The sequence below is a fragment of the Clostridium sp. DFI.5.61 genome (assembly GCF_024462915.1).
In the GTDB taxonomy this organism is placed as follows: Bacteria; Bacillota; Clostridia; order Oscillospirales; family Oscillospiraceae; genus Lawsonibacter; species Lawsonibacter asaccharolyticus.
Genome location: NZ_JANGBZ010000012.1, coordinates 1 through 57,671, shown reverse-complemented (window position 1 = coordinate 57,671; position 57,671 = coordinate 1). Strand labels below are relative to the sequence as shown.

Here is a 57,671-nt window from a genome sequence, read left to right as displayed (position 1 = left end):
GCGGAAGGCGGTCTCTCATTCAATTCCAGGACCCGGCGGGCGATCTCATCGGCCAGCCGCTGGACCTCCGGCTCTATCATAGAAAAAATTTCCTCGTCCGAACAGCTCTGCTCCACACCTACCACGTCTTCAAAGGAAATGGGTGCCCCCTTCCCCAGCTGCATCTTGATCCGCTCCGCAGTGTGGTAGTCCACAAGGCACGCCCGCATCAGCGCCTCTGTGATCTCATCCCCGGCCACCGTAGCCATTGTGTAGCCCACAACGCCTCCATCCCGGCACAGAGCGATATCCGTGGTCCCGGCTCCAATATCCACCAGCGCCAGATTCAGCAGGCGGATGTCCTCCGGGATGGCTGCGTTCAGGGCCGCAATCGGCTCCAGGGTCAGGCTCGCCACCTCGAGTCCCGCCTCCACCATCACTGCGTACAGGCTGTCCACCACTTCGCTGGGCAGAAAGGTAGCCACCACGGCCGCCTCCAGCACCTGCCCTGTGTGTCCTTCCAAGCTGGTCATGGGGTAATGGTCAAGCCGAAGCTGTGTAACAGTGTACCCCACCAGAAACATCCTCTGCTCCTGCTCCTTATCCTGAAGGGTGCGTTCCGCCGCTGCCACCGCCTCCAGCTCCAGTTGGCTGATCCGCTCTCCCTTCACGATCTCCGGAGCGGAGAGCTCCAGACAGTACTCTCCCCGCTCCGTTCTCAGGGCTCGGCCGGCCGCAGCCACACAAGCCCGCTCCAGCTTTCTCCCGCTTCGCTCCTCCAGGCTCTTCGTCACCTCGGAGACTACCTTTGCCACCTGCCGGATATCTTCGATCTGTCCATCCAGCATGGTACGTCTCTCATGCGGCCGCCTCTCCACTTCGAGGACCCGCATTTTATCCTGCTCCTGCCGGGCCAACAGCCCGATCACGCTTCTGGTCCCAATGTCCAGTGCATAGATCAGATCCTGTTCCTGGTCCGAGTGTCTGCTGGTCTCTTCCATGGAATTACCCCCTTACGAAAGCGGGAAGGCCATCTTAAAATTTCTTTTAAGACAACCTCCCCACCCCGCCTGTTTATCTATCTGCCGGATATTCTTTTTCAGGTCCTGGCTGTGCCCCTTTTTTCTTTTCGCACAGCTCCCGGCACTCAGTATTTGCTGAACCGGTTCTCTCCCTGGGACAGCTCCAGCCCACCGACCGGAATGGCGGGCTCACACTGGCCGACAGCGGGCTCCTCAGTTCTGGCACTCCCTTCCTTCAGCCGGAAGCGCTGAATCATCTGCTTCATGACGACCGCCTGGGAGGAGAGCTCCTCACTCGCGGCCGCAGACTCCTCGCTGGTGGCGGAGTTGGTCTGGACCACAGCAGAGATCTGATCCACGCCCGTGGTCAGCTGAGCGATCGACTCGGACTGGGCAATGGAATTCTCCGCCAGCTGATCCAGATAGTCAATGGCAGTACCGGAATATTCCACAGTCTCCTCCATGCTCTTTACCACATCTTCCACCAGAGCGTTGCTCCGCTCCACATGAGCAATGGCATTTTCGATCTGCTTCTTTGTCTGCTTGGCCGCCTGGTCCGACTTGGAAGCCAGATTCCGCACCTCATCCGCCACTACGGCAAAGCCCTTTCCGGCAGAGCCGGCCCGTGCGGCTTCCACCGCCGCATTCAGCGCCAGAATATTGGTCTGGAAGGCAATGTTTTCAATGGTCTCAATGATCTTTCCAATGTCTGTCTGGCTCTTCAGCACGTCGCTCATGGCCTGGCGCATCTCCTGCATCTTCTGATTGCAGGCCTGGGTCTTTTCGCCGGACTGGTCCGCCTTTTCCTTGGCAACTCTGGCAGTCTCCGCATTCTCCTGTGCTTTCTGGTCCAGATCAGAAATGGTAGCGGAGAGCTCCTGGACTGCGCTGGCCTGCTCGGTAGCGCCCTGCGCCAGCGCCTGGGCCCCATTGGACACCTGTTCGGAACCGGCAGACACCTGCTCCGCACTGACACCGATCTGAGACAGGGTATCGCTCAGGTTTCCATTGATGACCCTGACAGACTTGAGAACGGACTGGAGTACGCCAACATACATGTCCACGTTTTTGGAATGTACGTCAAAATTCCCGTTGGCCATCTCTTCCAACAGATAGCACTCATCCGCAATGACTTCTTTTAAAACATGCTGGCTGGTACGCAGGGCCTCACACATATCGCCCAATTCGTTCTTGCTTTTGAATGTGACCGGGATATCCATGTTGCCCTCGCTAAAGCCCACCAGGGCGTTGCGGACCTCCTCTGTGGGGCCGGTCACATTCCGGATCAGCGCAAACGCCAGGACCAGAACACCGATGGTAGCAGCCACCATAGCGGCAATAATCGCAAAGAAAGTTCCCTTCACGCTGTTCTCGATTCTGGTCCGCTCCTCGGCCATGCTCTTTTCCAAAAAAGTATCCAGTTCAGTGGCCGCATCCCCCATCTCTGTCTGAAGCGGGGTATCCTCATTGTAAATGATCTCTTTTGCCTGCTCCAGATAGAGCTCATTCCCGGTGCTGCGATACTGCTGGTAAAGGCCCATGACCTTTTCCGCAACCGCTCTCCACTCGCTGTTAATGCTGTCATACTTTTCCAGCAGCGACTGGTCCTCGATCTGACTGGGCCATGTCTCATACAGGCTTTTGGTATAGGTCTGCATCGCCTCCAGAGCCGCTTCCGCCTGCGCGATCAGGCTTTCGTTGGCACTGCTTTCGGGGACCAGAAGCGCATCACGGTAGTTCCGGCCCGCCGTAATGGCATTGACCCGCGCATTCAGGATGGCCATATTGGTCTCCACATCTTCATTCATAAGCATCTCATACTGGCCCCTTTGATTGTTCATCATCATGAGGGAGGCAATAATGAGCGCTACAGAAATCACAATAGTGATCCCATATCCCAGGATCAGACTTTTTTTGACCTTCATATTTTTCAGCATGGCAACTACTTCCTTTATCTATTTTATATTTATCTCGATCAGTTCTGCGATACTCTGCTCTTTCTACATCACATCTCCATACCTTCCATTTCTCACATCTCCAAAGATCCTCCCGTCCACCAGAGTGATCACACGCTTTCGCATGAGATTTACAAAGTTTTTGGCGTGCGTGGCCATGATTACCGTTGTACCCAGGCGGTTAAGCTCTCCGATCAAGTGAAACAGATCCCATATAGTGTCCTCGTCCAGACTTGCGGTAAGTTCGTCCAGCACCAGCACGGATGGGCTGTTGATGATGGCCCGGGCCAGCTCCACCCGGCGGCACTCTCCCAGTGATAGTTCCACCGGATACCGTTTCTCCACATCCTTCAGTCCGACCATACACAGCGCCTTCCGAATGCGCTCTTCCATCGGCACCTTTCTCCGCCCCCGCCCTATCATGGATGCCATGGCCAGATTCTCTTCAATGGTCCGCTTTCTCATCAGCTGGGAGATCTGCGGCACATAGCCGATGCAGCCCGCCTTTCTGGGATGCCCGAATCTGCGCTGCTGCCCTATGGGCACATTGTCCAGATAAACCGCTCCGGCAGTGGGAGTGATCTCCCCCGCGATCAGGTTCAGCAGAGTGCTTTTCCCTGCGCCGCTGCTGCCGGTAACAAAGACAAATTCCTGCTGTTCAATGGTAAGGTCGATCTCTCTCACCGCGGGAACCGCTTTCTTTTCCTGCTGATAATATTTACTCACCTGTTCCAAGCGGATCTGTGGCATACTACGCTCCTTTTCGCCCCTTTTTCTCTATACATCAGGGCCCGGATTTGCTATAATCAAATAAAGAGGAGTGGTTTTTTTGTCCCGTCGATCAAAGTCTCATTTCAGGCGCAGGCTGGTCCTCTGGGGCCTGCTGGCCCTGTTGTGCATCGGTCTGACCGAGCTGGCGGTCTGCGCCTATGCCGACCCAGCCCTCTTTCAGAGGATCACAGCCCCTGCCTCCCGGCTCTTTCAAACCGTCCGCACCGCCGGTGCCGGACTTTTGGACCAGCTCACACCGGAAGAGGCCCCTGTCAGCCAGCTTGCCGGTGATCCTGCCATTTCGGAGGCACCGCCGATGGAGGACGCCAACATTACAGAGTTCGCCGTCCGGGCCGATAGGGAGATCCTGACCGGCGGCACAGTGGCGCTGACTTATTACAATCAGGGTGAGGAGCCTTGGGCGAGCCGGCCTTTTGGACCAGATCCGATCTCCGGCTATGGGTGCGGTCCCACCGCCCTGTCTATGCTGGTCTCCTCTCTGACCGATCAGGACATCGACCCGGAGGAAATGGCAGCGTGGGCCTATGAGCACGGCTACTGTGCGCCCGGAAGCGGCTCTTATCTCTCCATCGTAGAGGGGGTCTCCCAGGCATATGGGCTCAGTGCTGAGTCCGTCCCGGACCTCTCCCCTGGCGAACTGCGTCAGGATCTCTCCTCCGGGCACATCTTTGTAGCTCTGATGGGGAGCGGCCACTTTACCAGCTCCGGGCACTTTATTCTCCTGCGCGGGGTCACGCTGGATGGGAAAATCCTGGTGGCTGATCCAAACAGCCGGGAGCGCAGCCTGGCCGCGTGGGACCCGGAAGTGATCCTTGCGGAGCTATCCCAAAGCCGCTCTTCCGGTGCGCCGCTCTGGCGCTTCTCCACCCTAAAATGACATCAAGCTCCCTCTGCCGGCAAGATGCCGGCAGAGGGCTTTTTTCCACCAAACAGCGGCCTGACTCAGCTTTGGTAAAAAGACTCTCTCCCCGCCAGCCGCCTGCTCAGAGCCTTGTCCGCCTGAAGCGTCCGCTCTAACAGCGCGCGGTTCCGTTCCACCTGGAGGGACAGGGCCTCTCCCTCCACTCCCGCCGGTTTTTTCCCGGACAGGATCTGGCGCAGCAGATCGCCCTCTTCCTTGGGCAGTCCGCCACATTGCTTTTTCAGCAGTTCCTTCTGATCTCTAAGCTGGTTGATCTGCTCCTGACGCATGCTCAAAAACAGCCGCACCGATACCTGATCCTGGCGGTCTACCGCATCCAGCAGCTCCCGGGTGATATCCTGCACCTCGGACAGGGCCCGATACATTGCCCGTTCTGCCGCCAAGGCTGCGTCAAGCTCCTGTTTGCTCAGCATCTTCTGTCTCTCCTTCAGCGGTCCGTCTGACTTTTATCCGCCTGTCGGAAGCTGTCCCTCAGTTCCGCCGCCATTCCTTTGACCCGGGAAAGCTCCTTCTGGTTCCTTCCATTTTTGACCCGGCTGAGCTCATAACAGAAATATTCATACAGGCGGTCCAGGTTCTGGCTGATCGGATACTGGCGGTCCAGCGTGTCATCCAAGTACCGGATGATCTTTACACTTCTGTCTACTGCCGCTTCAAAAGCAGGATAATGCTCCCGCTCCAGTTCGAGCTCTGCCTGGGTCAGCCGCTTCACCAGCTCGTCAAAGAGCAGGAGCAGGAGCTCTCCCTGGGTCATGGTGCTTAACGAGTCCTCCCGGTAGCGTTGGTATCCTCTCATATCCATAGGTGTTGGAATCCTTTCTCTCCTATCCGGCTCAATAGCCTCCCATTAAACCGGAAAGTGTGGAGCTCTGGGAGTTCATCTGCTGGATCAGGACCTCCAACTGAGTGAACTTGTTGGTATAATAGTCCACTTTGTTGGACATCTTATCCTGCCATTTTTCGATCTGTTCATCGATCTCTTTCATCTGATTCAAAAGTGTATTGTCCAGTGCCGCTGTGGGAGAGTACTGCGATCCCGCCTTTTCGATCAGGATGCCCTTTACATCTCCAGTCGTGGCAGCATAGCGGTCCGTCACCTTCTGAATCATCGTCATGAGACCATCTGTGGCCGCTCCGTTGTCCTTGCTCTTGGTGAAGGCATCCCGCACCTGGTCCGGGTTGGTCTCCAGAGCCTCCCGCAGCGCAGTCTCATCCAGGCTGATGGTGGTCAGTCCGTCCTCATAGCTGGTCTTGATCCCGATGGAGCGCAGGAAGGAGCCATCTGCACCGCCTGGCGCAACAGCGCTGCGCAGTGCGTTATACAGAGAGGACAGGTCCCGGTCCATAAAGAGGATCCCGGTCTTGGCCTTTTCCTCATAGGCCTTGATCTCACTCTCCGTCATCCCCTCTTTGTCCTTGTCGGTCAGGGGCTTGTACTTGGAGCCGTCGGACTGTTCCAGCGGCATGTCAGAGTACGCCTTCTTCACCTCGGAGACAATGGCGTTGTAATCTTCCACCATGGATTTGATCGCATCCACAATGGTGTCCGCATTCGTCTTGCTGGTAAAGGTAACGCCCTCACCGTCTGTTTTGAAGAGGTCCTCCGGCTTTTTATTCTTCAGCTCCTCGCTGGTAATGGGGTCCTTTCCCACACCATCTGCGGCATTAAACGTTCCGCTGAAGGTGATATTCATTCCATCCGCCTCAAAGGTGTTGGAACTGCGTGTGAATGTCATGGTCTCACCGTTGATGGTGGCCTGGAATATGGCGTCCTGTCCTTTCACATACTCGGGAGCATTCTCATTTACTGCACCGCCGAACAGGGCGGCCGCCAGATCCGTTGCGTTTCCCTGTCCATCCACAGTCCCATATTCGATCTTACCGCCCTCGCCCGTCTCTTTGGCTGTAAAGACGAACTGGTTGGTGAGTTTGGAATAGCTGACGTTGACCCCCGCCTCTGTATTGCTGTTGATGCCGTTGATCACAGTTTCCAGCGCGGTGTCCTTGGTATAGGTCCCAATCTCGACCCCGTTGATTTTCATGGAATAGAGCTTGTTTCCCTCGCTGTCGATCCGGTTGCCATCCTGATCCACCAGATTTCCCGCTGTGTCATAATATTTCCCATCCTTTTCGATGGGCTTGTTTCCGCCGTCCAGTCCCTCGCCTCTCAGGGCAGTCAGCCCCTTCATATCCTCTCCCAGCAGATCGCCCAGCGTCCGGCTGGTATCCAGATAAGAGGTCAGGCCATTCTCCCCCAGGCCCAGCAGCTCGTTGACCGAGGAATTGACGGACAGGGTGTTTCCATTGGCCACCTGGAACGTGAGGGCGTTGTTCGCATCTGTCGTTCCCACGGTGATCTTTCCGGCGCCAAAGGCGTCCGCAATGGACTTATTCAGAGCATCTACAAAGTTCTGTAAATAGTCGCCTGTCTCCTCTACCTCGCCCACTTTGATCTGCTTGGTCTGCCCGTTAAGGGTGATGGTAAGGGGCTTGTCCCGGAGATACTCTGTTGTGGATACGCGTTCGGTCACGGCTTTGTCAGTATCCAGCCGGATGCTGCTTGATTTGCCGCTGATGGTATCCTCCAGCTCCATCACCATGTCCTTGAAGTCCCCGGAAGCTCCGCTGATATAGATGCTGTTCCCGGCACCGGATTTGTCGCTGAACCCGATCCCATGAGGTCCCACTTCTACCCCGATCACCTCAGAGGCAGAGACCACATTTCCACTGGAAGTGGTGATTTTCTGGTCGGCCAGCTTTTTCTCTACCGCTTCCTTAAACTTATCCAAGTCCAGCTTTCCGTCTTTTCCGGAAAAATCCTCCAGCTCCCCGAAGTCCAGAGTGATGTTCTGATTTCCATAAGTCAGCGTGAGCGATCCGCTCATGGTGCTGACCTGTATCTCCTTCCCCAGATCGATCTCCTCACCCGCTACGGTGATCTGACCGTCCTTCGCACTCGCGCCCAGAGAGTTGTTGACCGTATAGCGGGCGGCGGTGGCAAGCTGGGCCACCGCATTGAGCACCACATTGCTGCTGGTCTTTCCAGAGGCAGTCACCAGATTGGAAAACGTCCCATTTGGGGTGGTCACCACCGCATTGTTGAAAAAGCTGGAACTGAGCAGGTTTGTGCTGGAGGTATAAGAGGCATATTTCCGTGCGAATTCCACCAGTTTGTTGGAAATGCTCTGGTACGCCTGCTGCTGCCACTGGAGCACCGTGCGGTTCTGCTCCAGTCCCGAAATTTTCTGCTGGTAGCCCTGGACCATTCCCTCGATCATGGATTCCGTGTCCAGTCCGCTGGCCAGTCCGGAGATGATGTTGGAATTTCTGTTTCCATAAATGCTTCCGCTGGAGGTGCTGCCAGTCAAGCTTCCGATCGATGCCATGTTTCCTTCACTCCTTTGACACGGCTGTCCCCCCAGGACAGCACTGTAATAGATTGACAATCCAGTTTATTTTGAGTAAAATCAATTTGCACATCGTTTTTACTCCTTACTACCTCGCTTTTTATATCGTCCGGAATCGTCAAAAATTAAGAGCTGATACCGCATTTTCTTGCGGCGCCCTTATGCCAGACTGCGCACAGGCTTTTCCGGAACTGACGAAAGGAGAAGTAAAGGGGTATGTCACCAACTATTATCTCGATCACCAATCAGAAAGGCGGCGTCGGAAAGACAACAACTGCCTGCGCCCTTCTGTCCTCCCTGCATAACCGCGGGGCCAAGGTCCTGGGCGTGGATCTGGACCCGCAGGGGAGTCTGAGCTTCAGCCTCGGTCTTGATATTGAGCACTGCGTCACGATCTACGATGTATTCCGCGGGACCGCTTCCCCTGAACAGGCCGTCTCCCCTACAGATACCTGCGATCTTCTTCCAGCCAATATTCTTCTCTCCGCAGCCGAACTGGAATTTCAGAAGCCGGGGCGGGAATTTCTGCTGAAAACCGCCCTGTCAAAGCTCCAGGACCGATATGATTTCATCATCATCGACACTCCTCCCGCCCTTAATATTCTGACCGTCAACGCCTATGTCGCCACTGACGGCCTGATCATTCCCATGGCGCCGGAGGTACTCAGCCTGCTGGGCGTCTCCCAGATCAAAGAGACCATTGACAGTGTGCGGGAGTATTATAATTCCCGCCTGCGGGTCATGGGCATTCTGCTCACTCGTTTTAATCCCCGGCTGAATCTCAATCGGGAAATGCTGGAGCTCTCCCAGCAGATGGCGGAACAGCTGGATACCAGAGTATTCCAGACTAAGATCCGTAACAGCGTCTCGGTGGCGGCGGCCCCGGCTCACGGGATCAGCATCGTAGATTACTCTCCCCACTCCAAGCCCTCCCAGGATTATGAGTGTCTGTGTGATGAGCTGGCCGGCGCCGCCTTTCCCCGCAGGACCCATCAGGATGGGCCCGGGAGGGATGTGTGATGGCGGGCAAAAACAGCCGAAGCAGCAAAACGGCCCATGTGCTGAATCTTCTTTCCGGCGGCACGCCGGAGGTAAAGCCGGACGCGGTGCCGCCCCCCAGGGAAGCACCTCCCCCCGCCCCTTTGGAGCCTGCCCCCCCTGCTTCAGACATGTCCGTGCCGGAGGCTCCGTCCTCTGCTGCGCGCCGTCTCTCCCCGCCCATTTTGGAGGTGGCCCGCAGCAACAATGCTGCGCTGTCAGAGAGCATCCACACTGCGCTGGAATCCGCACTTCAGGAGGAGCTGGCCTCCTCGGAGCAGACTGCCGCCCCCTCTCCGGTCCCTCCTGCATCTCCCGCTTCCGCAGCGGAGGGAGAGGCTTCTCCCCAGGTTTTGGACACTCCGCCCCCCACTCCTTCTGCTCCCGCTCCCTCTCCTTCCGTGCCGGAGCAGGCATCCACAGAGCTGTCAGACGGCGCAGAGCTCTTCAATGTGATGCAGCTCTTGGTGGCGGAAAAGCTGGAACGTTATGTAAAGCTGTTTGGTCTTTGCAGCTGTCCCCGCTGTCTGGCGGACGCCGAGGCACTGGCTCTCACCCGGCTCCCGGCCCAATATGCCGTGTTTCCGCCAGATCTGCTCCCCACCAAGCTCAGTGTGTACCGGGCCCGGTATGACAGCGAGATCACCAGGCAGATCATCTGGGCCTGCAAATCTGTGATGGACTCCCCCCGGCATATCCTGCCCGCCGGCTCTCGCTGACAGAAAATTTTTATTTCCCCAGCGATCCTCGCTTTTTCCGGCCTACAGATCGATCCTCCCTCTAGTCTACAGAGGATATGGATCATGAAGAATATGATCGCTTCTCAAAAGAAGGGGAATGTGGAAATGGGCTTGAATTACCATAATCTGATGGAGGATATCGTGCTGCAGCATGTAGATAGGATCTTGGAGGCGGACGGCTGCTGCTGCTGCGACATCTGTAAATCTGATGTGATCGCCTATGCGCTGAACCATCTGCCTCCGCAGTATGTGGTGACGGATACCGGGCGTATGATGGTCAAGCTGAAGAATTGTGACTCTCAGAACCGCACAGATGTGCTCGCCGCCCTCAGCAATGCAGTCAAGCTGATCCGGGACAACCCGCGTCATTGACACAGCAGGCCCCGCCATATTGGTGGGGCCTGCGACTGCCTAAAAGTGGCGGAGTCACTTTTAGGGCAGCATCAAACGTTATCCGCCGCCTGTGGGCGCCGGACCTCCGCAGGAGCGCTTTTTTGACAAACTGAGGCCCCCCGCCATATTGGCGGGGGGCCTCAGGCGCTCTCAGCTCTTCCGGTTGATAGACCTTGCCTGCAGGTTAAAGATATCCCTGCACAGCTGGTCCTCCTGCCCCGGACGCAGGTCATAAAAGCTGCACCCATAAGAATACCAGCCCTTTCCGGCATCTATCCGCTCCACCCTCCGCACCAGGCAAAGCAGGGTATAGAGCTCCCCCTCCTGCCTCAACCGAAATCCAGACAGCTCCAGCACTTCCCCCTCTATATACCGGCCCTGACTGTAAAATTTCACCCCGCTGATGCTTATATCGACCAAATTGCAGGGCTGCTTTCTCCCCTCCCGGTCAGTCAAAATGCCGCGGCCTCTCACCATCTGTCGGAAGTTCTCTCGCCTCTCCGGCCCAGATACAACGTTCTCCAGTTCGATCCACCAGTGGTCCGCTGCGTTCCGCTCCACCTGTCCATAGGCGATCATCACCTTGCCCTGCTCCTGTCCCATATAGATGTGTACCTTTACCGGTTCATGGTATAAAACACCCCCGGGAGTTCCCTCCCCTTTACGCAGCTCTGCACAGAGCCGGCCGCCTGCCCTGTCGTATTCCTGTATCCTCCCCACAAAGAGAAGATGATTTTCCCGGGTCAGCACCTCGCATATCGCGCCCAAAGCACTGGAGAGGTCCTCTTCATATTTGGGGCTCATAGCCTCTCACCTTCCATTTTCCTATTTCCAACTCAGAATATCTTCTTTTTTCTGCGACTCCAAAACCTGACGCATTTCTTCCCACTCCAGAGGCTTGTAGAAATAAAATCCCTGGATAAAGTCGCACTCTGTCTGGCGGACGATATCCAGCTCCTCTTTTGTCTCTACGCCCTCTACACAGACTTCCTTTCCGAACTGATGGCAGGCGTAGACCACGCTCATGATAAACCTCATCTTTTCCTTGGAGGTAGTGATCTCCCGCATCAGAGTCCGGTCCAGCTTGATCAGGTCAGCCGGATACTGCAGAAGAAGCTGCAGCCCGGAGTAGGCACTTCCAAAATCGTCCAGAGCAAACCGTATCCCGATCTGCTTGCACTGCCGGATAAAGCGCTGAAGATGCTCCGGCATCTCGTCAAAATGGGTCTCTGTCAGCTCGATCAGCAGATTTTCCGCCGGTATCTGGAAGCGCTCCATGGTATCTTCTAAAAAAGGGAAAAACTTTTGATCCATGATCTGGAGATAGCTGACATTGACCGAGAGCCGGAAATCCGGCTGATACTTCAGGATCTCCTTCCCTTTCCGCATGGTCTCCTCCAGAATCCATTTCCCTACCGGAGCAATCATTCCCGTCTGCTCCAGTATCGGGACAAATTTGGAAGGTGATATCTCTTTCCCCTCGTTCTTCCAGCGCAGCAGCACCTCACCGCCGAACATCCGTCCGTTTTTTGTCTCTACCTGGGGCTGGATCACAATGCGGAAGCCTTGGAACCCATGTTCAATGCATGCATTCAGAGCCATGCTCATGTCGGTATGCTCCTGATAGGTCTTTGTCATATGGGACGAAAATTCAAGATAATCCAAATCTGGGAACGCTTTTGCTGTATGGGCTGCCGTGATCACATTGTCGACCAGCTCCTGGGCCTCTCTCTGTCCCGCTGCGCTGTGGAGCACCCCAATGGCACAGGGGGAAACAACATGGATCTTATATTTTCTGAATATGTCTTTTATGATCTTTTGGATCGATGCCACCGCCCCTTCCGGCTCCAGCACCGTTTGAGAGACTGCCAAAAAACGCGCTCCGTCTATCCGATAAAAATAGAACTGCACGCCCAGATTCCGCTCCAGCTGCCAGCCGATCTCTTTCATCACCGCGTCTCCAATGTCCCGGCCAAAGACGTGGTTAACATCGGAAAATTTTCGGAGCACGATGCACATCAGCATTGTCTCGATCCCAAGCCTGTTGAACTCCGAGATCCGCTTCAGGGCAAGGGAAAGGTTGAGCAGTCCGGTGATCGGATCCACCTCCGACTCATTTTTCAGGCTGACCATGCTCCCGGAGAAAAACAGCGGCTCTGTCTTATCCTCATTCCACTTCATGATCCCCCGGCAGTGCAGCCAGGTCAGCTCTCCATTTTTGTCATAGATTCGATAGCGGACGCTGTGACTCTCCCGCTTTTCCCTGAGCATGGCCCTCGTATCCTCGACATGCATCTGCTGGTCCGGCCCATAGATGCGCTGCTCCAGCAGCGACACAAAATTGGGAACAATATTCCCCGGGAAGCAGAAGTCCTCCTTTAAATTGTCGGAAATATAATATAGATTTTTCCTCATATCTCCGAAATAGATATAGAAGGAAGAGCCCGTCATGGTCAGCGATTTCAAAAAGGAGGTCACATCAAAATAGCAGTCCCTCACAAAGGCATGGAGCGCATCCTGACTCTGCACAAGCTCCCTGTCATCATGCTCCACCCGGTGCTCTTCCAGTCCATCTGTCAGGCCGCACAGGCGGTAATATGTCCGTTTATTCTCGTACATATTTTCGTCCGCCTCATTCATCAGGTCATTGAAGCTTTTTCCGCCGGCCTGACACCAAGCGCTTCCGATGGACAGCCAGCAGCGGCTGGATACCGCCGCCGCTTTCAGCTGCTCCACACTCTCCTGAAACTTCTCCCTGCCTACCCCTTCCCGCACCACCAGAAACTCGTCCCCGCCCATGCGGAAGATCTGGTCCTCAGGAAACATCCCTCCTAAGACCTGATAGGCTTGTATGATCGTTCGGTCCCCGCTGGCATGCCCAAACCGGTCATTGACCCGCTTCAGGCCGATCAGATCACAGTAGATCAGCCCCATGTCCCGCTCCAGATGTGCTCTGGCTAAGTAGGAATTGAGCGCGTACCGATTCATCGCGCCAGTCATCTGATCACGAAAGCTGATCTGCTCCAGATTCCGGATCAGGTCCCTCTGCTGTATGAGAGAGACAATAAAATGAGACAGGATCTTGCACATCTCCGCCACTGCGCTCATCTGTTTCTCTGGTGGGTCGTCTATGCGCACAAAGCCGACTACCTCCGCTTTGGCCAGAAGCGGGATCAGGATCATACGCCGGACCTGCTCTGGAGACAGCACCTTAGACAGCGCCGGCATATCCCGGCACAGCTTTTCCATATCTGTCAGCAACAGCGGCTCGTTATGAAAAAATGTTTCATACCACTTTGTCACGGGTTCCGCGACACTCAGCTCCAGCAGTTTTTTCTCCGGCGCCTTCTCCGTCCTGCTCCAGCTATAGGTGTTGAGCAGCCATTTTCGCTCCCTGCTCTCGTAGATCATCACTGCATTGCAGGAAATATGGGTCCCGAGATAATGGAGCATGAAGCTTAATGCCTCATCCATGTCTGTGACGGCACGCACCTTCAGAAAGCACTCATTGATCAGCTCTTCATAATGACGCACCGCGGCAAGATCCAGCTTCTGCGCTTCCTGCTTTTCCTTCTCCACATCCATGGCAAATTCCATGCGGTACTGTCTGCCCTCGTACTCAACGATGGTGTCCTTGATCCGATAGGGGGCTTTGAGCAGAGGATTTCGATAGGTCCATTCAATGAATTTACCTTCCTTCAGCTGTGAATTTGTACAGAATGGACATGGCTCTCTCCTTCCCTGCAAAACCTCATAACACTTTTTTCCTGCGTAGTTGTCCTCATCCTCGATTCTAAATACGGAGCGGCCGTACCGGTTCAGGTACACCAGCTCATAGGTCTCTACATCCGCCACATAGAGGATCTCTTCCAGGTCCTCAAAGTGCTCCCAAACTGGTATCATGTCTCTTCACCCTCACACTCGACTTTCCACTGCAGCAAAAAACCGGGACGGCTGACCCCCCTGTTCTCTGTCAGCCGTCCCAGTCCTGTCAGGTCCCGCGCTCCTCCGCCAGGCCCGCCTCCAGCTGGCTGGGCTCCGGACGTGTGATTTCGTTCCACACCCGGTTTACTTCCTCCATACAGCTGAAATAAAGGCTGGTCAGCAGGTTGGTCGGGATACCCAGCCCCTCCGCGAGTTCGTCAATTCTTGCCCAGTTGGCTCGCTCGTAGGACAGTGCCAGATCATAGAGCATACCGCACCGCCCTGTGTGATGCAAAAGCCCCTCCTTCGCCTCTGCGCACAGGGGGATCTGCTCCAGGATCTCTTCCAGCGGTGCGTCGATCAGATAGTTCAGAGTAGAAAACATCCCCATCAGATATGCCTCCGGCTTGGAGATGGGCATGTCTTTCGCATAGTTCATCAGGTTGCTGCAGAAGCTTGCTCTCATAAAGGACAAGCGCAGGAATTCCTCTGCTCCCTCTTCCATCTGGTTTTCTGCATTGCTTGCGCTCAGCAGATAGACCCACTGCTTCAGTTCGCTCAGTCCCATGGTCATGATGGCCTGACGCACAGTAGCCACCTTGTGTCTCAGGGCAAAATAGCAGGAATTTGCCATCTTCAGCAGGCCATAGGTCAAAGTAGCATCCACCGAAATGATCTGCTCGATCTCCTCCACATCAGGCTCATCCCTGGTCACCGCCACCATCAGGCGGAAGAAATTGCTTTGCAGGTAGCCGCTGCTGTGTGTCTTTGTCCGGAGCTTCTCCGCCACATAAGTGCCCTCCAGCGCATCCACCTTCAGTTTCAGCGCCTTCTGGTAGAGCTCCTCCCGGTCTATTCCCACCGCAATGCACTTTTTCTTCATGCTGCGGGCAATTTCAATGATATTTTTCAGTGTGAGCTCTGGTGTGCTCTGAAAATTCAGCTTGATGTAGTCGATGCCATCCAGAATCCCCAGATACCGCGGCGCAAATTGAAACTCATTGACCGCGATCTGGTACCCTTCCTTCGCGTACTGCTGTACCATCCGCATAGCCAGAGGATGAATAATCACACTGTCATCGATTTGAATGACCAGTTCCGACTTGTCAAACAGCCTGGGGGTCTTTTTCATCAGCAGAGTAGTGGTAAAGGTCATAAAATTCAGGGACCCCCGAAGCAGCTTGTCTGTATTCAGCGTCAGGAAATTGTAGATGGTGTCTGCTGCGGCGAAATCGCTGGCGCCAGGACCATCTCCCCCGCTGAATGCCTGATTCTCACCATAGTACTGGATCTCATAGCCGATGATCCGGTTTTCTGCATCCTTGATCGGCTGGCGGACGATATATTTGCTGTTCATAGACTTCCCTCCTGCTTCCGTCACTCTCCACGGGCGATCAGCTGATCGATGATCCCGATCAGATGCCCAATTTCAGGCTTGCTCAGCTGTTCATCCGCGCCCACCTCTTTTCCCTTCCGGCGCATCTCCTCCGTGATCAGGGAGGAGAAGATCACCACCGGGATACGGCTGAACTCCGGATCGCATTTGATCAGCTTTGTCAGGCGGTGTCCATCCATCTGCGGCATCTCCAAGTCCGTGATGATCAGCGCCACATGTTCTCGCAGATCCGGCGCTCCCTTCCACTGCTGGAGGGCGTCCCATAGTTCACCGCCGTTTGGATACATATTTAGGTTTACATATCCGGCCTTGACCAAAGCGCTGCGGATCATCTGTGTGAGCAGGATAGAGTCCTCAGCCACCCAGATAGGAGTCTCGTTCCGGCTTCTCGGCCCCAGCCGGTCCACCTCAGAGAGCTGGATCCCTGTCTCAGGCGCGATCTCCGCCACGATCTTTTCAAAGTCCAAAATAGTGACCAGTTCCTCACCGCACTGCGCGATACCGGTGGCCACACCCTCTGGTCCCCCAGAGACGGTCTTATCCGGCTTCTGTATATCCTGCCAGGAGATCCTGCTGATCCCAACCACTGTATGAACACGAAACGCGATATGCATCTGATTGAAATTGGTGATGATGAACAGGTCCTTGTTCCCCTTTTCTTCCTCCCGTCCACTCAGATATTTGGGCAAGTCCACCACTGTGATCACTATGTCTCTGGGCTTGAAGATGCCCTCCACTGCGGGATGGGAATGGGGCATGGGATGTACAGGTGCGGACATCAGGATCTCCCGCACCTTTGCCACATTGATCCCATAGAGATTCCCGTCAATGGTAAACTCCATAATTTCGATCTCATTTGTCCCTGTTTCCAGTAATATCTCGTGGTTGCCTCGCTCTGCCATGCTGATCCCCCATTTCTGATCTCATTTAAAATTTTAGCTAGAAAATCAGTTCCGGTCTTCCATAGCTGCGGATGCATGCCTCTCCGGATTCTGCGTCGAACAGCAGCGTCCTTGCCACTGTACCGCCCACATCCTCCCGCAGGAGCTTGATGCCTTCCCTTTTCAACGTCATATGCACGCTTTCAATATTCCGCTGCCCGATATTTCCCAGGCTTCCGCCGCCCGCCACCTCAAACATACGGGCGCCTCCCGCAATTTTGGCCACCATGCGGCTGCGCCTTGCCCCTCTCGCCTCCATCTGCCGCAGGGTCTCCCGAATTCCCGTGTCCGCATACTTCATCGGTGATCTCCGCCCGGTCTCCATGTTCAGCGGCAGCATCACATGGACCAGCGCCGCCAGTCTCAGGCCGGGGTCATAGAGACAGATCCCGATGCACGACCCAAGGGCATATGTCACCAGCATCCCTTCATACTGGGCCATTTTCATATCCGCGATCCCCACCACCAACTTATCACTCATCCAAAACACCCAGCTTCTTCAACAAAAAATTTAGAGAGCGGATATCCGGTGAGAGCAGCAGGCGGCAGGGTACGATCCTGCGATTGCAGATAAAATTTGCGCCGATCGTCATAATGTAATCTGACTGACCGCCAAATTCCGCCATGGGAACGGTCAAAATCGCCCCCTGCATGTCCACCGCGAAGGCGGGCACCGTTACCTGGATGGTGAGGTCCGCTAAACCGGACAGAGCGTTGATGAACGTGGAGATCATGATGTTGCCTACTTCCACCAAGGCGGAACGGTCCAGCTCTGTGAGCTGACTGTAATCTTCGATCTCCCTGCCTACCATATGCCCCAACACCAGATTGACAAACTCTATCTGCTGCACCGAGAGCATGATCCCATTCACTTCGCCTCCCATGCGCACTACAACGCCGGCCGTAATTACCTCAGGGCCGCCGATCCAGTCAATGGCCTCGTTGTAGCCCATGATTCGGACCTCCGGCACGTCGATACGCACCTCGCACCCCAGCATGCTGGACAGTGCGGTAGCTGCGTTTCCCGTGCCGATGCTCCCGATCTCCCGGATGGTGTCCAGTTCCAAAACATTCAGCTCATCAAAATTTTTCAAGACAATTCCCCCGTCTTATCCATTCGCCAGGTTGTTCACAGTCGTCTCCACCTCATCCGCCGTGATCATCATTTTCAGCGCATAGCTGTAGGAGCGCTGTGCCTCGATCACCTTTCCGATCTCAGTGGCCAGATCCGTGTTGGATGTCTCTAAAAATCCCTGCCGGACTGCTGAACTGCCCATCCAAACATTTCCGCTTTTTTCCGTTGCCAGGAAGCGCCCTCCGTCCAGGTGCTGCAGTCCATCCTGGTATTGCACGATAAACACGCCCACAGGCTGCTCTTCCTCAAAATTTTCCATCTGGATTGGGTAGCCGCTGGAGTTCAGGACCTGGCGCCCCGCACCGTCCGTCAGATAGTAGACTTCGTGCCATTCTCCCTCCTCATCCTGCTCCTGAAAGCCTGCGGCCGCAAAGGAGCCGTCCCGGGTGAACGATATCTCGTTTTTGGATGGGTCGAAGAGGGCAAAAAAGCCGTCTCCCGCAATGGCGTAGTCCTGTTTCCTTCCAGTCTCCTCAACAGGTGCCTGACTGAAGTCTGTCGCGGTGGATACCATGCGCGTCCCGCTCCCCTTCGGAAGCTGATCCCCTCCGATCCCATTGACCATGCCGTACATCAGCGCCTGAAAGGCTGGCTTTTCTGCCTTGAACCCGCAGGTATTGACATTGGCGATATTGTTTGCCTGCACGTTCATCTTCTGCATCTGCTGCTGTGCGCCCACCGCAGCGCTGTAAAATGCCTGAATCATAAGCTCTCCCCCTCTCCGTTTACATCCGCGCCAGCTCATTGGCCGCCTTCGTCAGCAGGCCGTCGTAGAGTTTGAGTACTTGGGCCGCGCTCTGTAGCGCCCGCTCTGCAGTCATCATGGTACTCATCTCCCGGATCATATCCACGTTGGAGCTCTCGACCCACCGCCACTGAATGGACGGCTGTACTGGCTCAGCTGCCTGACCGCCGGCCCCGAACAGCCCGCTCTCATTCTTAGTCAGCTGTCCATTATCCGCAAAGGCGAATACGCCGATCTGTCCCAGGTATGCATCTCCATCTTCGGTATAGATCCGGCCGAACTCATCGGCCCGGATATCATCCGTTGTCAGTTGGAGAGGCTGTCCGTCCGGTCCCAGCACCCTGCCATGGGCCGGAAGGGAGAGATAGCCCTCCTGATCCAGCGCAAAGCTCCCTCCCCGGGTATATTCTGTGCCGTTCTCCGTCTGAATGGCAAAAAAACCCTCTCCCTGGATCGCAAAATCCAGATTGAGCCCCGTCTCCTCCGGAGTCCCCTGGGCAAAGTTTATGTAAAGCTGACTGGGTGCCAGGATATAGCTCTCTTCTCCAATTTCCTGTGCACCGCTTTTGTTCTTGTTGCCTATGCGGCTGATCAGCACTTCCTGAAAGGTGCTGTCCGTGTACTGTTCCGCCTTATAGCCTGGGGTGGTCAAATTTATCATGTTATTGGAGACCACATCCAGCCTCCGGCTTTGGGAGAGCATGCCGGAGGTCAAATTGTAAAAGCCTTTTGTCATGTTACCGCTCCGCCTTTCCACTTACTGCGCTTCCATGTATTGCTTCATGTACTGCCTCAGATGCTCGATTGCCCGGCTGTGGATCTGTGATATCCTGGGGGCGCTCACATTCAGCACCTGTGCAATTTCCTTCATGCTCAGCTCCTTCTCATAATACAGGGAAAGGACCAGCTGCTCCTTCTCCCGCAGGGATGAGATCCCCTGCTTGAGCGTCTCATGCAGCTCCTGCTCCTCGCACAGCTCTTCGGGCGGGTTCCCGCTTTCCCCCGAGATCCTCTGCCGTGCTCCCCTGCCCTGGGTATCCAGCAGCGCCTCAAAGGAAAGCAGGCCGGACACCGCTGTCTCAGAGAGCATAGCTCCATATTCCTCTCTTGTCACGCCCAGATGGTCCGCCATTTCCGCGCTGCTGGGCGTGCGCCCCATCTGCATGGACAGCTCCTCTCTGGCCCGGTTCAGACGGATAGACTTCTGCCGCACTTGACGCGGCAGCCAGTCCTGGTGTCTGGCCAGGTCTACGATCATGCCCCGCAGGCGCTTGGAGACATAGGTCTCGAATTTCACGTCCTTTGAGGGGTCGAACTTGTCCACCGCGCTGAGCAGCACCAGGATCCCCTCTTCCACAATATCATCCAGCTGGGCAAAGCTGCTGTAGATCCCCCACACCTGGGCGGCAATGGCCCGCACCATGCCTGTCATGCGGAGTACCAGCTTCCATTTCAGTTCCTCATCTCCGCTTTCCCTGTACAGAAACAGCAGCTCTTGGTTGCTCATCTGCTCCACTGCTTCCTCTGAAAGCAATTCAGTCTGCTGGGCGGCAGTCTCAACTTTTTCTCTGCACTTTTCCATCCGTGTCGCCCCTTACCTATGAAGGCTGATTCTGCTGCTGAAGTGTAATGTTGCCGATCGCCTGAATCTGCACGCTGCTGGTTATCTCGTGGAAGGAGAGCACATAGACATCAGGATAAAACTGGGCGATCATTCGGCTGAGGTAGACCCGGATAATCTGGCTGGTCAGGACGATGGGTGTCTGGGACAGGTCGTTGAACTTCTTTCTCAGCTCTCCCAGCTGCGCAATGATCTGCTGCATGATATCCGGGCTCAGGGCCAGATACACCCCGTGATCGTTTTTCGTCAGGGCAGCCAGCACTTTCTTTTCCACCTCAGCGTCCAACGTCACCACCCTCAGCTGTCCATTTTCACAGAAGCGCCGGGTAATCGTCCGGCTCAGCGCACTGCGCACCTGTTCCGTGATCATATCAATGTCACGGGTCCCGCCGCTGGCCTCCACCACTGCCTCCAGGATAGTTGCGAGATCTTTGATCGGGATGCCCTCCCGGAGCAGGCTTTTCAGGATCTTCTCCAGATTTGCATAAGAAACCACATTAGGAATGGCGTCCGCCACCAGCTCTGGCTCTGTCTGTTTCAAGTGCTCGACCAGCTGTATGGTCTCCGAACGATTCAACAGCTCGTAAGTATGCTTTTTGATGGTCTCAGACAGGTGGGTCAGCATCACCGTCAGCGGTGTGATCACAGTATAGCCGTAGATTTCCGCCATCTCCTTGTTTTCTGGCAGAATCCAGCGTGAGGGAATACCGTAGGCAGGCTCCACTGTCTCGATCCCGTCGATTTCTCCTGTGGGATTGGAGGGTTCCAGGGCCAGATAGTAGTCCACCAGGATCTCTCCCCGTGCCACTTCCTCTCCCCGGATCTTGATGATGTATTGGTTGGTTCCCAGGGATGCGCCGTCATGGAGCCGGATGGACGGGATCACAAATCCCATGTCCTGAGCATACTGCCGCCGGAAAATGACGATCCGGCTGATCAGCTTTCCGCCGCTGGCTTCGTCCACCAGAGGGATCAGGCTGTATCCGAATTCCATCTCAATGGGCTCCACAGTCAACAGGGAGTAGACATTGTTGATGTCCTTGTAGTAGTCCGCCTCGCTGGCCGCCTGGAGCTCTGGCACCGCCTCACCGGCCCTTGCGCTCTCCGCTTCCTCCATCTGTCTGGCAAGGGCCATTTTGTGATCGCTCCAGTATCCGCCTACGGAAAGGACGGCTCCCACCAACAGAAGGGGCAGGGTCGGAGTCCCTGGAAAAAGCCCCAGCATCAGAAGGATCATGCCGGTCGCCATAATAGCTCTGGGCTGGGCCTTGAACTGGCTGATCACATCGGTATTCAGGCTCCCGTCCGATACGGAGCGAGTCACGATCATTCCAGTGGCAGTGGAGATCATCAGAGCCGGAAGCTGAGACACCAGGCCATCGCCAATGGTAGCGATGGAATATACACTTAGGACCGTGCTCAGGTCTCCCCCGCCCTGTACGATTCCAATGATCAGCCCGGCTACGAAGTTGATGACCGTGATGATCAGGGACATTACGGCGTCCCCCTTGACGATCTTGGTGGCGCCATCCATGGCGCCATAAAAGTCCGCCTCCCGCTGGATCTTCTGCCTGCGCAGACGGGCCTCTTTCTCATTGATCAGGCCAGAGCTCAGATCCGCGTCAATAGCCATCTGTTTTCCCGGCATAGCGTCCAGGGTGAACCGGGCAGCTACCTCGGAGACCCGTTCCGCCCCCTTGGTGATGACAATGAACTGGACCAGTACAATGATCAAAAAGATCAGTATCCCGATGACGATATTTCCCTGGGTGATCAGATCCCCGAACGCCTTAATGACCACACCGGCGTTTCCCCCGTTCTTGAGGATCAGACGGGTGGAGGACACATTTAATCCCAGCCGGAATAGAGTCGTAATGAGCAGCAGGGAGGGAAAAATGGAAAATTCCAGCGGCTCGGAAATATTCATGGTGATCATCAGGATCATGATGGACAGCGAGATATTAAGGATCAGCAGCACATCCAGCACACTGGGATGCAGCGGGATCACCAGGAACAGAACGATGACCACCACGATCAGGGATATTGCATTGTTGAGTATTCGTCTCATATCTCTTCCTGGAGCCTACTTTCTCATGGAATCTTCTGATCCATCCGATACAGATAAACCAATACCTCCGCCACTGCGTTATACAGCTCAGGCGGGATCACTTGGTTGAGGTCTGTGGAGGCATACAGCGCCCGGGCCAGCGGCACGTTCTCCACCACGGCCACCTTGTGCTCCTCTGCGGTACGCACGATCCTGGCCGCCAGTTCGTCCTGCCCCTTCGCCAGCACGATGGGCGCCGGGTCCCGATCCGGCTGGTAGCGCAGAGCCACCGCGAAATGGGTGGGGTTCCGGATCACCACGTCCGCCTTTGGCACCTGCTGCATCATTCTGGACTGAGCCATTTTCCGCTGGGTCTCCTTGATCTTTCCCTTGATTTTCGGATCTCCCTCTGTCTGCTTGAACTCCTCCTTGATCTCCTGTTTGGACATCCGGATCTGCCGCTCATAGTCCCACCACTGATAAAAGATATCTGCCGCAGCCAGCACCGCGAAGGCCGCCCCGATCTGCATGGACAGCAGGAAGCTCTCCTCAAACAGATGGGCACAGGCCGCCAAAAGATCGGTGTAAAGATATTTGGTAAACAGGTCCAGCACGTTGGTGATATACCGGAAAATCAGTATCAGAAGAACTGCGATCTTCAGCAGTCCTTTCAGCGCCTCCACAACACTGCGCAGGGAAAACAGCCGTTTCACTCCCTGCAGAGGGCTGATCCGGCTCAGCTTCGGCCTCAGGGACTCCCCTGAAACCAGCAGCTTTGTCTGAAAAAAAGTGGCCACCACCCCTGCTACTGCAGCCGCAGCCATCAGTGGGACCGCAGCCTTGACAAACGTTCCCAGAAGATGAATGAACAGCCCGCTTCCCTCCGCCGGGACTTCCATGGATGGCTGCGCAATGAGATCCATACAGTACCGCAGGAACTCATATATTTGTGCCGCGATCCAGTTGGCGCTCAGCCTGAGGACAAGGAAGCTGACCAGCAATACGACTACTGAGACTGCGTCATTACTGAAAAATATATTTCCTTTTTTCCGCTCATCACGCCGCTTTTTTGGTGTGGCTTTTTCCGTTTTCTGTCCGTCTGCCAAGCCCCATCACCTCTTCTCTCTTCCAGAGCCCTTCCCACTAACCGGAGCCTGCCATCACGGCCAGCCCCCGTCTCAGGCCAGAAAGCATATCCGCCTCTGCCCCCAGCAGGAATTCACTAAGGGGAGTCAGGAACAGGAAGAGCAGGATCAGTCCGATGATGACCTTGAGTTCCATGTTGATGACAAAGGCGTTGATCTGTGGGATAGCCTTCATCAAAATTCCCATTCCCAGCTCTCCCAGCAGTTCGGCAGCCAAGATCGGCAGGGCCATCTTTACCGCCAGAAGCATGGAAGAGAAAAACACCTCTGCCACGTAGGAGGCCGCTGCTTCCCCGAGGACAGCGGTGCCAAAGGGCAGGATCTCAGCCGAGCCCAGCAGAATGCGCATCAGGGTGTAGTGGCCGTTCTCTGCAAAGAAGTTCAGAAAAAAGAGGATATTCAGCAGGGATGCCGTCACAGACATGTTGGCCTGACTGCTTGCATCGTAGATCTGCGCCATTGTCAGTCCCATCTGAGCGTCTATGATCTCTCCTCCTGCCTGGACGATAGCTGCGCACAGCTGCATCAGAAAGCCCAGCACGAATCCCACCACAAGTTCCACGCCCAGCCGGACCACCAGTTCCACCACTGTTCCTGGCGGTGCTGGCATCGGCTGTCCAAGCCCGTAGACAAACACGGACAAAACCAGAATCAGGCCCGTCTTTGCGTACCCGGGGATATTGCTGCGGCCTAGGATCGGGCTGAACAGGACAAAACCGCTGATCCTGGCCAACACCATTTCAAATCCAAAGAGCTCTGACCATCCAACCATACTGTCTGTTCCTCACATCAGGGTAAACAGGTAGCGTGTAAAATCCTTCAGAGTCTCCAGCATCCAGCCGCCCGCCGCCAGAAGGATAAGGACGACCACGATCATTTTCAGGATAAAGGAGAGGGACTGCTCATGGATCTGGGTCACAGCCTGAAAAATAGCCACCAGGATCCCCACCAGCATACTCAGCAGCAGCAGCGGTGCCCCCAGCTTCAGCGCTACTCCCACGCCCTCCCGCAGGATATCGACTACGTCCATAACTCCTCCTTACTCATTGGAAGCTCCGCACCAGTGTAGAAAACAGCAGCTGCCAGCCATCCAGCGAAATAAACAGCAGCAATTTAAATGGCATGGAGATCATGGAGGGCGGCAGCATGATCATTCCCATAGACATCAAGGTGGACGCCACCACCACATCGATCAGAACAAAGGGAATATACAGGTAAAATCCGATCAGAAATGCGTGCTTGAGTTCGCTGGTCATAAAGGATGGGACAATGATCCGCAGAGGCAGCCCCTCCGCCTGTGCCCGTGTGGCCGGCATATCCGCTCCGGCGAGCTCACAGAACAGCTCCAGAGAGCTGTCCTCCGTCTGATCCAGCATGAATTCCTTCAGAGGCACCTTAGCTTTTTCATAAAACTCCTCTTGAGTGATCCTCTCTGCTATGTATGGCTCATAAGCGTTTGTCTGGATGTCACTGATCACCGGGGACATGGTAAACAGGGTGAGGAACAGTGCCATTCCCACCAGCACCATGTTGGGCGGATTCTGCTGCAGCCCAATGGCAGAACGCAGAAAGGAGAGGGAGATGATATACCGGGTAAAGGAGGTCATCATCACCACAATAGAGGGGAGGAGTGTGATCAAGGTAGTCAGAAGTAGGATCTGGAGCGTCTGAAAATTCTCTCCATTTACATTGATCAGCGCGTCCAAGCTCCCACCCCCTTATTTCCTTCTCTGCTGAAGCACACTTTTCAGGGCCTCCTGAAAGCTTATCCGCTGGCAGGCACCCTCCGGTGCTCCTTCCTGCTCCCACTGCCCCATCTCTTCCCGGTTCAGTGTCCTCAGACAGGTGATCCCGCCCGGCGCCGCACCCAGCAGACAGATCTGCTCTCCGGCCTGAACCAGTAGCAGCTTTTGATCCTTCCCCACCTGGATCTCTTCTAAGACGGTTACATGCCGCCCTTTCAGCCGCCCTGCTGCCGCCCGCCCCGCCACAACATATCTGGTAAACCAGTAGGACAGCAGCAGTACAGCACAGATCGCGGCCAGAGCCCAAACCAGCTCCAGTATTTCATCCCGCATTTTGCTTTTCTGATCAGGGTGCGCCCAGAATGGAATTGACCGTTTTCATCAGGCGGTCGTCCTTGAAAGGCTTGACGATAAAGTCCTTGATCCCCGCTTGTACCGCCTCCATCACCATAGCCTCCTGGCCCATGGCGGAGCACATCACCACATTGGCGCTGCTGTCCTTGGCCCGGATCGCCTTCAGCGCCTCCAGCCCATCCATATTCGGCATGGTGATGTCCATGAGGACCAGGTTGGGATGGAGCTCAAAGTATTTTTCCACTGCGTCCTTTCCGTCGACCGCCTCGTGGACATCGGTATAGCCGTTCTTCGTCAGGGTGTCGCGAATGACCTTTCTCATAAAAGCTGCATCGTCTACGACCAAAATTTTTGCCATGTCACATCATCCTTTTCTTCTAAATTTGATTGGTTAGTCTGCCCGTGTCAGCTCACTCAGCTCAGGACGCTTCAATACTTCTGTGATTCTGATTCCAAAGTTGTCGTCAATGACCACCACATCGCCCCGGGCCACGCACAGCCCGTTTACAAACAGATCCACCTGATCCCCCGCCAGTTTGTCTAAAACTACCAGGGACCCCTTGGAAAAGGTAAGGATATCTTCCACCTTTCGGCGCGTCCGTCCAATCTCCACTGACACTTCCAGCGGCACTGACATGATCAATTCCAGATTCTGAGCCTGCTCCTGGCCGATCTTATCCGCCACATCCAGGGGCGGCAGCTGGACCGGCTTCGTGTTGATCACCCGCGGTTCCCCAGCGTATGCCGGAGGAGCCGGCATGTACTGCCCCGCTGCCTCATAAGGCCGCGCCGAACTCTGCTGCGGCTCCGGCTGCCGGGGTGGGGCCGCCTGAGCTGCAGAGGGAGCCATTCCGCTCATCAACTGCTCGATCTCCTCCTGACTCAGCTTTCCGCTCCCAGAGGAAGCGGGGGGCGGTGCGGAGGGAGCACCTCCGCTCATCAGCCGCTCGATCTCCTCCTGGCTCAGCTTGCCGCTCCCGGAGGAAGCGGGGGGCGGCGCGGAGGGGGCACCCCCGCTCATCAGCCGCTCGATCTCCTCCTGACTCAGCTTGGCTCCGCCGGTGGAAGGCTCCGGCTTTACCTCTTCTTCCGATTTAGCTCCCTTGCCCTCCCCATCACTCAGATCTACGCCAAATCCGGCGATCAGCTCCCTGGCCAGGTCCACAGACATGACATTGACGAATTCACTTTTCAGCACATTCTCAATGCTCAGCATGAACTTGGCCACTACCACCATCCCGCTGTCATACTGGAAGTGTTCCCGCTCAAACTGATCCAGGTCATCCAGAGTGAAGGACTGGGGCGTAGAGATATTGACGGAGCGGCCTAGGAAGTCAGAGAGAGCGGTGGACGCCGCGCCCATCATCTGGTTCATGACCTCGCATACCGCGCTGATCGTCAGATCATTAAACTCGAACTCCTCATCTGATATCTCCGTTCCCATCAAGATCTCTACGATCGTCTTGACGTCGTGGCGCTTGAGAAGCATGATGTTGCTCCCCTCGAGGCCGGAGACATATTTGATCTCGATCCCGATCGCAGGCTCTAGTTCTCCCAGGGTAAATTCCTCGATCGGCACCACCGACACAGATGGAGTGGTGATATCCACACGGTGATCCAGCATATTGGAGACCGCTGTAGCGGACGACCCCAAGCTGATATTCATGATCTCACCAATGGCATCGATCTCCATTGGGCTGAATATATTTTGTTTCATGTCCCTACTTGTCCCTTCCTCCCTGATTGTGATAGGTCTCCCCTATCTTTACCGCCATATTGCTGCTCAACGTCCCCATTTTTCCGCTGAACCAAGGCTTTCCCCCAATATACAGGTAAATGGGCTGCGCTGTTGGGTGTCCAAGGTCGATCACATCACCGGGATGGAGATAATAGATATCCTGCAGCCTCAGTTCTGTGCGGCCAAGCTCCGCAGATATCTCCAGCTCGGAATCCCTGAGAATATCAAGGATCTCCTCTGAATTGTCCTCCCCGGCCCCTCTTCCCGCCTGATTGGCCGCGGCGATCCGGGCAAAGATGGCGGACAGCATGGAACCGGGCAGGCAGAAGTTCATCTGTCCGGAGCAGTTGGAAAATTGGATGTTGATACCGATGATGACTACTGTCTCATCCAGGCCGATCAGCTGGACCAGTGTCGGGTTGGTTTCCATGCGCCGGACTCCGAAGGACAGGTCAATGTAGTTTTCCCAGCTTCCCCCCAGCACGGAGATGAGATCCTTCACAATACTCTCATAGAGCTTCAACTCCAGATCCGTAAAATTATATCCAGCCGGAAGCGCAGGATCGACATCGCCTTCTCCACCCATCAGGCGATCCATCATACTCAGCATCAGCGAGGTGGAAAAGTGGAGCAGAACGGGCTGTTCCTCCGCCTGCTGGTTGTGCGCAAACTGCACATCTGCCAGCACCAGCACATCCCCCTCTGTCAGTGCGTTGGAAAACTCGTAATAGCGCTGCTCCTCCACCGACTCCACAGAAATTTCGCAGGTGGTATGCAGCAGTCCATTGATCCTGGAGTTAATTACCCTGGTATAATTTTCAAAGATGCCGCTGATCATTTTCATGCGGTCCTTTGTAAATTTCCTCGGGCTGTAAAAGTCATATTTTCGGTACTTTTTCTCTGTCGTTTTCTCTGCCGACGCTGCCAAATCCATCTCGCCGCTGCGAGCAGCATTCAGCAGGGCGTCGATCTGGCTTTGTGATAGAACTTCCGCCATTGTTTTCCCTCCCAGGCAGAGTATGGATCAGGATGCTGCGTTCTGCTCTTCCGGCTGGTACGCCGGGCTCGGCGTGCCGGTACTCTCCCGCATGCTGTAATACTGCTTGATATCATCGCCTGCCAAAGCATCCAGATCCAGTCCGGTGACGATCAGCTCCACCCGGCGGTTCTTTGCCCGTTCTTCCGGAATGGCATTGCTGGAAATCGGCCGCCACTGGCCATATCCCACACTGACCAGCCTTGCTGGGTCAATGATCTCTTTCTCCTGCAAATATACAGTGACCACTGTGGCCCGATTGGACGCCAGGAATCGATCCACTGTATAGTCATTTTCCTCATTGGCTGTCGCCTGCGCCGTATGGCCCAGCACCCTGATCTCATTGATGGAAGGGCCCACTTCCGCAATGGATCGGGCGACCTGGTCCAAAACTTCCTTGCCCTCGTCCAGAAGGGTATATTCATTGGGACGGAAAAACACGGTGTCATTAAAGGAGATGAACACATAGCCGTTTCCCTTCCCAATGCTCACCTTTTCCATCATATTTTCCTGCTGAAAATATTCTGCCATGGCCTGGTAAAGCTGTTCCATATCCCGGTCCACCTGATCCTGTGTCACGACGCTGCCCTCGGGCGGCTCCTCCATGCTCGTCCCGTTGACCACTGCACTGGGATTGAGTGCCTGGACCAGGGCGATCCATTTGGATTCATCCATTTTGGACATGGAGAACAGCATTACAAAAAAGCAGAGCAGAAGCGTGACCATGTCGCCATAGGTGTCCATCCAGTTCGCTCCGCCGCTTCCGCTTTTTTTCTTTCTCTTCATTCTGGGTCCCGCCTCCTTGAAGCCGCCTGAAGCTCATTTCTTTTTTCCCCGGCGTTTTTTGCCTCCGTCATCGGCTCCCTCTGCCGCCTCTCCGCCTTCCCGCTGCTTCTCATTCATAAAGGTCAGCAGCCGCTCCCGCAGGAACTTGGGATTCTCACCAGATTGGATGGCCATGATCCCCTCCATGATGATCTGGCGGCACAGGATCTCCTCCTCATCCCGCGCCGTCAGATTGGCGGCAATGGGGTTGAATACCACATGTGCCAGCAGAGATCCATAAAATGTGGTGATCAGAGCCACGGCCATGTCAGGCCCCAGGGAGTTCATATCCGCTCCATCCAGGTTCTTCAGCATATTGATCAGACCGATCAGAGTTCCGATCATGCCAAAGGCCGGTGCCGCATTGGACCCCCGCTCATACATGGCGATGACTGCCTGGTGCCGCTCGGAGGTCTGCTCGATCTCATTTTCCAGGATACTGCGCACCCGCTCCGGGTCATTGTTGTCCACCACCAGCATGATCGCCTGCTTAAAAAAGGAGTTTTCCTGCTCGTTCCCCTTCTCTTCCAGTGCCAACAGCCCATTTTTTCTGGCGATCTGTGCCAGCTCGGTCAGCTGATCCACATACACCTGCGGATCAAAGGTGTTGGAGTGGAGCATGATCTTAAAGTGCTTTGGCAGGGACCTGATCTGCTTGGGATAGCAGGCGACCACCACCGCCAGTGTGCCGCCGATGACGATCAGAATACTGGACAGGTCCACAAAGTTCGATAGGTTTCCAATACTGAAGCTGAATTGAAGTGTCGACATATCGAAACCGACCACAATTCCAAACACAGTAAAGAAAAAGGCCATCACAATGCCGACGATATACACAATATTCATAGCGCGTATCCCTTCTTTTCTCTATTGGGAGGCAGGATGCGGCCCCGCCTCAGCTCCGCCTGTCCAGAACACTGATCTCCCGGTGGATGTCCTGGACCTTCGCGTTATAGTCGGCAATTTTCTGGATGATCTCTTCTACGGTGTCCTTGACCAGATAATAGTCATGGTTCATCATAACGATTTTGCACTCCGGGATCAGCTCGATGCACTCGATCTGATTGTGATTGACCAAAAAGCGCTCATTATTCATTTTCCGCAATACGATCAAGATTATGCCTCCTCGCTTCCGGCCTTCCCCCGCCGGGAATCCGGCGGGGGAAGGCATCTGTTTACTCCAGCGGCGCTCAGCGCTTCATGTTGACCAGCTCTTCCAGCATGGTGTCGGTCACGGTGACGATCCGGGTGTTGGCCTGATAGCCTCTCTGGTAAACGATCATATTGGCAAACTCAGTGGCCAGATCGGTTCCGGATGCCTCCAGAAAGCCAGGTTGAAGGCTGGTCTTGCTGCCAGCGGCCAGCATGTTTTCAGGATCCAGGTCCGCATTTCCCAGCTTGTCCTGATTGTTCAGGTATCCCGTTACAGAACTGTTGGCCGTTCCGATGGTCAGCGTCCCTGCTGCGTCGCCCGCGGTGAAGTAAGGGCCCTCGGTGTGCTCCAGGCCATTGGGGTTTGTCACCTTTCCCAGTGCAATATAGCCCACAACCACCGGGTCCCCGGTATCATCGTTGACACAGGATACCTGCCCGTTGCTGTCGATCTTCAGGCTGTTATAGGCGATGCAGTCACCGGTGGAGTTCTCTGCGTCCGTTCCTTCCTCCGCCGGAACATTGTGTCCGGTGTCATCCACACCAGGGAACAGGGCGTCCCCCGGCTTGATATCTCCCTGGGCGGCGTCTCCCACCGCCTTCATAGGCAGGCGGATAGGGACCAGCTGGGTACTGATCCCATCTCCGTTCGTACCGGCCTCATCTGCCTGATCAGCTCCATCCATATTGCAGGTCACGAAGCCATATACCACGTTGCCCGCGCCGTCCACCAGGTATCCATCCGAGTCAAATCGGAAATCACCTACCCTTGAGAGGGAGAGAGCTTTGGCGTCCTCCGCGTTGTTCACATCCACATCCTTAGGCCCCACCAGGAAAAAACCATCTCCCTGGATAAAACAGTCGGTGGGCATCCCGGTGGACTCCAGAGAGCTGGTCGTCATATCCAGATCGATGGTGCCGATGCTGCATCCATAGCCGGTCTGGCGCGGATTGGTCCCGCCTACCATGTTTGTGCCGGCGGAACCAGCGGCCTGAGTGGAATAGATGCTTTCCCGAAAGGTGACGCGGCCGGGCTTATAGCCATAAGTATTTACATTGGCCACATTGTTGCCCACTGTATTCAATGCCTCCATGTGTGCCTTCAGCCCGGAAATTCCCGCGCTCATTGCTCCTGTCAATGCCATGCTTCAGATCTCCTTTGCTTTTGGTGTTCTCTGTTTCGCGCCGCCGGGGGCCCGTCAGTCGCACGTCCCCCAGGACATCCAAAAATGGTCCTGTCCTCTGTTTGTCACAGGATCACGGCGCCGTCAATGTTGGTAAATATGTTCTCCTTCATCTCATCCTGGGACATGGTGGTAATGACCCGGCCGTTTGGAACGTTGATGATAAAGGCAAGGCTCTGGTCAAGGGCCAGGATATTCGTCGCCCCCTTGGCCTCCGCCCGCTCCACAGAGTCCGTCAGCCGGTCCAGAAGATTGGGTGTCACCTCGATTCCCCTCTCCTCTGCCCGCTCCATGGCGTGCTTGGAAAAGGCGATCTGTCTTCCGCCCGTCCGTTCCAGCTCCTGGCGCAGAGCTTGTACAAAGCCGTCCCCGCCTCTGGCCTGAACGGCTCGCGGTCGGCCTATCCCGGCTTCCAGACTGGCCCCCGTGATAGATGCTGTACTGTCGATCACTGCGCTCACCTCCTTTGGATCAGCCGCCCCTGCGGCTCAGGTCTCGGGCGTCTGCGTATCTCCGCCCTCACCGCTGCCTCCCTCCGGCTCATCTGGAGTCTCCGGAATATCTGGCAGGGTCCCCACCGCCATGATGTCGCTGAGGGCGTACATCTCTCCGTCTACAAAGATCACTGGTACTCCCTGGTACGTCCCTGTCCCGGTGACGGTTCCCACTACCTCCTGGAGCTTTCCATCCTCGCCGTACTCTCCAACCGTCACGGTCTTTCCCACCAGGGAGGCCGCATAGGTCAGCGTGTTGGCGTCCACCAGCGTGTCAATGCTGGTCTTGACCGTGGTCATCATCTGCACCACCGACATCTGTACCAGCTGATTGAGCATATCCGAAGTATCTGTGGTGTTGTCCATGGTCTGATTCTGCAGCTGCTGGACCATCAGCTGCAGATAGTCGGTAAAATCCAGCCCCATGTCCTCTCCCTTTTGATGGATCTCATAATCCTCCATCCAGGAGTTGTCCGAGGAGCCGGTCTTGCTGCTGCCATAGACGCTGGCCCGCTGACTAGCCAGCAGGCTGTCCAGCGCCTGGGGCATAAAATCGCTGCTCACTGTGCTTTCCTCCTTATTTTCTTACACAGGTGCGGTCTCCTGCTCCAGCAGCCCCAGCTTCAGCTGATGAAGGAAGTTTTCCGACTCCTCCCGCTTCGGGTCCCGGTGCTGCTCCTGGGGCTGTCCATTCTGCCCGCCGCCGTTCTGGTCAGTCTGCTGCCAGCTCCGCCCGCTCTCCTGAGGGTGGGCCACCTCGATCCGGACTTCCTGCTGGCTTCCGTTCTGAAGCATGGAGCCCAAAGTCCCCAGGTGCTCTCGCAGGAGGTTGGCTGTATGTTCGCTCTCCGCCCGCAGCACCACATGGAGTGCGCTGCCCTCACTCCGGGTCAGCTCCACCACCACATTACCCAAGTGCTCCGGTGTCAGCTTCAGCTCTATCTTCTGGATCCCCTGGTCCGCTATGCTGCGAATGGTCCTGCTCAGTCGGGCATCGAACTGTTCTGACGTGGTATCCAGCACTGCGCCGTCCCCTACCTTTACGGGAGCGGCCTCCGTCCCCTGGAACAGCTTCTGATCGCCTCCGGTCTGGAGCTGTGTGACCTCCACATCCATCTTCTGGTCTGTGCCCGGCTGCTTTCCACTCTGCTCCGACTGCCCCTCAGGCTGCTCCATGTGCTGGCCTTCCGCCTTGACCTGGAGCTCCGCTCCTTGTCCTTCACCCTCCGCCTGTCCAGCAGAAGAGATAAGGGACCCAGGTGCAGCCTCCTGTTCCGCTTTTTGCGGCACAGCCGCTTCACCAAAACGCTCAATATTCTGCGGGAGTGCTGGCTCCGCAGCCTTCTCTCCCTCCACAACAGCATCAGCTGCCGGCAAAGCAGGCGCCTGTGCTGTTATCTGTTCTGCCTGCTCCGTTACAACAGCGCAGCCCACGAATGGCACGATCCCCCCGCCGGCCAGGACCGCACTCAAATCCAGCATCAGTGGAACGCCCTGTCCAGCTGCTTGAGCCGCTACATCTTCGTCCTTCTGCTCCGTCTTTCCGGTCTCTGTATCTTGGGACGGATCTGTCTTCTGAGGCTCCTGCTCCGTTCTTTCCCGGTCTGCCTGGGTTCGCTTTTCATTCAAAAGCGCCTGAAAATCCATCTTCTGCTCCGGCCTGCCAGCAGACACCCCGATATCCGGCAGGGTGCTCTGGGTGATCTGTCCGGCCAAATAAGCCATTTGAAGCGTCAAATCACTTGTATTCATCTTTCTCACCTCCTTTCAATGCTGAAAGTCAGAGCAGGCCGGCTTCCACCGCACGAGTATTGGCCACCAGTTCGTCGATCCGCAGTTCTTCCTGCCTCTGGAGTTCTTTCTCATAGCTCTCCAGCTTTTTTTCCCGCAGTTTTTCCAGTGACGAGGTGTCCTGCCTGGCCGCGATCATCCTCTTCCGCCGTTCTTCGGCCTCCGTCTGAAGCTGGTGCAGTCTGCTCTCCTCACGCTGGATCTCTCCCTCCAGCATCCGCAGCCCCATCTCATAGCCCATGGCGTCCGCAATGGTGATCCCCTCTGCCTCTGCCCTGCGAAACTGCTGATTCAGGCTCCGGTGGCGCGCCTCCGCTTCCCGCAGCCGCCGCTCCTGCTGCCGGACCCGCTGGATCGCCTCCGCGTATTCATTTTGAGCACCATCCAGCACCTGGCGCTTATACTGGAGGACCGTATCCAGACCGAATTGAAACCGCTTCATTTCCGTTCCATCCTTTTCACAGCAGCCCGCGCATTGCCTCCAGATCCTCCTCATAGGAGAATGCCTCATTCACCCCTTGGGTCAGGAATTGGTTGATCCCGTCAATCTTGCTGATCGCGTAATCCAGCCGCGGGTTGGTCCCCGCCTTGTAAGCACCGATGGAGACCAGATCTGCATTCTTTTCATAGATCCCCATCACATCCCGTACCCGGGCCGCCAGAGTCAGGTGCTCCGGCGCGACGATGTCATTCATCAGGCGGGAGATGCTTGCGTTGATGTCGATGGCCGGGAAATGGTTGCTGTTGGCCAGCTTTCTGGAGAGCACAATGTGTCCGTCCAAAATACCCCGCACGGTATCCGCGATGGGTTCGTTGGTATCGTCGCCCTCCACCAGCACGGTATAGACGCCGGTAATGGAGCCTTTTTGAAAATTTCCGCTGCGCTCCAGCAGCTTGGGCAGTTCCGCATAGATAGACGGAGTATAGCCGCGCGCCACCGGGGGCTCCCCCACCGCCAGCCCGATCTCCCGCTGTGCCATGGCGAACCGGGTCAGTGAGTCCATCATCAGCAGCACATGACACCCCTGATCCCGAAAGTATTCCGCGATCCCGGTGGCTACTGAGGGGCACTGCTTGCGCAGCATAGCCGGCTGGTCAGAGGTTGCCACTACCAAGATGGAGCGGCGCATCCCCTCCTCTCCCAGGTCCTTTTCCATAAACTCCAGAACCTCGCGTCCCCGCTCCCCCACCAGGGCGATAACATTGATGTCCGCTTTCACATTTTTCGCGATCATCCCCATCAGTGTGCTTTTGCCTACACCAGATCCCGCAAAGATACCGATGCGCTGTCCCTTCCCGATGGTCAGCATGCTGTCTATCGCCTTCACGCCAAACTCCATCCGCTCCCGGATAGGGGGGCGTGACATGGGATTGATATACTGGTTCCGTTCCACACAGAAGGACGTACCTCCATGGAAGGGTCCCTTTCCATCAATGGGCTGTCCCAGTGCGTTAATCACCCGCCCTTTGAGAAAGGCTCCCATCATCAGGCTCAGCCTGCGGCCGGTATTGCGGACAAAATTTCCCGAAGAGATCCCGCTCATGTCGGAGTAGGGCATCAGCAGCATCCTGTCGTTCTTGAAGCCCACTACCTCCGCCAGGACCTGTCCACCGGATTCTCCGTTGTAAATCTGACAGATGTCGCCCACCGCCGCCCGGCCTCCCGATGCCTCGATAGACATGCCCACAATATTTTCAATTTTTCCGGTATAGCTGATGGTCTCCGCCTTTCGGACCTGCTGGATCTTGTCTTCAAACATGGAATCTGTGCCCTTTCCGCTGTCCCGGCTGTCAGCCTCCGCTGAGAACGTCCCGGATGTTGTTCAGCTGCGTGGACGCACTGGCGTCTATGATCTCGTCCGGCATCTCGATGATACAGGCACCCAGCTCATCATCTGACATAGGGATGATCTTGATATGCTCTGAGAGCCCCGCCAGCGCTGTGGTAAGCTCTGGGGTGATCTGGGCCAGATCCCTGGCCTCATATCCCCCCACATAGATATGCACCCACTCCCGGCGCTTCAGCTTTTCTGTCGCCACCTGGATCATACGGGCGATCACATCCCGGCTGGTCCGCAGACTGATGTGGATGACCTTCTCCGCTACTGCCAGGCTCAGCTCACACAGTTCATTCTGGGCCTGCTCCAGCAGCGAATCCCGCGCTGCCGCCGCCTGCTCCAGAAAGCTGCGGATACGCTCTGCCTCCTGTTTCCGATGCTCTTCTATCTGGGCCGCGCCCTCCACCCGGGCCTGCCGCAGTCCCTCTCCGTAGCCCTGCCGGTAGCCGTCCGCTCTGGCCAGCTCCTTCTCGGCCTCCGCCTCCTGCCGGATGTGCTGCCGCTCCTGTTCTAAAAGCTCCTCCGCCTGTTGCCGGGCATCCTCCAAGATCTTCTCCGCCTGGATCTTGGCGTAATTCAGGGCATCCGCCGCCGCAGTATGGGGCGCTTCCGGCTCCTGCTCCTGGAGCGGCGTTTCCTCCGCCTGTTCCCCCTCGGGCTCCGGGCTCTCCTCCACCTGGAGGCTCTCTGCATCCGGAAATACATAGGAGTTGACAGCCGGCTTCAGGAAGCTCTTAAAAATATTAGGCAATGATATCGTCCTTTCCGCCCTTGAGGATGATCAGCTCGCTGCGTTCCTCCAAGTCCCGGATGATCCCAACAATGCGCTGCTGGGCCTCCTCCACGTCCCGGATGCGGACATTGCTGGTAATCTCCAGATCCTCCCGGATGCTCTGCGCCATGCGGGCCGACATATTGGTGAAAATTTTGTTGGCCACATCGCTGTTTGCGCCCTTGAGCGCCAGCACCAGATCTCTGGGATCGCAGTCCCGGACAAACCGCTGCACCGAACGGTCATCCATGGTAACGATGTCCTCAAACACAAACATGCGCTTGCGGATCTCATCCGCCAGAGGCTCGTTGTACTCGGCCAGGCGGTCAAAGATGTTTTTCTCGCTGGAGCGGTCCAGATTGTTCATCACATCCGCCACAAAGTCTACTCCGCCCACCTTTACATTGCTGGCTGTCATCAGGCTGGAGAACTTCTTCTCCATCTCCGCCTCGATGATTTTTACCGCAGTGGGGGAGGCACTCTCCATATTGGCCATATTCTCAATCACCCGGACCTGCCGCTCGTCATCCAGCTCCTCGATCACGGCTGCTGATTTCTCCGCATCCACATAGGACAGCACCAGCGCGATGGTCTGCGGTCTCTCATGCTGCAAAGCCGCATACAGGGACTTCTCATCCGCCTTGTTCAAAAAGGCGAATTCTCGGTTTTTCAGCGACTTGGTCACCTTCTCCAGCAGGCTGGTAGCCGTCTGCTGGCCAAACGCCTTTTCCAGTACAGCCCTGGCGTATTCCAGGCCGCCCTCTGTCACCGCCTTGTTGGTCATGCACATCTGGTAGTACTCAGTCAGTACGTCTTCAGTGGCGCTGGAATCCAGATAACCCAGTTTTGCCACCTCCAGGGTAATCTGTTCCACGTCCTCCGGGTCCATGTACTGATAGAGCTGGGATGCCTTGTCTGTGCCCAGGGAGACGATCACCGCTGCCGCTTTCTGTTGCCTAGTCAGCCTGGGATGGGCGGTGCCTCCCTTGGATATAGGTTCGCTCATCCCGCGTCATCTCCTTCCCGCAGCCAGTTTTTCACCATCTGAGCCGCAATTTCCGGATTTTCCTCCGCAAATTTCCGCACATCCCTCCGCAGCTCCAAGCTCTTTTCCGTCTTCATATCCATGATATCGGCCCCCTCGGGAGCAGGCGCCGGGATCTCCTCCGCCCTCTGGACCGTCTGCACTCCATCCAGCTTCTTTCGGCGCTTTGACCGCCTGCGGATCAGCAGGACTACCATCAGGAGGATCACAAATACACCCAGCCCGGCCAGCGCCGCATAGAGCATCCATGCCGGAACGCCATCCGGCACCGGGATCGGCGCCGTTCCCTCCTGATAGAAGGGTTGGATCAGAATGGATATCTTTTCATTCTGGAGCTCTGTGCCGATTCCGGCCGCCCGGGCCACATGGGGATAGAGGCTGTTTGCGCTGGCACCCCCCGCCGCCGATTGGTTAATGGTGACAGACACCATCACATCCGCCACAGTTCCGGCCAGATGCTCCACCTGGACCTTCTCCGTGTCCACCAGGCTGTGCTCCTCACCGCTGTTAGAGATGAGCACCTCATCCCCGTTGGCATTCAGCTGCTCCTGAACATAGGTATTCAGATCTGCGTTTGAAGGGGTCCCGACCGTACCCCCGGCCGTCTCGTCTCCCCCCCGGATGATCTCCTGCTCGAAGACCCGGTCTCCGATGATGCCCTCTCCATCTTCCTCACCGCTGTAGTTGGTGGAATCGGTATAGGTCCGGTCCATGTTTACGATGCTGTTAACGCTCACCCGGATGTTTTCTTCCCCAAACAAGGGGATCAGAACCTGCATCACCTGGGTGCGGATCTTGTTGTTTGTCTGCTCTTCCAGGCGCATCTTCAGCGCAGAGATGTCCTGTACATCGGTGATCCCGTCCTGGGCAGTATAGTTGTTGCCGAACTGGTCCTCAATGGCCACAGCGTCGATGCTCAGTCCCTGAACCGCATGGCTGACCGCATTGCGGATCGCCTTCACCTGCCCGTCTGTGAGGGAGGCCCCTTCCTCCATGGTCACAATCACTGTGGCGCGGGCCTCCACCACATTGCCGCTGTCCAGCACATAGGTATGATCCTCTCCAGGCGTGATAAAGACTGCTGCGTCCCGCACAGAGGAAAAATTGCGGATCACGCCCGCCAGCCTGTCCTGTAAGTCATACAGTGCCAACTGACTGCGCTCTGATTCTGTGGTCAGACTGCTCACGTGGTCCAGATACATGGAATAACCCGACCCGGAGTTTGGATAGCCCTCTATCAGAAGTGCCGCCTTCAGCTGCTCCTCCTGACTTTCCGGAACCAGGACCGTGTCCTCCCCCTGGATCTGGTAATCCGTCACCCCGTTATCAGACAGATAGGAGACGATCGCGGTCAGATCCGTCTGGTTCAGCCCGGTAAAAAGGACTGTATAGGGCTGGTTCAGGCTCACAGCCAGTACCAGAGCAATCACCACAAGGACCGCAGCCGCTCCGGCCCCTAAAAGGATCTTTGTTTTTTTTGCCGCAGACAGCCACCACTGTTTGATCTTCTGGAAGAATCCCTTTACCTTCTCTTGCACTGCTTACTCCCTCCGGCTCCTGCTGTGATTACAAACTGATCCGCATGAGCTCGTTGTAAGCATCCAGAGCCTTATTCCTCAGCTGAATCAACAGATTGACAGACATTGACCACTGGCTGCTGGCAATGGACATCTCCGCAGGGTTGTCCATCTGACCGGTCGCCAAACGATATTCTGCATCATTCTTTACCCGCTCTGTCTCTTTCACATTTTCCACTGCCGCCTGAAAAATATCAGCAAACAGCGAGCCCTGCTCCCGGCTGTCCCCGGCTGTCCCGACGCCTCCTGCAGTATCTCCCCGAAAAAGGGGTTGGATGGGGTCTATAGGCCGAAAATCCATCACTGTTTTCTCCTCCGCATCTGCACTACCAGCACCTGCTCAGCAGGTGCTGGTTTCAATCTTTCTCTTATTTCCCGATCTCGAGTCCCTTAGCCGCCACCTGTTTGAGCACATTGAATGCGGTCACATTGGCCGAATAGGCCTGACTGGCCGCCATGGCATCCGCCATCTCCTGCATCAGATCCACGTTGGGCATCTCTACATATCCCTCCGCATTGGCATCAGGGTGCTCAGGATCATAGACGAGCTTAAAGTCAGAGGGGTCCTCCACAATTTCAGTTACCCGAACGCCTCCCGCGGTGCCGGAGGCTCCTCTCCCCAAGGCACGGTCCAGTGCCGCCTGAAACGGGCTGCGCTCTCCCTCCGCCTCAAATACCACCATCTTGCGTCGGTAGGCTCCGCCCCCCTCTGTCCGCGTGGTGGTCCTGTTCGTGATGTTCTCCGATACTACGTCCAGGCGGAGCTGCTGAGCGGTCAGCCCTGATCCCACCACATTCATTGAGCTTAAAAACGCCATATTAGGTCCCTCCCTGTCTCATTAGCCGCGGATGACGGCCTGAAGCGTAGCAATGTCGCTGGAAATGGCCCCAAATACATACTGCATTTGATACCCGTTGCGTGCCAGCTCCACAGACTGTTCTGTGATATTGACACCGTTTCCGTCCATGCGGACACTCTCCTGCGCCTCCCGCACGACTACGGGCGTCTCTTCAATGGCCTTCCGGATGGAAGAAGAGGAGATTCCATTTTGGGCGGAGGAGAGGACGGCATTTTTGAGCGCCTCCTCAAACGTAGCGTATTTCACCTGATAGCCCGGTGTCTCCACATTTGCGATGTTGTCTAAAATGCAGGATTGCTTGCTCCACAGAAATTCCATGGAGCGCTGCATCATCAGGAATGAGTTGCTGCTGAGACCATCCATTTTATCGACCAGCCCTCTCTTCTTTTTCGGTCATTTTCATGGTTTTTCGACAAAATCTGCAAAAAAACAAACCCGTTACCACATAATAATAAGATATGTTGTTTGCGCACAAAAAAGAAACAACATAATAATAAGTTATGTTGTTTCTTCCATTGTGGGCATGATTAGAAAGCGGTCAAAATGCCGACCTGTATTTGAACGGTTTTATCGATGTTATCCCAGCAAAATGTAAACTTTTTCGGTGGTTTAATGCGATTTTTCAAAAAATATCTTAGAAAATGTAAAAGAAAAAAGAATGGCCTCTTGTTTTTTTGTATAAAAAGAGGCAAAATTCGACTTGCAAAAGCATGGAGAAAACTGTAGAATAATAGCGCCAAAAGATTTTTCAGAACTTTTTTTTCGTATGTAAACAACATAACTTATTATTACGTTGTTTTTTATTGCGAGACGGCTGCTCCGTATTCAGCACCGGAACGAACAGGTTTAAAGATTCGATCTGTGCTCGGTGGACCTCACCTGTTGCCAGAGTATAGATACGCGTTGTATTGACGTTTTTATGTCCAAGGATATCCGCTAAATGCAGGATATCCTTCTCTTTTTCGTAAAAGGTGCTGGCAAACAGATGCCGCAGATTATGGGGATATACTTTTTCCTCTGGCACTCCGGCTTCCCTGCACAGCTTCTGCATCGCTCTCCACACATTGCTCCGGTCCACGGGCCTTCCACCGCGGGTAATAAAAATCGGGCCGTGAGAGATCCCTATCCATGCCGCATAGTCCAGAAGGACATCGCAAAGCTTTTGCGGGATCAGGATCACCCGGCTCTTGCCTTTATTTTTTGCAATAGTGTTTCCACTCACTGCCGCCTCAACTGTAATATATTGCAGCTCACTGATCCGGATCCCAGTAGCGCACAGCGTCAAGATCAGGAAGTACAGACGGATCTGTTTTTTCCGCCGGGCTGTCTCCAAAAGGCGCCTATATTCTTCCCGCCCCAGCTCCTTTCTCTGGTCACAAAAAGTCTGGTACTGCAGCTTGAACAGCTTGACGCAGCATTCCCCTGCCCCGACAAATTTCAGAAACTGATTCACTGCAGTCAGCATGGAATTTGCGCTGCGCACCGCGTACCGCTCTCCCAGCCAATTTTTATATCCAATGATCTGCTCCTTCCGGAAGGAGCCTTTCCCCTTCTGAAAGGTCAGGAACACTTTGACATCATGCATATATTTTCTGATCGTCGCCTCGCTTTTTTCATCCAGCTCCAGATATCGGCGAAAGGCTTCCAGTGCCCCATCTTCTTTCTCAAAAACATTCTTTCCTGCATTTTTTAGACTCATAATTTCTCCTCCAAATCGCTTTTTTCATGTTGAGGTATGCATCTATTGTAGTAGGCGGGACACAAAGTTCCCTTGTTTTAGTGAATGTTTTTACATGTATTATGAGTCCAAGTACGGAAGTCTATTTCACTGCCTGCCCTGCTGCATAGAAAAATCCCTGCCGGACCTCCGTATTCACGGAGGTCCGGCAGGGATCCTATTCTCATATATTCAACGCTCAAAGGGTCAGCGCGTTGGCCAGCATCACAGCCATCTCAGCGCGAGTGATCGCCTTTTGCGGACTTATGGTTTGATCTGCTGTTCCTGACAGGACTCCATACTCCACCATAACTGCCATGGCGCTTCGCGCATAGGCTGAAATGCTGCTTTCGTCCCGGAAGCGGCTGAGCATCTGCTCATTTCCGCCGCCCAGGCTCCATCCATCCGCCTGCATTGCCTTCATCAGGAACACCGCAGCATCCTGGCGGGTAACCGGTGATCCTGGATGGAACCCTCCGTCCGGATAGCCGCCTGTAATGCCCAGCGCTTGGGCAGTCATAACAGCCTGGGCATAGTAGCTGTCCCGGGGAACATCCCAGAATCCAGCCTTTCCCTGCCCAGAGAGCTGAAACGCCTGACAGAGCATCAGTACATAGTCTCCCCGGGTGATCTGCTGTCCGGGGCTGTATGTCCCATTTCCCGTCCCGTGGACCACTCCGTTTTCATACAGGAGATCCACCGCCGGAACCGCCCACTCAAAGGAGCTCATATCCCAAAAATACCGTGAGGCTGTGGCGGGCCTTACCGAGATCTGGATCCGACCGCGGTATTCGTTTCCTTTTGTGTCCCATCCTGTATAGGAGATACTTGCTGTCCCCTGATAGCCCACTTTCGGAACAAAGGTGATCTCCGAAATTCCAGGGGACTTCGCCGGATAATAGCTGGTGGTCATCCGGACCTCTGTATTGCTTTCCCCCGCTCCCTGGTATTGAAAATAGAGTCTTCCCACACTGCTGCTGGGTGTATCAAAACGCACATAGGCCAGTCCGCCCATCCCGCGGTCCTCACATGCCTCTTGGAAGTCCCGGGCGTAGAAGGAGAGCGGGCGGCCGTCTGTCGCGTAGGTGATCACAGAAGGCCCTTTCGGCTCCTCCACCGTAATTCTCACAGTCCCTTCAAATTTGCCGCCATCTGTGCTCCAGCCGGTAAATTCCAGATCCACCGCTCCGAAAACACCTTCAGCGGGGACAAAGCACACCCGGTCCAGATAGGGATCTGTCCCACGGTAGTAGCTCTTGGACTCCGTCACCTTACTGTCATAGTCACCATCGTCATATCCGTAATACAGCGTCCCCTTGGAGGAGCTGGGCAGCTCGAAGCGGACATAGCGCAGCCGGCTTCCAGTCATCTCCTGACAGAGATCGTCAAAATCTCCATCGTCAAAGGTGACAAAGCTGTTGGGCTTCACCCGGTACTCGATGAGGTCCGATCCAGTATCCACGCCGATCTCCAGCTGGCCCGAGAAGTCCTCTCCATTCGTCCCCCGCCCGGTAAAGGGAATGGAGACCACGCCAGAAAAATTCCGGGCCGGCACGAAGGTCACCTGGTCAAGATAGGGACTCCCGGAGCGGTAATAGCATTTAGAGCTGGTCACCTTGCTGTCATAATCTCCGTTATCATAGCGATAGTACAGGGTCCCCTGGGCTGCGGGGGGAGGGTCAAAGCTGACATGATCGAGCGTGCTCCCCGTCAGTTCACGGCACAGCGCGTTGAAATCGTTGTCATCCAGTGTGACTTTTCCATTTTGATGGACGGAATAGCGGATATCTCCTTTGCCGCCCCGGCCAACGGCCACCTCCACAGTACCGGCAAACCGGTTTCCCTTTGTAGCCCAGGCGTTAAAATCGATCTCCGCCGTTCCGGAGAAATCCCTGTCTGCCACAAAGGTGACCCGTCTGAGGTAAGGGGAAGACGACCGGTAATAGCTGCGTCCCTCTGTTACCCGACTGTCATAGGAGCCGTTTCCGGTATAGTTGTAATACAGAGTCCCCTCTGAAGAAGCAGGCAGTTCAAACTGGACATAGTCCAAAGCATATCCCGTGATCCGTTTGGCCAGGTCATTGAAATCACTCTCGTCCAGGTTCAGCCGTCCCCCCTGAGCGATGGAATAATTCAGGTCGCCCCGACCGCTGGCCTCAGAGATCCGGATCGTGATCCTCCCCCGGAAGGAGTCGCCGTAGACGTTGTATCCGGTATAGGAGATCACGGCCTGACCGCTGCCTCCCTCAGGTACAAAATAGACATCGGACAGACTGGGAGTTCCGGAACGCTTGTACTCCTTGGAGGGGTCTACCTCGCTGCCCGGATTGGCCGGGGAGATATAACGGTAATACAGAGTTCCCTTTCCACTGTCCGGATGAGAGAATTCCACATAGCTCAGATCCCGGCCTGTCCGGTTCCGGCAGACTCGGTTGAAGTCATCCGGGTCAAACTGGACCGCCTTATCGGCGGAGACAGCATACTCGATCTCCTCTGTCTCCTCCACCTCTACCTCAATGGTCCCCTGAAAGGAGCCCCCATCCCTTGCATAGCCGGTATAGGAGATCACTGCCGTTCCGCTGAAATCTCCCTTGGGGACAAAAGCCACATCGCCCAGGCCCATCTGGCTGGCTGAGGGATCGGCATAGTAGTTCTCGCTGGTCCCCACCCCGGCTCCAGTATCCCCTTCAGAATTATAGCGATAGTAGAGCGTGCCCTGCCGGGTATTCACCCACAGGCCGCCCACATAGTCCAGTGAGCTTCCCAGCACGCTTCGGCACTCCCGCTCCAACTCTCTCTGGATCTCGTCAAAGCGCAGCGGGTCCCCCGCTCCTGCAGCTGCCGTGATCACATCAGCGGTGTTGGCCTCTACAGTGACCTGGCAGGAAGCCGTATAAAGGCGGCCGCCCGCCCGGATCTCGGCGGTGACCGCGGCCTCTCCCACGGATACAGGATAGAGATACCCATTGTCCACCTTCAAGATCCTCTCATCGCTGCTGGTCCAGGCGGCATCCTCCCGCTCCAGCGCCGCGCCATAGACTTCCGGGATCAGGCGCTGATTTTCATTTTCCCGCATAATAAGGTTCTCCGGCAGAACGATGCCCCGCACGGCAGCCTCACAGGAATCTGTCAGGCCGCTCTGCGACCGGGCCGTAATTTTTGTGCGCCCCGGTTCCCGCCCCGCGGTCACCAGTCCAGTGTCCCTGTCCACCTCCGCGGCATCCGGGTCCGAGCTGGACCAAGTCACAGGCTCAGCCTGATCTGCCGGGGTGATCTCGGCCCGGAGCTGGAGGGTCTCACCCGGCTCCAGCTCCTGATCCCCCTCCGGGGTGATCTGAAGGCCGGCCGGCTGATCCGGAACCACAGTGATCGCGCAGGTGTCCCTCTCCGCGCCTCCCTGACAGGTCACAGTGGCCACCAGGGTCACCGGGTCTGTCTCCGTGGTCTCGGCGGTGTTGACTGCCTCCACCTCCACGGTCCAGCTGTCCCGACCAGAGGCGATCCTGACCCGCTCCGGATCGTTGTTCTCAAGGGACCACTCGATCCGCGCGTCTTCCATCTGGTCCTGGCTCAGCCCGGCGGCCGAAGCCTCCACATAGGCCCGCTCCCCCACTTTCATGGAGAGGTTGGAGGGTGTGACCGTCACACCGGTCAGCTGTCCGCCGCCCTCCGGCTCCCCCTCTGCCGCCCAGGCCCCGGGCACCAAAGAGCCCGCCAGCACCAGTGCCAATGCCAGGGCGGCGATCCTGTTCGCGATACTTCTTTTCATCATGATCCCTCCCGGATCTTAAGCCATGGGCGGGCAATGCTTTGCCCGCCCATGTCGGCTTTTTCCTTTAGTTTCCCGGATAATTGCCCTGTGTCACCACAAAGTGATAGGTGGTCCCTCCTGTGATCAGCCCGATCCCCTCTGTCGGCTGCAGCTCCAGCGTATAGCTGTCGTTCTGGCGGCTGTTGGCGGATGCGTCCGCCAGATGGCCCGTGTTGCAGAAGCTGAACGTGGCCCCCACCGGTGCATCCCAGAAATCCAGCGTAATGGTGTTGGTGGTATTGCCCGATTCCTTGCTGTACTTCAAATTGCTCTGACTCTGGTTGACCAGATTCAGGAAGCCCACTTCCTTCTGTTTGTCCACATCGCGCTGGATGATGGCCCGGAGGGTGTCCGGATTGCCGGAATCGTTGATGTGGTAGATGGTCTCGCTGAACTGGAGTGTCACAGTTCCGGAGACCCGTACAGGATCTGCAGCATCGTTTACCTTGGTCACCGTGGTCGTCACCTTGAGCAGCACAGGGGCGTCTTCGTCTGGGATGCGCACCCCGTCCACCGCCTTGAAGGTCCACTTCCCGCCCAGCGCATTCTGGGCTGTAGCCAAACAGACATAGGCAGTGGCGCTCTCCGGGTCCATGGCATTGGTAAAGTCATGGGCCTGGGGCTCTTTCTGCGCCATATTGGGGATACTGCCCTTGTCCAGCGCCTCGCTGCTGGTCTGGCTGGTGATGGCCTGACGCACCTGCTCCTTGGTCTCCTCACTGGCATAGCGGTCAAAATAGGATTCGCCTGTCACACCATTGATGGTCTTTTGAATGGCCTCCAGCAGCGTCAGGTCAGTTATCTCTGTTCCAACCTCATCTCGGTACTCTGGGTCCAGATGATTTCTCGCCAGGTTTTGCCCAAACAGGGGGGGCAGCTTGTTGGAGGCAAACAGGGAATAGTACAGGGTGGCATCCTGGGAGGTGGTGAACTCCACCTCCGGGTTGACCGCCCGCATCGTGATGTAGGCCGGAGTCACATCGTCTGTGCTGAACCGGTAGGCATAGACCTCCGAATAGACCTGGGAGGAGCTGCCCTGGATCACAAAATAGGCGATGTAGTCCGTTTTGACTTCCAGATCCTGGACGATCTTCTCCACCTCTGTGGCGCCGCCCTGAATGGAGCCGTGCTTGATGCGTGCGTTGGCCTGATTCCCCGCGTTGATGATAGACAAGGGCGTGGGTGCGGTGATGTTAAATGGGTATTCCATTCCGCCGCTGCCCGGATCGTTCTCCCCATTTTTTGGAAGCGCTTCGTAGTCTGTTTTATCGGTACTGAAATGATATTTCTTTGAGCCGTCCCGCTTCTCGCCCTCTGTAGTTACCGTCCCGTATGGAGCCACCATATAATAGATGGTCCCCGGCCGGTCCAGCATCAGGTACATTTTGACGCTGGAATCTCCCGTCTCAAAGTTCGGCCGGTTATCCACAAAGATGGGCGGGGTCTGGTCGCTGAACTGCTTGCGCAGCGTAAAGTCGTCCGGCTGTCCAATGTTGGTCACCCCTTCAGCCAGCGCTTCCTCCAGTGCGGAGCTGTCCAGCCGTCCGTTGGCCAGGCTTCCCAGATCGCTGGTGCTGCCCGCCACCACAGTGACCCCCATCGTTACCCGCTGGCTCCAGGTATCCCGGTCCCCCAGGGTGCCCACCCGGGTAAAGTGGACGGCATACTCATACTGGTTCTCCTCCAGCAGCTGATTCAACTGCTGGAACTGGGGGTTGTTTCCCTTCTGGAGGATCCGAGTCAGGCTGACGCCCCTCCGGTCGTCTCCGTCCGGCACTGTCAGCTCGATCTCCTCGCCGATCCGCTCCCATTTCCCCGGCGTTTCAGCAAGATTGGTCCGGCGGTACAGATCAAAGGCAATGCTGGTGTCTGACCAGATGATCATATCCCAGTCCACGTTGTCCGGCACGCTCTCAGTAGTGGCGGGGGCCAGCAGCCAGCTGATATCTACCAGCTTGTCATCCCCCGTCAGCTGGATCTCCTGCCCCGGGTCATGGTAGTCTGTGATCGTTCCCTCCAGCGTGGACTCATTGGGGTTGCTCAGGTTGACCACTGCGAAAATGGTCTTGAAGGTATCCAGCTTGGTCTTTCCCATGATATTTTTGGCGTCTGAGGTGTCGGAAATGGTGTTGGCCTCGATCTCAAAGTGGTACTCTGCACCGCTCTGGAGATTCAGAGCACTCTCCTTCTCGCTGTCCGCAGTCCGGAAGATCACCACCGTTTTTCCCTCTTCCATGGTAACCTCGGCATAACGGTAGTCGATCACCCAGCCTCCCTGGGTCTTGTCTGCGGCATCCACACCATCGGCCACCAGCTCCGGGCGCCCGCTCCCTGTGTCCACATAGAGCTTGATGCTGTTTCTCAGCACATTTCCCAGGGCCGTTCTGGCCTGTTCCTTCTCCGTCTCCCCCTTGGCGGCAGTCACCCGGTCGTAATACTCCTTCAGTGTCACATTGGCTGCCGCGTCCTGGACCTCCTCACTGAACACCAGCCGGATATCTGTATCCGGATAAGGCGTCCCCGATTCGTCCCCGTTGTAGCGGGTAAACTCCTGGACCACGGTGGGGGCGCTGGGGTCCAGGGTATGGATGGTGATCACCTGAACTCTGGCGGAGTAGTTGCCTGCTTTGTCCTGCGCTACATAATACAGGTCATAGGCCTTCTCTGGGTCGAGCCCGCTGACATTGAAGCTCACATCTTTGTCCTGGCTCATGTTCACCTTGCCGCTTTTCAGGGCGTTCATCCCCGCAGAAACCTGCATCTTGGCCGTATCACTGGACAGGTCCACCGGGCCGGACTGCCCCGCCAGAGGCTTGGGGTACTCTGTCCCCTGTTCCACCACCACCCAATACAGGGTTCCCGCCTCATTCAGATTGGCATAGAGGCCCACCGAGGTCCGCTCCACCTTGTTTACTGTGGCGTTGGTGTTGAACTTGGGCGGGGTGCGGTCCACAGTCGTGAAGGACAGCTTCTCCACCCGGGAGCTCTGTCCCCCTTCCACATCAGTGAGCCACAGATACAGATCATAGCTCTCCAGTTCCTCCAGTGCCACGTTGTTCACATCAAAGGAATAGGCGGTGTTTTTGGTCACATCTCTGCTTCCATAGCCAAGATTTCCTGTTACGGCGTTGGCCTTGAAGTCCTGCGCCGTGGGAGCCTGCGCGCCTTTGGGCAGCAGCGCCCAGTAAAGCCGGCAGCTCTTGGTCGCCATCACAGTCACCTGCGCAGACACATTTGTGACCTTGGACATATAGGGGTACCCATCGGCAAAGCCTGGCACCGTATTGTCCGGAGTCGTGAAGGAGAGCACCTTCAACGGACTCTGATCCCCTCTGGCATCCACCAGCACCGCGGAAAGATAGTAGGAGCCGTCGGAGACGAGCTTGCTGATTTTTGCCGTAGACCTCTCTCCCGCCCCGCTCAGGGCGGCAGAGCCATTTGCCACGATCTTCGTGGTATAGGAGGGCGGATCGATCAGCTCATCCGTCCCCACCGAACCATCTGTCACCGAGGTGACAGCCCAGTACACGGTCCCACGCTTATTGCCGCTGAACTGCGCTGTGGCAGAGGTTGGGGCCAGGTCAGTGATTTTGGGATACCCTGAGAGCAGACGCGGATCTGCGGAGGACTCTGCCGCTGCCTCACTGTCCATGTTTTCTCCGTCGATGTTGGCCGTATCCCCCGGCCGGATCACGATCTGATCGGGCAGCATGGACACATTGCTCCCCGGTGCGTTCACCACCAGATCTCCGATGTCTCCGTCCCCAGTGACTGTGGTCCCCACATCCAGATTGACATGATCTACCTCCGCGCCGGAAGAGATCTCCAGTGTGCTGTCCACTGCCTTCTCATCCACTGTAATGGTGTCCACACGTCCGCTAGAGATGCTCAGTGCAGACTCCGGTGTGCGGTTGACCACATTCTTGATGTTGCCTGCCAGCTTCAGCTCCAGGCCGTTTTCTCCGTTGAGCTCGATCTCCCCGATGCCGTGTCCGGCTGGGGTATTGTCCGCAAAAAAGGCGTCTGTCCGGACGCTGGCCTGCTGGATCAGGCCATCTCCCTCCACCCGGAGGGAGACCTGCTGGTTTTTGATGTTGTCCACCACCAGCTTGGGGGCGTCCACATTGCGGAGGATCACGCTGTCCTCGCCCGCTTCACTGACGCCGCCGCCGCTGACCACGATCTCCCCCAGCACCTTCACGTTCTCCAGCACCACGTCACCCAGTTCCACCCCCGCAGTGACGTACAGATTTCCCGCCACAACGGTATCTTTCAGAGTAACACCGGAGGATGTGATCGTCACGTTGCCCCAAACATCTCCCAGTGTAGTAGTACCAGGCCTGCTGACCGGGGTGCCAACGGCGTTCAGGAGGATCACCGCAGCCTCCCCCCGGGTGATGCTTTTCTGCGGCCGGAAGGTGCCGTCCGGATAACCGCTGATCAGGTTATTCTCCGCTGCCGCGGAGACCATTCCTCGGCTCCATGTACTGATGCTTCTTCCGTCCGCAAAACTGGTGTTCTCCCCCACTGCCGGTTCCATCATCAGGTTCTTCGCCAGAATGAAAGCCGCCTCCTCCCGGGTGATGCTCAGGTTCGGGGAAAAGGCAGTAGGGGAGGTCCCCGTAATATATCCCTCCGTATAGCCGATGTCTACATCTTCCGCATACCATGCGGTGCCCGGAACATCCCGGAAGGGATGTCCCCCCGCAGATCGATAGCCAAATGCCCGGTTGATGATAGTGACAAATTCCGCCCGGGTGATGGGGTCTCCCGGCCTCAGATCCCCATCTGCATCCCCCTGAAGCAGTCCCAGCTCTTCCATTCTTTTCATATATGGCTCTGTATAGTCCGCATGGACCTGTGCCGGGAGCGCCCATATCAAGGTGCAGGCCATGGCACACAGCAGCAGGAAGACAGCCGCCGTCCTCAGATATTCAAAACGAAACTCTTTCCATCTCTTCATCTCTGTCCACTGCTTCCTTTCTCTTTCAGCTTCACTCAGATCCCGGTCGTCCCGCTCAGCTGCAGACTGAATACTGCTTCCCGGATCATCTTTTCTTCCTCATGGACCAGTTCCTCAAACGCCGCTGCAAACAGTGGGATCGGTTCCCCTGAGGGACGCTGCCGCAGCACTTTTATGTTCAGCAGCAGGGGCTGAGCCGTGATCGGCACGGCGATCTGCACGATCTCTCCCTCCGCCAGCGTCCTTGCGCAGAAAAAAGATATCCCCCCGCAGCTCAGGTCATTGCTCAAAATAGGCAGTCTGCCCTTCCATTCCCCTGAGACCGGGTACAGGTAGCTCTCAAACCGGACCGGCATCCGCAGGTTGCGCCGCACATCTTCTCCCAGCCTTCGGACCGACTCGACTGAGATGATATTTCCATCCCGGCGGATGATCCGTCCCTCCATCGCCGGAACTTTTTCCGATGAGCTCACCAAGCTGACATACTCATGGGACAGCACCCGCTTGATATCCCCGCTGTCCACTTGGATCTCCCAGACCGACTTTTCCAGCCCGTCATCAGATGTTCCGTGGGCCACGGGGTTCCCGCGGCTGTCGATCATCAAATATTGATGTCTCATGTCTTTTCCCCTCCTGCGGCTGGTCCAGTCTGCTTGTTTCGTTCTCTCCGAAATTTCTCAGGGTCCTTTGGGTCGAAATTGAGAAAATAGACATAAATCTCCACAATTGCCTGATACAGCTCCTCCGGGATCTCCCGTCCCAGTTCCATCTGGGACAGCACCGTGGCCAGCGAGTTGTCCTCATAGACCGGCACTCCGCTCTCCACCGCCACTTCCACGATCTTCTCTGCCAAGTGGCCCATACCTGACGCCACTATGACCGGTGCCCCATTTCCCGGAGAATACTGCAGGGCTACCGCCCGCTCCCCCTCCCCGGGGATCTGGCCTCTACTAGACCTTGACATTTACACTCCTCTTTCCCTCAAACAGGTCGGGAAACACCTCCGTCAGAGCCAGTGGTCTTTCCCGTTTCATCACGCGGACGTTCTTTCCAGACAATCCGTGGGAGGCCAGTATCTCCCGAAGGTCCTCTGCGACCACCCCGCCGCACTCCATCACCGCATCCGGACCATAAATATCCAGTTCGATCTCTTCCTGCCGGGCGGCCAGCGTCATCTCCAGATACCCCAGCGACTGGATATCCAGCTTGAAGAGGAACTGAATTTTTTCTTGGCCCGGCTGGCGGCTCCCCTTCTCCCGGTCCCCCGCATCAGGATCTACCCAAAGCTCAGAATACATCGCCCTTCCGTTCCACTCCAGCGGGATGATCATATGGTTGAGCGGCATAAAAACGCTTTCATTCAGCAGGAACGCCCGCACCAGTTCCTGGAAGCCCTCCCGGACATCAGCCCCATACTTCCCTTGGAGTGCCTGCGCCGCCGTGTGGGCCAGGCGCTGGGCAAATTGGTCCTCCTGAACGGCTCTTGTGAAGCTGTTCTCCCGCAGGAGGCGCAGCAGGGCCGCATCGTCAAGTTCGTTCAGTCCGGCCAGCATCTCTCCATATCCGCTCAGCTGGCGGAAGGCGGCCAGGACCCCCTCCTCCCCGCCGTTTTCATAGCGCGCCACATCCAGCATCAGAAGTCCGATCAGAGTCCTCAGCTTCCCAATATCATGGGTCCGCTCCACATAGGAGCCCAGATATGGAATGATCTCTCCCTGGAGCAGCTTCAGATTTTCCGTCCGGCTGCCTGCCTGAAGTCCGTTTTCCAGCCTTGCTGTTAGCTCCATCAGCTGGCCGCGCCAGCTTTTGGGCAGATAGTCTGCCATCTGCTTCAGCCGAAGCGTCATATTCTCTGCCAGGTGCTGCTCCGCCGAAAAATCTCCATAGCGCTTTGCAAAATTAAGAATAGCCTCCCGCATCCCTTCGCTGGGCATGTTCTGATATGCCTGTCGGAGCAGGGAGAACAGCGGTCCGGAAAATCGGTTCCCCGCCTGCATCTGGTTCAGAAAAAAGCGCTGAAATCCCTCCTGATCCATCCGCAGCATCTCCAGCAGCTGTGCCATCTCCTGGGCGATCCCCTCAGACAGTCCGGGTGCCGATACCAGTCCACGCATCCAAACCACGGTCTTTGCCAGCACTGCGGCCAGATCCGGCGCGTCCCGCAGCTGCTGCAAAAAGGTCTGCAGATTGGAATCATACCGCAGCCTGCCGGCATCCAGATGGTTGCCGGCACCCTGCTGCTCTGTCCGTCCGTCCGCCCGGCTGACCCTGGATAGGTCCGGCACGTTCTGCACCCTGGGGTCCTGGACCTGCGGCAAGGCGGAATGACTTCTGTTTTGGCTGGCGCCATCGTAGCCTGGGACCGGATTGGTCGCACCGAGCAGGTCTGCCATACTTCAAATCACCTTTCTATTCTGCATCTGTCTGGACTTTCCCGCTGCATCAGCGGCAGTTCCGCCATTTCCAGCGCCCAAAGTGTGTCTTTTGGAAATTCAAGCCTTATTTTTTCTCTCTCACGGTCGATAAACAGAGTGAATGTTAAACTGCAAAGGAAGGATACGGCTTTATGAGTACTGGGAACGACAGCATTTTGGACGCCTATCTTTATGAAACAAACACTCTGCTGGAGCAGCTGGACAGTATCGTACTGGCGTCAGAGGAAAAGGACACCTTCTCTGAGGAGGATATCAATACTATCTTCCGTATTATGCACACCATCAAAGGCTCCTCTGCCATGATGGAGTATCGCTCCATCATGACGATCGCCCACCGCGCTGAGGACCTGTTTTCCATCATTCGGGACAAGTCCATGGACATCGTCCCAGAGGCCAACCGCCCTGAGCTGTTCGAGCTGCTTTTCCAGACCATCGACTTCTTCCGTCAGGAGATCGATCATATCGAAAATGGGCAACCCCTTACTGAAAATATCGACAGCTTGCTGCAAAAAGTTAATACCCTGATCCAGCAAATTCAAAACACCGGTGCTCCCCAGCCCCCTTCCCCAGGGCAGGCGGGGGCGGTCGCCCAGGATCAGCCGACAGAATATCCTGATTTCCCCTATGCGCTTCAAATCTTTTTTGATGAGGGCTGCGGCATGGAAAATGCCCGTGCCTTTATGCTGGTCAATGCGGTCCGTGATATCTGCGGGGAGGGGAATTTTCACTTTTCTCCCGCCGACATCTCCACAGATCCCAGCACCGCGGGCCAGATCATCGACTCCGGCTTCATGATGTACTTCCGGGATGCAGAGGACCGTGAAAATGCCGTCCATGCAGTCACGGGCGCGGGCTCTGTCCGGACCTATCAGGCCTTTGACCGCCCGCAGTCCAGCTCCATTCCTGCCCCTGCCCCGCAGGCGCTCCCCGCCGAGCAGAAGGCCTCTGCCCCGGAGCCCCCGGAGCAGAAAACCACCGCCAATGCTAAGCCCGCTGCGCCCTCCCCCTCTTCTCAGTCCTCTTCCGATGCCGGCGCTCACCACCGCGAAAGTCTCATCAGCGTCAATCTGAGCAAGCTGGATCAATTGGCCGCTGTTGTGGGGGAGATCGTCATTACCGAGTCCATGGTCACCTCCTCTCCGGACCTGAAGGGGCTCAAGCTGGATGCCTTCACCAAATCCGCCCGTCAGCTCCGCAAACTTACGGATGAGCTTCAGGATGTTTCCATGTCCCTGCGCATGGTCCCGGTCTCCGGGACGTTCCAAAAAATGCATCGGATCGTGCGCGACATGTGCAAAAAGCTGGGGAAACAGGTCAAGCTCACCCTGGTGGGGGAGGACACTGAGGTGGACAAGACCATCGTAGACAGTATCAGCGACCCCATCATGCATATCGTTCGGAACTCTATGGACCACGGGATCGAGGAGACCCCTCAGGATCGGATCGATGCCGGAAAGGACCCGGTGGGTGAGATCATCCTATCCGCACGGCACACCGGGAGCGAGGTCATCATTGAGATCCGGGATGACGGCCAGGGCGTCAACTATGACGCCGTGCTCAACAAGGCCATCCGAAACGGCATCGCTCTGCCGGACGTGGAATATTCCCACAGGGATATTCTCAACTTTCTGATGGCCCCAGGCTTCTCCACCAACACGGAGGTGACGGAGTATTCCGGCCGCGGCGTTGGCATGGATGTGGTCAAGCGGAATGTGGAGGACGTGGGCGGCACGGTGGTCATCACCAGTGATCCCGGCAGGGGAATGACCACAACGCTGAAGATCCCCCTGACCATGGCGATCATGGACGGCATGGAGGTCTCGGTAGGTTCCTCCATCTTCACCATTCCCATTCAGAATATCCGCCAGTCCTTCAAGGTCAACGACTCCGACCTGATCCATGACGCCTCCGGGGGGGAGCTGTTCAAATGCATGGGCAGTTTTTATCCTGTTATCCGGATGCGGGACCGCTACCAGCTGGAGGGGGGCTGCTCCCAGATCAGCGATGGGATCCTGATCTGGCTGGAATCCGGCGAGCTCTCCTACTGCCTGTTTGTGGATGAGCTGCTGGGAGAGCAGCAGGTCGTGGTGAAGCCTCTGCCCAGCTATCTCTCCCGCTTCAACATCAAGCAGAGCGGCATCGCCGGATGCACGATCCTGGGGGATGGCAATATCAGCATCATCTTGGATATCTCCAACCTTTACACCCCCGCCTGACCCATTTTTATTAGAGGAGGTCTGCCAGCTATGGCACAAGACGCTTTACTTCTGCCCGCAGGGATGGAGGAGGCACCTTCCGCCCCCCTTGACTCCCAGACGGAAAAATATCTTCTCTTTTTGTCCGATCAGCTCCTGTTTGGAGTAAAGGCAGAATATGTGGTGGAGATCATCACGAATCACACCATTACCCTGCTCCCCCTGGTCCCCAGCTATATCCTGGGTATCATCAACCTCCGCGGACAGATCATTCCTATTGTAGACATGCGCATCCTGCTGGGCTGTCCGGCCCAGCAGGACACCTGTATTATCATTCTGAACATCAACGACACCATGGTGGGCATTCTGGTGGATACCGTACAGAAAATGATGGACATTGAGAAATCCGCCATTCTCCCCGCTCCGGCGCAGAACACCCAGGACATGGTCTCCGGCATGTGCTCCCTGGAGGACGGACAGACCATGCTGGTCTTTGACTGCCCTCAGATCCTGACCCATACCTGATGCCCGGAAAGTAGAAGGTGTTATCTTGGATATATTTTCCCATGACTTTACCATATCGGACGCCGACTTCCACAGACTGGTCCAGTTCATCCAGCAGAATTACGGCATCGACCTGAGCAAAAAGCGCCAGCTGATCAGCAGCCGTCTCTCCCATTCTTTGAGGGAGCTGGGCTATAAGGATTTCCGCACCTTTCTGGAGCATCTGTTTTCCACCCGTGATCCTGCGGACCTGGAGCTGGTGCTGAACAAGCTCACCACCAATTACACGTTTTTTCTCCGTGAACAGGATCACTTTGCCTATTTTCAGGATAAGATCCTCCCCGAGCTCTCCGCAAAGCATCAGCGGGACCAGGTGCTCTCCATCTGGAGCGCTGGCTGCTCCAGCGGAGAAGAGCCCTACACACTTTCCATCTGTCTCAAGGAATTTTTTGGCACCCGGGCCTCCCAGTGGGATACCCGGGTGCTGGCCACTGACATCTCTCAGCAGGCCTTGTCCAAGGCCATGGCCGGCGTCTACCAGCCACCCGCTGACATGCCCGACGCCTGGCTCAAGCGATATTTCCAGCGGGAGGGGACAGGGGGGCTCTACCGTGTCTCCCAGCCCATCCGGGACAACGTGATATTCCGTTCCTTCAATCTGATGGAGCCGATCCGCTTCCGTCTCAAATTCGATGTCATTTTCTGCCGCAATGTCATGATCTATTTTGATCAGCCCACCCGAGATGCCCTTGTCCGGCGCTTTTACGATGCCATGAACCCAGGGGCCTATCTGTTCATCAGCCACTCCGAATCCCTGAACCAGAATCCCCTGTTTCAGACAGTTGCCCCTGCAGTCTACCGCAAAAAGTGACAATGGCTTTTTATTCAGGCAAGCCGGAAAGGACGTTACCATGCTCTCGATCAACCGCAAAGTCCGCGTTCTCGTTGTGGACGACTCCGCTGTCGCCCGCACCTTTCTTACTCGCGGGCTTTCTTCCTATCCTAATATCGAAGTCGTTGGCTATGCGGTCAACGCTTTGGACGCCAGGGGAAAGATCTCCAGTCTTGCGCCCGATGTGATGACCCTGGACGTGGAGATGCCAGGCACCAATGGGATCGATTTTCTCAAGGAGCTGCTCCCTGTCACCCCTCTTCCGGTGATCCTGGTCTCGTCTCTGAACCTCAAGGTCTTTGACGCCCTGGCCGCCGGGGCAGTGGATTTTGTCCGGAAGCCGGACGGCACAGAGAGCAAGCAGTCCTTTCTGGACTCCCTCGCCCAAAAGATCGTGGTCGCCTCCTGCGCCAAGGTCCGCCGCCGCGCCGCTGTCTCTCCCGCCGCCCCCTCTCTGTCCTCCGTCTCTCCCGCCGGCGTCGGGGGGCGTTCGGATCTGGATCGCACCATCATCGGCCTGGGCGCTTCCACAGGGGGCACAGAAGCCACCCTGGAAGTCCTGAAGCGCCTCCCTGCCGATATCCCCGGCATGGTGATCGTCCAGCACATGCCGGTGGGTTTTACCAAGATGTATGCGGAGCGGCTTAACCGGCTGTGCCGGATGGAAGTCCGGGAGGCGGTGAACGGAGACGAGATCCGCCGCGGCCTGGCCCTGATCGCCCCCGCCGACCTCCAGGCACGGGTAGTCCGTATGGGAAGCCGCTACACCCTGTCCTGCCTGCCCGGAGAAAAGGTCAGCGGCCACCGCCCCTCCGTGGACGCCCTGTTCTCCTCCATGGCCTCGGCTGTGAAGTGCCCTATGGTGGGCATCATCATGACCGGCATGGGACGGGATGGCGCCGACGGCCTGCTCCAAATGCGCCGGGCCGGCGCCTATACCATTGGTCAGGACAAGGACTCCTGCGTGGTCTACGGAATGCCCATGGTCGCCTATGATATCGGTGCGGTGGCTGTCCAGGCCTCCTGCGAGAACATTGCCGGCGTTCTGATGGCCCACCTCAAAGGGGACAAATGATTTCTCAGCCTGCCGCGCGCATCATTTGTCTGCTGGCCGGGAAAAGGCCCCGCATTCGCGGGGCGGGGCGTGTTTTCTTCCACGCACACGCGGCCAGAGAAAACGGATCTGGATGCTTTCGCCCATGATGGCACAAAATTCTGCGCGGCTTTTTTAACAGGCAAAAAAAGAGAACGGCCAGTGGCCGTTCTCTTTTGCGTATGAACTTTCCTGGGATTACTGAAGCAGCTGCAGCACGCCCTTCGTCGGCACGGACTTCGAACCGCTCGCTTTGCCGCCTGCGGCAAAGCTCCCTCTCTCCGTCGCGCCTCCTCTCCCCCCGCGACCCGCTCCGCTGGGCTCGCGCGGGGGCCCCTCCCCCAGGGCGGGGAAAGCCCCTGCTCCTCCCCCGGCAAAAAAGAGAACGGCCACTGGCCGTTCTCTTTTGCGTATGAACTTTCCTGGGATTACTGAAGCAGCTGCAGCA

General features: G+C 56.1%; 53 protein-coding genes (1 of these 53 running past the window's edge). 8 read left to right on the top strand and 45 right to left on the bottom strand.

All coding sequences use genetic code 11. The features are described from left to right. The 3 genes from NE584_RS08230 to NE584_RS08220 form a co-directional block, all read right to left on the bottom strand. A protein-coding gene (locus NE584_RS08230) for a cell division FtsA domain-containing protein (RefSeq protein WP_256182585.1) crosses the window boundary here: on the bottom strand, window positions 1-980 show its 5' portion. Its footprint begins 853 nt before the window's first position; the window shows 980 of its 1,833 coding nt (coding positions 1-980); the start codon lies at window positions 978-980; its stop codon lies off the left edge, out of view. 146 nt (window positions 981-1,126) lie between these two features. Further along, the gene (locus tag NE584_RS08225) at window positions 1,127-2,938 is read right to left on the bottom strand and encodes a methyl-accepting chemotaxis protein (protein WP_256182584.1); all 1,812 of its coding nucleotides are present in this window, start codon (window positions 2,936-2,938) and stop codon (window positions 1,127-1,129) included. Window positions 2,939-3,001: 63 nt separating this feature from the next. Continuing rightward, entirely contained in the window at window positions 3,002-3,706 is a 705-nt protein-coding gene (locus NE584_RS08220; RefSeq protein ID WP_050625216.1) for a cell division ATP-binding protein FtsE, read from the bottom strand. A gap of 79 nt (window positions 3,707-3,785) precedes the next feature. On the opposite strand from NE584_RS08220, the gene NE584_RS08215 reads away from it, so the two are divergent. Further along, window positions 3,786-4,625 (top strand): C39 family peptidase, encoded by an 840-nt coding sequence (locus NE584_RS08215; RefSeq protein ID WP_256182583.1) that lies wholly within the window; start codon window positions 3,786-3,788, stop codon window positions 4,623-4,625. A gap of 65 nt (window positions 4,626-4,690) precedes the next feature. On the opposite strand, the gene NE584_RS08210 is transcribed toward NE584_RS08215, so the two are convergent. From NE584_RS08210 to fliD, 3 genes are read right to left on the bottom strand one after another with little or no spacing between them, the layout of a single operon-like run. Then, complete coding sequence (locus tag NE584_RS08210; protein ID WP_050625217.1) at window positions 4,691-5,083, bottom strand: hypothetical protein; 393 nt, start codon at window positions 5,081-5,083, stop codon at window positions 4,691-4,693. Between the two features lie 14 nt (window positions 5,084-5,097). After that, window positions 5,098-5,472, bottom strand: a complete 375-nt coding sequence (gene fliS, locus NE584_RS08205; RefSeq protein WP_050625218.1) for a flagellar export chaperone FliS — start codon at window positions 5,470-5,472, stop codon at window positions 5,098-5,100. Between the two features lie 31 nt (window positions 5,473-5,503). Next, on the bottom strand, window positions 5,504-8,056 hold the full coding sequence (gene fliD / locus NE584_RS08200) for a flagellar filament capping protein FliD (RefSeq protein ID WP_256182582.1): 2,553 nt from the start codon (window positions 8,054-8,056) through the stop codon (window positions 5,504-5,506). 237 nt (window positions 8,057-8,293) lie between these two features. On the opposite strand from fliD, the gene NE584_RS08195 reads away from it, so the two are divergent. The 3 genes from NE584_RS08195 (at window position 8,294) to NE584_RS08185 (ending at window position 10,227) form a co-directional block, all read left to right on the top strand. Then, window positions 8,294-9,097 (top strand): ParA family protein, encoded by an 804-nt coding sequence (locus tag NE584_RS08195; RefSeq protein WP_108979509.1) that lies wholly within the window; start codon window positions 8,294-8,296, stop codon window positions 9,095-9,097. Further along, complete coding sequence (locus NE584_RS08190) at window positions 9,097-9,834, top strand: late competence development ComFB family protein (protein WP_256182581.1); 738 nt, start codon at window positions 9,097-9,099, stop codon at window positions 9,832-9,834. Before NE584_RS08195 ends, NE584_RS08190 begins: the two co-directional genes overlap by 1 nt. Window positions 9,835-9,918: 84 nt before the next feature. Next, a complete protein-coding gene (locus NE584_RS08185) occupies window positions 9,919-10,227 on the top strand; it encodes a late competence development ComFB family protein (RefSeq protein ID WP_256182580.1) in 309 nt (102 codons plus the stop codon). A gap of 171 nt (window positions 10,228-10,398) precedes the next feature. Here the strand turns inward: NE584_RS08185 and NE584_RS08180 are convergent, their stop codons facing one another. The 39 genes from NE584_RS08180 to NE584_RS07990 all read right to left on the bottom strand — a co-directional run bounded on the left by NE584_RS08180 (window position 10,399) and on the right by NE584_RS07990 (window position 52,497). Next, window positions 10,399-11,052 carry a PilZ domain-containing protein gene (locus NE584_RS08180; RefSeq protein WP_050625223.1) on the bottom strand — a complete coding sequence of 218 codons (654 nt, stop codon included), beginning with the start codon at window positions 11,050-11,052 and terminating at the stop codon, window positions 10,399-10,401. Between the two features lie 21 nt (window positions 11,053-11,073). Beyond that, on the bottom strand, window positions 11,074-14,151 hold the full coding sequence (locus NE584_RS08175) for an EAL domain-containing protein (protein ID WP_256182579.1): 3,078 nt from the start codon (window positions 14,149-14,151) through the stop codon (window positions 11,074-11,076). 88 nt (window positions 14,152-14,239) lie between these two features. Next, window positions 14,240-15,529, bottom strand: coding sequence for an EAL and HDOD domain-containing protein (locus tag NE584_RS08170; RefSeq protein WP_108979513.1), 1,290 nt, complete (start codon window positions 15,527-15,529; stop codon window positions 14,240-14,242). A 20-nt stretch (window positions 15,530-15,549) separates the two neighbouring features. Beyond that, window positions 15,550-16,470 carry a chemotaxis protein gene (locus NE584_RS08165; RefSeq protein ID WP_050625226.1) on the bottom strand — a complete coding sequence of 307 codons (921 nt, stop codon included), beginning with the start codon at window positions 16,468-16,470 and terminating at the stop codon, window positions 15,550-15,552. 37 nt (window positions 16,471-16,507) lie between these two features. Continuing rightward, window positions 16,508-16,990 (bottom strand): chemotaxis protein CheD, encoded by a 483-nt coding sequence (locus tag NE584_RS08160; RefSeq protein WP_050625227.1) that lies wholly within the window; start codon window positions 16,988-16,990, stop codon window positions 16,508-16,510. Next, window positions 16,983-17,603, bottom strand: a complete 621-nt coding sequence (locus tag NE584_RS08155; protein WP_050625228.1) for a chemotaxis protein CheC — start codon at window positions 17,601-17,603, stop codon at window positions 16,983-16,985. Before NE584_RS08155 ends, NE584_RS08160 begins: the two co-directional genes overlap by 8 nt. 15 nt (window positions 17,604-17,618) lie before the next feature. Beyond that, a complete protein-coding gene (locus NE584_RS08150; RefSeq protein WP_108979514.1) occupies window positions 17,619-18,350 on the bottom strand; it encodes a flagellar hook-basal body protein in 732 nt (243 codons plus the stop codon). A 19-nt stretch (window positions 18,351-18,369) separates the two neighbouring features. Beyond that, complete coding sequence (locus NE584_RS08145; RefSeq protein WP_256182578.1) at window positions 18,370-19,125, bottom strand: flagellar hook-basal body complex protein; 756 nt, start codon at window positions 19,123-19,125, stop codon at window positions 18,370-18,372. Window positions 19,126-19,146: 21 nt separating this feature from the next. Beyond that, on the bottom strand, window positions 19,147-19,971 hold the full coding sequence (locus NE584_RS08140) for a FliA/WhiG family RNA polymerase sigma factor (protein WP_050625231.1): 825 nt from the start codon (window positions 19,969-19,971) through the stop codon (window positions 19,147-19,149). Window positions 19,972-19,987: 16 nt separating this feature from the next. After that, window positions 19,988-22,078 (bottom strand): flagellar biosynthesis protein FlhA, encoded by a 2,091-nt coding sequence (flhA, locus tag NE584_RS08135; protein WP_108979516.1) that lies wholly within the window; start codon window positions 22,076-22,078, stop codon window positions 19,988-19,990. 23 nt (window positions 22,079-22,101) lie between these two features. Beyond that, the gene (flhB, locus tag NE584_RS08130; protein ID WP_256182577.1) at window positions 22,102-23,163 is read right to left on the bottom strand and encodes a flagellar biosynthesis protein FlhB; all 1,062 of its coding nucleotides are present in this window, start codon (window positions 23,161-23,163) and stop codon (window positions 22,102-22,104) included. A 37-nt stretch (window positions 23,164-23,200) separates the two neighbouring features. Then, on the bottom strand, window positions 23,201-23,974 hold the full coding sequence (locus tag NE584_RS08125) for a flagellar biosynthetic protein FliR (protein ID WP_050625234.1): 774 nt from the start codon (window positions 23,972-23,974) through the stop codon (window positions 23,201-23,203). 12 nt (window positions 23,975-23,986) lie between these two features. Then, complete coding sequence (locus tag NE584_RS08120; RefSeq protein ID WP_050625235.1) at window positions 23,987-24,232, bottom strand: flagellar biosynthetic protein FliQ; 246 nt, start codon at window positions 24,230-24,232, stop codon at window positions 23,987-23,989. Window positions 24,233-24,245: 13 nt separating this feature from the next. Beyond that, a complete protein-coding gene (gene fliP, locus NE584_RS08115) occupies window positions 24,246-24,908 on the bottom strand; it encodes a flagellar type III secretion system pore protein FliP (RefSeq protein WP_050625236.1) in 663 nt (220 codons plus the stop codon). Window positions 24,909-24,920: 12 nt separating this feature from the next. Further along, on the bottom strand, window positions 24,921-25,280 hold the full coding sequence (locus tag NE584_RS08110) for a flagellar biosynthetic protein FliO (RefSeq protein WP_050625237.1): 360 nt from the start codon (window positions 25,278-25,280) through the stop codon (window positions 24,921-24,923). A 13-nt stretch (window positions 25,281-25,293) separates the two neighbouring features. Further along, window positions 25,294-25,659 carry a response regulator gene (locus NE584_RS08105; RefSeq protein ID WP_050625238.1) on the bottom strand — a complete coding sequence of 122 codons (366 nt, stop codon included), beginning with the start codon at window positions 25,657-25,659 and terminating at the stop codon, window positions 25,294-25,296. A 33-nt stretch (window positions 25,660-25,692) separates the two neighbouring features. Next, window positions 25,693-27,018 (bottom strand): flagellar motor switch protein FliN, encoded by a 1,326-nt coding sequence (gene fliN, locus NE584_RS08100; protein ID WP_050625239.1) that lies wholly within the window; start codon window positions 27,016-27,018, stop codon window positions 25,693-25,695. 4 nt (window positions 27,019-27,022) lie between these two features. Next, window positions 27,023-28,036, bottom strand: coding sequence for a flagellar motor switch protein FliM (locus NE584_RS08095; protein WP_050625240.1), 1,014 nt, complete (start codon window positions 28,034-28,036; stop codon window positions 27,023-27,025). 27 nt (window positions 28,037-28,063) lie between these two features. After that, window positions 28,064-28,861 (bottom strand): flagellar motor protein MotB, encoded by a 798-nt coding sequence (locus tag NE584_RS08090; protein ID WP_050625241.1) that lies wholly within the window; start codon window positions 28,859-28,861, stop codon window positions 28,064-28,066. A 33-nt stretch (window positions 28,862-28,894) separates the two neighbouring features. Continuing rightward, window positions 28,895-29,746, bottom strand: a complete 852-nt coding sequence (locus NE584_RS08085; RefSeq protein ID WP_108979520.1) for a motility protein A — start codon at window positions 29,744-29,746, stop codon at window positions 28,895-28,897. Between the two features lie 49 nt (window positions 29,747-29,795). Next, window positions 29,796-30,014 (bottom strand): flagellar FlbD family protein, encoded by a 219-nt coding sequence (locus tag NE584_RS08080; RefSeq protein ID WP_050625243.1) that lies wholly within the window; start codon window positions 30,012-30,014, stop codon window positions 29,796-29,798. A 76-nt stretch (window positions 30,015-30,090) separates the two neighbouring features. Beyond that, window positions 30,091-31,197 carry a flagellar hook-basal body complex protein gene (locus NE584_RS08075; RefSeq protein WP_050625244.1) on the bottom strand — a complete coding sequence of 369 codons (1,107 nt, stop codon included), beginning with the start codon at window positions 31,195-31,197 and terminating at the stop codon, window positions 30,091-30,093. A gap of 104 nt (window positions 31,198-31,301) precedes the next feature. Beyond that, window positions 31,302-31,688, bottom strand: coding sequence for a TIGR02530 family flagellar biosynthesis protein (locus NE584_RS08070; protein WP_242850369.1), 387 nt, complete (start codon window positions 31,686-31,688; stop codon window positions 31,302-31,304). A gap of 36 nt (window positions 31,689-31,724) precedes the next feature. Next, window positions 31,725-32,294 (bottom strand): flagellar hook capping FlgD N-terminal domain-containing protein, encoded by a 570-nt coding sequence (locus NE584_RS08065; protein WP_050625245.1) that lies wholly within the window; start codon window positions 32,292-32,294, stop codon window positions 31,725-31,727. Between the two features lie 21 nt (window positions 32,295-32,315). Beyond that, window positions 32,316-33,482, bottom strand: a complete 1,167-nt coding sequence (locus NE584_RS08060; protein WP_256182576.1) for a flagellar hook-length control protein FliK — start codon at window positions 33,480-33,482, stop codon at window positions 32,316-32,318. 28 nt (window positions 33,483-33,510) lie between these two features. After that, window positions 33,511-33,963, bottom strand: coding sequence for a flagellar export protein FliJ (fliJ, locus tag NE584_RS08055; protein ID WP_050625247.1), 453 nt, complete (start codon window positions 33,961-33,963; stop codon window positions 33,511-33,513). Window positions 33,964-33,979: 16 nt separating this feature from the next. Beyond that, window positions 33,980-35,281: a FliI/YscN family ATPase gene (locus tag NE584_RS08050; protein ID WP_050625248.1), complete on the bottom strand. Its 1,302-nt coding sequence runs from the start codon at window positions 35,279-35,281 to the stop codon at window positions 33,980-33,982. 31 nt (window positions 35,282-35,312) lie between these two features. Beyond that, window positions 35,313-36,110 (bottom strand): FliH/SctL family protein, encoded by a 798-nt coding sequence (locus NE584_RS08045; protein WP_108979522.1) that lies wholly within the window; start codon window positions 36,108-36,110, stop codon window positions 35,313-35,315. Continuing rightward, complete coding sequence (gene fliG / locus NE584_RS08040; protein WP_050625250.1) at window positions 36,103-37,137, bottom strand: flagellar motor switch protein FliG; 1,035 nt, start codon at window positions 37,135-37,137, stop codon at window positions 36,103-36,105. The genes NE584_RS08045 and fliG overlap by 8 nt, the downstream gene beginning before the upstream one ends. Next, window positions 37,134-38,714: a flagellar M-ring protein FliF C-terminal domain-containing protein gene (locus NE584_RS08035; protein WP_256182575.1), complete on the bottom strand. Its 1,581-nt coding sequence runs from the start codon at window positions 38,712-38,714 to the stop codon at window positions 37,134-37,136. The genes fliG and NE584_RS08035 overlap by 4 nt, the downstream gene beginning before the upstream one ends. A 28-nt stretch (window positions 38,715-38,742) precedes the next feature. Continuing rightward, the gene (locus NE584_RS08030; protein WP_050625252.1) at window positions 38,743-39,054 is read right to left on the bottom strand and encodes a flagellar hook-basal body complex protein FliE; all 312 of its coding nucleotides are present in this window, start codon (window positions 39,052-39,054) and stop codon (window positions 38,743-38,745) included. Between the two features lie 67 nt (window positions 39,055-39,121). After that, on the bottom strand, window positions 39,122-39,571 hold the full coding sequence (flgC, locus tag NE584_RS08025; RefSeq protein ID WP_108979524.1) for a flagellar basal body rod protein FlgC: 450 nt from the start codon (window positions 39,569-39,571) through the stop codon (window positions 39,122-39,124). A gap of 21 nt (window positions 39,572-39,592) precedes the next feature. Next, entirely contained in the window at window positions 39,593-39,946 is a 354-nt protein-coding gene (gene flgB / locus NE584_RS08020; protein ID WP_256182596.1) for a flagellar basal body rod protein FlgB, read from the bottom strand. A gap of 415 nt (window positions 39,947-40,361) precedes the next feature. Further along, window positions 40,362-41,312, bottom strand: coding sequence for a tyrosine-type recombinase/integrase (locus tag NE584_RS08015; RefSeq protein WP_256182574.1), 951 nt, complete (start codon window positions 41,310-41,312; stop codon window positions 40,362-40,364). A gap of 217 nt (window positions 41,313-41,529) precedes the next feature. After that, the gene (locus NE584_RS08010) at window positions 41,530-45,102 is read right to left on the bottom strand and encodes an S-layer homology domain-containing protein (RefSeq protein WP_256182573.1); all 3,573 of its coding nucleotides are present in this window, start codon (window positions 45,100-45,102) and stop codon (window positions 41,530-41,532) included. Between the two features lie 64 nt (window positions 45,103-45,166). Continuing rightward, window positions 45,167-50,104, bottom strand: a complete 4,938-nt coding sequence (locus tag NE584_RS08005; protein WP_256182572.1) for an S-layer homology domain-containing protein — start codon at window positions 50,102-50,104, stop codon at window positions 45,167-45,169. Window positions 50,105-50,139: 35 nt separating this feature from the next. Beyond that, complete coding sequence (locus NE584_RS08000; protein ID WP_050625257.1) at window positions 50,140-50,724, bottom strand: PilZ domain-containing protein; 585 nt, start codon at window positions 50,722-50,724, stop codon at window positions 50,140-50,142. Continuing rightward, on the bottom strand, window positions 50,721-51,068 hold the full coding sequence (locus tag NE584_RS07995) for an EscU/YscU/HrcU family type III secretion system export apparatus switch protein (protein WP_050625258.1): 348 nt from the start codon (window positions 51,066-51,068) through the stop codon (window positions 50,721-50,723). Before NE584_RS07995 ends, NE584_RS08000 begins: the two co-directional genes overlap by 4 nt. Beyond that, window positions 51,055-52,497: a hypothetical protein gene (locus tag NE584_RS07990; protein WP_256182571.1), complete on the bottom strand. Its 1,443-nt coding sequence runs from the start codon at window positions 52,495-52,497 to the stop codon at window positions 51,055-51,057. Before NE584_RS07990 ends, NE584_RS07995 begins: the two co-directional genes overlap by 14 nt. 173 nt (window positions 52,498-52,670) lie before the next feature. Between NE584_RS07990 and NE584_RS07985 the strand changes: the two genes are divergently transcribed. The 4 genes from NE584_RS07985 to NE584_RS07970 are packed head-to-tail and all read left to right on the top strand — an operon-like array spanning window position 52,671 to window position 57,205. After that, window positions 52,671-54,755, top strand: coding sequence for a chemotaxis protein CheA (locus NE584_RS07985; protein WP_256182570.1), 2,085 nt, complete (start codon window positions 52,671-52,673; stop codon window positions 54,753-54,755). A 30-nt stretch (window positions 54,756-54,785) separates the two neighbouring features. Next, entirely contained in the window at window positions 54,786-55,259 is a 474-nt protein-coding gene (locus NE584_RS07980; protein ID WP_050625261.1) for a chemotaxis protein CheW, read from the top strand. 25 nt (window positions 55,260-55,284) lie between these two features. Next, entirely contained in the window at window positions 55,285-56,109 is an 825-nt protein-coding gene (locus NE584_RS07975) for a protein-glutamate O-methyltransferase CheR (RefSeq protein WP_305147846.1), read from the top strand. A gap of 40 nt (window positions 56,110-56,149) precedes the next feature. After that, window positions 56,150-57,205: a chemotaxis response regulator protein-glutamate methylesterase gene (locus NE584_RS07970; protein WP_050625262.1), complete on the top strand. Its 1,056-nt coding sequence runs from the start codon at window positions 56,150-56,152 to the stop codon at window positions 57,203-57,205. The last annotated feature ends 466 nt before the right edge of the window (window positions 57,206-57,671 follow it).

Coding starts and splice junctions, on each gene's coding strand:
- NE584_RS08225 (WP_256182584.1), bottom strand. CDS start 2,938: ATGCTGAAAAATATGAAGGTCAAAAAAAGTCTGATCCTGGGATATGGG.
- NE584_RS08220 (WP_050625216.1), bottom strand. CDS start 3,706: ATGCCACAGATCCGCTTGGAACAGGTGAGTAAATATTATCAGCAGGAA.
- NE584_RS08210 (WP_050625217.1), bottom strand. CDS start 5,083: ATGCTGAGCAAACAGGAGCTTGACGCAGCCTTGGCGGCAGAACGGGCA.
- fliS (WP_050625218.1), bottom strand. CDS start 5,472: ATGGATATGAGAGGATACCAACGCTACCGGGAGGACTCGTTAAGCACC.
- fliD (WP_256182582.1), bottom strand. CDS start 8,056: ATGGCATCGATCGGAAGCTTGACTGGCAGCACCTCCAGCGGAAGCATT.
- NE584_RS08195 (WP_108979509.1), top strand. CDS start 8,294: ATGTCACCAACTATTATCTCGATCACCAATCAGAAAGGCGGCGTCGGA.
- NE584_RS08190 (WP_256182581.1), top strand. CDS start 9,097: ATGGCGGGCAAAAACAGCCGAAGCAGCAAAACGGCCCATGTGCTGAAT.
- NE584_RS08185 (WP_256182580.1), top strand. CDS start 9,919: ATGAAGAATATGATCGCTTCTCAAAAGAAGGGGAATGTGGAAATGGGC.
- NE584_RS08180 (WP_050625223.1), bottom strand. CDS start 11,052: ATGAGCCCCAAATATGAAGAGGACCTCTCCAGTGCTTTGGGCGCGATA.
- NE584_RS08175 (WP_256182579.1), bottom strand. CDS start 14,151: ATGATACCAGTTTGGGAGCACTTTGAGGACCTGGAAGAGATCCTCTAT.
- NE584_RS08170 (WP_108979513.1), bottom strand. CDS start 15,529: ATGAACAGCAAATATATCGTCCGCCAGCCGATCAAGGATGCAGAAAAC.
- NE584_RS08165 (WP_050625226.1), bottom strand. CDS start 16,470: ATGGCAGAGCGAGGCAACCACGAGATATTACTGGAAACAGGGACAAAT.
- NE584_RS08160 (WP_050625227.1), bottom strand. CDS start 16,990: ATGAGTGATAAGTTGGTGGTGGGGATCGCGGATATGAAAATGGCCCAG.
- NE584_RS08150 (WP_108979514.1), bottom strand. CDS start 18,350: ATGATTCAGGCATTTTACAGCGCTGCGGTGGGCGCACAGCAGCAGATG.
- NE584_RS08145 (WP_256182578.1), bottom strand. CDS start 19,125: ATGACAAAAGGCTTTTACAATTTGACCTCCGGCATGCTCTCCCAAAGC.
- NE584_RS08140 (WP_050625231.1), bottom strand. CDS start 19,971: ATGGAAAAGTGCAGAGAAAAAGTTGAGACTGCCGCCCAGCAGACTGAA.
- flhA (WP_108979516.1), bottom strand. CDS start 22,078: ATGAGACGAATACTCAACAATGCAATATCCCTGATCGTGGTGGTCATC.
- NE584_RS08125 (WP_050625234.1), bottom strand. CDS start 23,974: ATGGTTGGATGGTCAGAGCTCTTTGGATTTGAAATGGTGTTGGCCAGG.
- NE584_RS08120 (WP_050625235.1), bottom strand. CDS start 24,232: ATGGACGTAGTCGATATCCTGCGGGAGGGCGTGGGAGTAGCGCTGAAG.
- NE584_RS08110 (WP_050625237.1), bottom strand. CDS start 25,280: ATGCGGGATGAAATACTGGAGCTGGTTTGGGCTCTGGCCGCGATCTGT.
- NE584_RS08105 (WP_050625238.1), bottom strand. CDS start 25,659: ATGGCAAAAATTTTGGTCGTAGACGATGCAGCTTTTATGAGAAAGGTC.
- fliN (WP_050625239.1), bottom strand. CDS start 27,018: ATGAAACAAAATATATTCAGCCCAATGGAGATCGATGCCATTGGTGAG.
- NE584_RS08095 (WP_050625240.1), bottom strand. CDS start 28,036: ATGGCGGAAGTTCTATCACAAAGCCAGATCGACGCCCTGCTGAATGCT.
- NE584_RS08090 (WP_050625241.1), bottom strand. CDS start 28,861: ATGAAGAGAAAGAAAAAAAGCGGAAGCGGCGGAGCGAACTGGATGGAC.
- NE584_RS08085 (WP_108979520.1), bottom strand. CDS start 29,746: ATGAATATTGTGTATATCGTCGGCATTGTGATGGCCTTTTTCTTTACT.
- NE584_RS08075 (WP_050625244.1), bottom strand. CDS start 31,197: ATGGCATTGACAGGAGCAATGAGCGCGGGAATTTCCGGGCTGAAGGCA.
- NE584_RS08060 (WP_256182576.1), bottom strand. CDS start 33,482: ATGAATACAAGTGATTTGACGCTTCAAATGGCTTATTTGGCCGGACAG.
- fliJ (WP_050625247.1), bottom strand. CDS start 33,963: ATGAAGCGGTTTCAATTCGGTCTGGATACGGTCCTCCAGTATAAGCGC.
- NE584_RS08050 (WP_050625248.1), bottom strand. CDS start 35,281: ATGTTTGAAGACAAGATCCAGCAGGTCCGAAAGGCGGAGACCATCAGC.
- fliG (WP_050625250.1), bottom strand. CDS start 37,137: ATGAGCGAACCTATATCCAAGGGAGGCACCGCCCATCCCAGGCTGACT.
- NE584_RS08030 (WP_050625252.1), bottom strand. CDS start 39,054: ATGGATTTTCGGCCTATAGACCCCATCCAACCCCTTTTTCGGGGAGAT.
- flgC (WP_108979524.1), bottom strand. CDS start 39,571: ATGGCGTTTTTAAGCTCAATGAATGTGGTGGGATCAGGGCTGACCGCT.
- flgB (WP_256182596.1), bottom strand. CDS start 39,946: ATGATGCAGCGCTCCATGGAATTTCTGTGGAGCAAGCAATCCTGCATT.
- NE584_RS08015 (WP_256182574.1), bottom strand. CDS start 41,312: ATGAGTCTAAAAAATGCAGGAAAGAATGTTTTTGAGAAAGAAGATGGG.
- NE584_RS08010 (WP_256182573.1), bottom strand. CDS start 45,102: ATGATGAAAAGAAGTATCGCGAACAGGATCGCCGCCCTGGCATTGGCA.
- NE584_RS08005 (WP_256182572.1), bottom strand. CDS start 50,104: ATGAAGAGATGGAAAGAGTTTCGTTTTGAATATCTGAGGACGGCGGCT.
- NE584_RS08000 (WP_050625257.1), bottom strand. CDS start 50,724: ATGAGACATCAATATTTGATGATCGACAGCCGCGGGAACCCCGTGGCC.
- NE584_RS07995 (WP_050625258.1), bottom strand. CDS start 51,068: ATGTCAAGGTCTAGTAGAGGCCAGATCCCCGGGGAGGGGGAGCGGGCG.
- NE584_RS07990 (WP_256182571.1), bottom strand. CDS start 52,497: ATGGCAGACCTGCTCGGTGCGACCAATCCGGTCCCAGGCTACGATGGC.
- NE584_RS07985 (WP_256182570.1), top strand. CDS start 52,671: ATGAGTACTGGGAACGACAGCATTTTGGACGCCTATCTTTATGAAACA.
- NE584_RS07980 (WP_050625261.1), top strand. CDS start 54,786: ATGGCACAAGACGCTTTACTTCTGCCCGCAGGGATGGAGGAGGCACCT.
- NE584_RS07970 (WP_050625262.1), top strand. CDS start 56,150: ATGCTCTCGATCAACCGCAAAGTCCGCGTTCTCGTTGTGGACGACTCC.